The following is a 57,109-nucleotide window of genomic DNA, read 5'->3' as shown; positions in this document are numbered from 1 at the left end:
AAAACTCTTTCGTGGTACCACGCCTGGAAAAACCTTGTCAACGGGGCCAGAAGGCCTAGGGGGCAGAGGGACCAGTTGTAATTATTTGATTCTGCGAGGTTTTGCGGACTTTTTGAAGTGGCGGGTCAGAAGCTGCCGGTGGTGATTTGTCGGAATGCCATCATGCGGCCGGTCGGCGCTGCTGTGCGATGTTTAATAAATCGAATGGTGTGGGCAAGGGCCGGAAGGTCCAGCGAGCTTCCCACTTTTTGGTTCTGTCCGGCCCGTAAGACGCTGTCGGTCGCAGCCTTCAAGAGGGCGATGGTCCCGGCGTCCGGAAGGCCTCGGGGCTGAATCACTTCCAGTTCGTCCAGGCCGAACTTGCTCAATCCCAATGTATGGAACCATTCTGATGATTCATCGGCACTCTCGCTTTGTTGCACGGTGACATGGTCGCGGGGAAAGAAGACATTCAATGGTCGATCATGCCAATCCGAAGGATTCAGGTATTCGTGGCACAGGACATCGAAGGCCGTGCCTTGCGTGAGGAGTGTCAGGCCGCGGGCGAGGCGAGCGGCGACGAGCACCGTATCGGCAATGCTGCTTGGAGCGGCGGTGGCTGGTGAGACGGCCCCGAGTTGCTGGTGATCCCAGGAGAGGACAGGTTGCCATTGTGCGGCGTCGGATTGAGGAATGCTGGTCAGGAGATAGGACTGCCATGAGCCGTGGTTGACGCTGACGCGGCCTCCGGCTTCATGTCCGAGGTAGGTGAGGGGCCCCCCGTACTGAAGGTCGTACCAGATCTTCAGTTCGTCCAGAGACGGCGGGGCCCCGCGATAGCCGACCAGGTAGAGTGGAGGCTTCGCGGGTGCAGGTTTCGGGGATTTTTTCCGAATCTTCATGCCGGCCGCGCTCAGCAAGGCGCTGGGCGCCTGCAGACTTACTTGGAGCTTTTCTTCGCTTTCCGGCGGTCGTCCGGATTCAGGAGCCGCTTGCGGAGGCGGAGATACTTCGGCGTCACTTCAACCAACTCGTCCTGGCCGATGTATTCCATGGCGAATTCCAGCGACATCTCGCGTGGCGGTGTCAGCACCAAGGCCTCGTCCGTGCCGGCTGCGCGCATGTTGCTCAGTTGCTTCTGCTTGCACACATTCACGTCCAGGTCCTCGTCGCGGCTGTTCTGGCCGACGACCATGCCCTGGTAGACTTCGACCGATGCCCCGATAAATAACTCGCCGCGTTCTTGCGTCATGAACAGGGCGTAGGCCGTGCTGGTTCCGGCTTCGAAGGCCACCAATGACCCGTGAGGTGCTACGAGGAGCGCCTTTTCATCCGCTGGGGCATACCCGGAAAACACGTGGTGCAGAATGATGGTGCCGCGCGTCTTCGCCAGCAGGATGTTTTTCAGGCCGATAATGCCGCGTGTCGGGATATGGTATTCGATATGCATTTCGCTGGCCGTGCCTTCGGAATGCACAAGCTTCATGTGGCGAAGCTCGCCTCGTCGTTTCCCGATTTCTTCAATTACCGGACCTTGATATTCAGAGGGCACCTGAATGGTCAGCTCTTCAAACGGTTCCGTGACCGTATCGCCTTCCCGGTGCAGAATGACCTCAGGCTGCGAGATCTGTAGCTCATACCCTTCGCGACGCATTTGCTCAATGAGCACTCCGAGATGGAGTTCGCCGCGGCCGGCTACGAGGAACCGGTCAGCGCTATCAGTTTCCTGCACACGCAAGGAGACGTTGGTTTCCAGCTCCTTGAACAGCCGTTCGCGCAGGTGGCGCGAGGTAAGGTATTTCCCGTCTCGACCGGCGAACGGGCTGTTGTTGACCGAGAACGTCATCTGCACTGTCGGTTCGTCGATCGTCACGCGCGGGAGCGCGACGGGATTCGCCGGATCGGCAATGGTATCGCCGATGTTCACCTCTTCGAGTCCGGAGAGGGCCACAATTTCTCCCGCTTCAGCCGTTTCGACATCGGTACGTTCAAGGCCCGAGAATACGGCAAGGTCGGAAATCTTCCCCGGAACCTGACCGCCGTCCTTGGTAAGAGTCACCACGTTTTGGCGGCGAGCAATGGCGCCGGATTGAATTTTCCCGATGCCCATTTTCCCTTTGTAGGAGTCCTGAGCGAGGGCCAGCACGAGGAGCTGGAAGGGGGCCTCCGCGTTGATCGCCGGTCCCGGGATCTTGTCGAGAATCGTTTCCAGGAGCGGAGAGATCTCCGTTCCTGGCTGCTTGAGATCGAGGGTGGCCACGCCCTTGATGGCGGAGGTGTAGACGATAGGGAAGTCCAGCTGTTCGTCGGTGGCGCCCAGGTGCACGAAGAGATCGAAGGTGCGATTGACGACATCATCGATGACGGCATCGGGGCGATCGATCTTGTTGATGACGACGATGGCTTTATGTCCGAGGGCCAACGCTTTCCGCAGGACAAACGTGGTCTGCGGCATCGGGCCTTCTTTGGCGTCGACGAGGATCAACACGCCATCCACCATGCGAAGCGTCCGTTCCACTTCGCCGCCGAAGTCTGCGTGGCCCGGCGTGTCGACGATGTTGATCTTCACGCCTTTATAGGTCACGCTGGCATTCTTGGCTCGAATTGTGATGCCACGCTCGCGCTCCTGATCCATTGAGTCCATGATGCGCTCACCCATGTCATCGATTTTGCGATGGACGTGGGTCTGGCGCAGCACGGCGTCGACGAGCGTCGTTTTTCCATGGTCGACGTGCGCGATGATGGCAATGTTGCGGATGTTGGTCCGACGACCTTGCGGCGCGTGCAGACCTGATGTGGTGGATGAGGGCGCTGAGCTGTTCATAATCTCCAATGCCGTGAAAGTGCCAAAAAAAAGACGCCTTCCTATGAAGGCGTCTAAGCCTATGGACTATACCCGATTCACATGCCTTCCCGCAAGCTGATAGTCGAAGGTTCAGCGGAAACTTCTTCGGACGATGATTCGAACCTTGCTTGAGTTTGTCGGGTGTGCATTGTATGGTGGGGTTGTCGCGGGTTGACCCCTTTCCTCGCAACCATCCAACTTCATGTCCGAACTCGACCACTTGCTCGATAAGCCAGAGAAGCCTCGCCGTCGCTGGCGATGGTGGAAGATTGTCGTCGTCGGCCTGTTGCTCGCCATTGTGCTTGGTGGCGGGGGAGTGGCCGGCATTCTCTGGTATTTTTCCCAAGACCTCCCATCGCTGGATCCATTGCAGAACTATCAGCCGAGCCTGGTGACCCGTGTCTATTCTGACGACCGGCAGGTGATCGGCCAATTTTTCATCGAACGCCGGTTCCTCAAACCTATCCAGGAGATGCCGAAAAGCCTGACTCAAGCCGTCATCGCGACGGAGGACACGAGGTTTTTTGAGCATCCGGGCCTGGACATCGTCGGGATTCTCCGGGCGGCTTGGACCAATATCCGCCATGGCGGCCGGAAAGTCGAAGGCGCCAGCACGATTACGCAGCAGTTGGCGCGATCGCTGTTTCTTTCGGCAGAACGGACGTTCGATCGCAAAGTTCGGGAACTGATCCTGGCCTACAAGATGGAGTTGGTGCTGACGAAAGAGCAGATCCTGGAGATGTATTTGAACCAGATCTATTTCGGCCAGGGCGCCTATGGCGTGGCGGCAGCCAGCCAGACTTATTTCGGGAAAGAACTCTCAAAACTCACGCTGGCTGAATCAGCATTTCTCGCCGGCCTTCCCAAATCCCCCAGCCACTATTCGCCCTTCAAAGCCTATGACCGGGCGAAGAAGCGGCAGGAGCATGTGTTGAGCCGGATGGCTGAGGCGGGTTTCATCAGTGTCGCCGATCGCGAACAAGCCGCCGCCGTAAAGCTGAACTTCCGCCGTCCTGGCAGTGAACATCTCGGACCCTATTTCGTGGAGTATATCCGGCAATTGCTGGTGGCCAAGTTCGGTGAAGCGATGGTGTACAAGGGTGGACTGGAAGTGTTCACCACGTTGAATGCCGATATGCAGAAGGCCGCTGAAGCCGCGGTGTTTCATGGGTTGCGCGAAGTCGATAAGCGCCAGGGCTGGCGCGGTCCGCTCCGCACCGTCGATTTGGCTACTCTGGAGGTGCCGGCACCCGATCCCTCTGTGAAGCTTGCGGAGGGGGATATCATGGAAGGGGTGGTGACGAAGATTGCCAAGGACCATGTGCTGGTCCAAATCGGCGGGAGCACCGGTCGGCTGGCATTCGACGATATGGCCTGGGCCACGAAATATCTCAAGGGGAAGGATCCCACGAAGGATGCGGTCCCGGTCAAGAATCTCAAGCAACTGCTGGCTCTCGGTGATGTGATCGAGGTCGGAGTGAAGAAGCTGGAGAAAGAGTCGGTGCATCTGCGATTGGAGCAGACCCCGCTGGTCGAGGGTGCGCTTGTGGCGGTCGATCCTAAAACCGGTGCCATCCGCGCCATGGTCGGCGGCTATGATTTTGTGCGGAGTGAATATAATCGTGCGGTGCTGGCCCGCCGTCAGCCTGGGTCCTCGTTCAAGCCGATCATCTACGCCACGGCAATGAATCAAGGTATGAGTCCGGCGACGGTGGTGTTGGATGCCCCGGTGGTGTACGAACAGGAAGAAGAGGACAAGACCTGGAAGCCCGAGAACTATGGCAAGCGGTTCCACGGCATTGTGAGTTTGCGGGAGGCTCTGATTCATTCTCACAATCTTGCGACCGTGCGTCTCTTGGATAAGGTGGGCATTCGGAATGTGATCGATTTTTCACGGACGGTCGGTATCGTGAGTCCGCTGGCTGCCGATCTGTCGCTGGCGTTGGGCTCGTCCGGCGTGGGGTTAATGGAGTTGGTGTCCGTGTACGGCGTGTTTGCCAATCAGGGCATGCGGGTGGAGCCCTATGCGGTGGCCAGCGTGCAAGACAGTAGCGGCCGAACGTTGGAGCAGGCGGCCATTCAACCACGGCAGGTGGTGTCCAGAGAAACAGCGTATCTCATCACGAATATGATGGAAGATGTCATTCAACGCGGGACCGGCGTCGCGGCTAAGGCGGTCATCGATCGGCCGGTGGCGGGGAAAACTGGGACCACCAACGACTTCACCGATGCCTGGTTCATCGGTTCGACGCCTAATTTGGCGACAGGGTCTTGGGTGGGTTTCGACGATCGTCGCCCCTTGGGTGAAACCGAGTCAGGCGCACATGCGGCCTTGCCGATTTGGATCTCCTTCATGAAAGAGGCGCTCAAGCAGTTGCCGGTCGTGCCGTTCGAAATTCCTGATGGGGTGATGTTCGTCAAAGTCGATCCCACGACCGCGCTGCTCACCGACCAAGACGAACAACACGGCACGGTGGAGCTCTTTACCAAAGGCACCGAGCCGACCAAGAGTGCCGGATCCAAAATCGATCCTACCGAATTCTATAAACTGGACCAAATGCAAGACAGCGCGCCGCCAGTTCCTGTCGAACCGTAAGCCCAAACGCGTCGGCCTCCCTTCTCAGGCTTCAACAAGCATACGGATGCGACCACAGGGTGAGACCGCGACGCGGTTGCGCCGATGGGGAGATGTCGTGAGGGGCGAACGTGCGGTCGGCCGATCAGGACTGGGAGTCCTGATATTCTTCGTGCCAGGCCATCTGAATGGACTCAAGGGTTTTTTCGTTCGACGTCTTGGGGTCGTCTTTGAATTCTGGGAGGGCGACAATCCATGCATGCATGTCGGTGAAACGGACGGTCAGGGGGTCGGTGGTCGGGTGGGCCTCGACCAGACGAATGGCGAGTTCTTCAGTATCACTCCACTTCAAATCCATCACAGTTCCTCATTCACTCTTGGGTAACTTCAGAGACCTTCTTGCCTTGGAGGCCTTGCTTGAGGGAATCGTCCAGCATGGCTACGGTGAGGCCTTTGGCGGCCTGCTCCAGGTCAGCCATGCGCGCGCGGATGGCACGGGGATCGGTTCCGTCCTTGGCGGTGGTCAGCGTTGCGACTGCAGCTCGAATGGCGTCGACTTCCTCTGCGGAGACGAGATGCCCGCCATCCGTCAACGATTTTTCGGTCGTTATAATCAGGGCTCCTGCATCAAGTCTGGCTTCGATGAGCTTGCGCGCACTGACATCGTCCGCGGCGAACTTAAACGAATCTTCGATCATCCGCTCAACTTCTTGATCCGATAATCCGTAGGACGGTTTAACCTCGATCGATTGCGTGTCTCCCGTTCGCATGTCTTTGGCCATGACATTCAGGATGCCGTTCGCATCGATCAGAAACGTCACTTCGATACGGGGAACGCCAGCCGGCAATGGTGGAACCTTGAGGCGGAAACGGGCCAGGCTACGGTTATCTTTTGCCAGTTCCCGTTCTCCCTGCAGGATGTGAATGTCCACCCCGGTTTGGCCATCCACATAGGTGGTGAACATCTCTTTGGCGCTGGCGGGGATGGTGGTATTGCGGCGGATCAAGCTGCTCATGACCCCGCCCATCGTTTCGATGCCTAAGGAGAGGGGCGTCACGTCCAGCAGCAACATATCTGTCGTGCCACCGCTCAGAATATCGGCCTGTACCGCAGCACCCAGGGCGACCACTTCGTCCGGATTCAGCTCGCAGTGCGGTTGTTTCCCGAAGAGGGCGCGCACTCGCTGTCGAACCAACGGCATGCGTGTTGATCCGCCGACAAGCACGACTTCGTCGATGTCGCCCGGCGCCAGCCCGGCATCGTTCAACGCTAGGCGGCAGGGGCCCAGCGTGCGTTCAACCAACGCAGTGCAGAGCCCATCAAGTTGATCACGGGTGAGTTCTCGGGTGAACCGGCCTTTCCCATCCGGCAGATCGAGGCTGGCGGTCGTCTTGAGTTCGTTGGAAAGACGAATCTTTGTGCGCTCGGCTTCGAGACGGACAGCCTGCATATGGTCGGGATGCGTACTGAGGTCGAGCCCGTACTGGGTGCGGATCTCAGCGAGGAACAGATCGGCAATCAACTGGTCGAAATCGTCGCCGCCGAGATGGGTATCGCCGTTTGTGGCGAGCACTTCGAAGATCCCGTTTTTCAACTTGAGGATCGAGATGTCGAATGTGCCGCCGCCCAGATCGTAGACGGCGATGGTGCCCTGTGTCTTTTCTTGTAATCCATACGCCAAGGAAGCGGCGGTGGGCTCATTAATGATGCGCAAGACTTCAAGCCCGGCAATCATGCCCGCATCTTTTGTCGCCTGCCGCTGGCTATCGTTGAAATAGGCGGGCACGGTAATGACGGCTTTGGTGATGCTTTCACCCAGAAACGCTTCAGCCCGAAGCTTGAGTTCCTTGAGGATCATGGCAGAGATCTGCGGTGGGGAATATGACTTCTCCCCCAGCTGGATCCGGATGACGCCGCCTTTTTCTGTGAGCGTGTAGGGGAAGTAGGCCAGCTCGCCTTGGACGTCGGCCAGGCTCTTGCCCATGAACCGTTTGACTGAATAGACCGTACGCTCAGGATTTCTCGTGAGATGTTCTTTGGCCGGATCACCGACAATCAGTCCGTTATCCGTCAGCGAGACGACAGAGGGGACCATTGCGCGTTCATTCCGTGCCGAGATGACGCGGGGGACTCCATGGTCCATGTAGGCGACCAGAGAATTGGTAGTGCCGAGGTCGATGCCGACAATACGTGACATAGTGATTAAGCGATCGTTGCGACGAGATCGTTGACGATGTTTTTGACGTAGGTGCGATTGGAGAGGAGATCCCGCATGTCCTTCAAAATGCGGCCACGCTCGACGCGGGCCTGCTCGGTGACCTCGGCGCGATCCTGGAGCGCATCCCACCGGCTGAACAGCTGTTGCAGCTGGGTTTCCATGTCTCGTTGTCGTTGCTCAAGTACGGCGCGATCCGCGTGGAGTTTCGTGCGGAGAGTAGACGCATGTTCGGAAGCGCGTTCGCTGGCGCGGAACTCATCAAGCGTATCCTGCAGGTCGAGAATCTCTTCGAAGAGATCGGCCGGCGGTGTCGTCCGGATATCTTTCACGGAGCCGGCTTCGAGATCCAAGAGGTACTCGGCGCGTTGAATCGGGTCCCGCAAGGTGCGATAGGCGGTATTCAGCATGGCCGAGTTGCCGAGGCTAATGGTCTGCTCCGCATCGCTTTTGTTCTGGTAAAAGTCCGGATGGAATGCGCGGCTTAATTCGTAGAACTTGGTTTCCAGCGTCTGTGGGTCGAGGGCGAGGCGTCGGGGCAGCCCGAAGCAGGTGAAATAGTCCAAATCCTTCGAGACCGGTTGGACCTTCACGCAACGATCGCAAAAGTATTCTCCAGCCATTTCTGACTGGCAATGCCAACACATGCTGCGAGCCATCTGCAGCTCGCGTCGATCATCGGTGTTATGGGTATGTGCGTTCATGGACTGTCACTCGCTCAGGCTGAAAAGGATTCCCCGCAGCCGCATGTCTTGTTGGCGTTGGGGTTGACGAATTTGAAATTCCCGCCCATCAGGTCCTTCTGGAAATCGAGCTGGGTGCCCTGCAGGTAGATGGCACTCTTGGCATCCACAATGACCTTCACGCCGTCGAATTCGTACACCTGATCGTATTGGCCGATCTTGTCGTCGAAGTTGATAGTGTAGCTCAGGCCGGAGCACCCACCGCCTTTGACGCCAAGACGGAGGCCGCCTTCTTCGAGGCCTTGGACATTAATGAGCCGCTTCACTTCTTTGAGTGCTGCGTCGCTCAGGGTGATGACCGGGGCTTGAGTGTCCGCCTTCGCGGTGGGGTCCGTGGAGAGGTCCATAGTGCGCTCCTTCCTGTCGTTACTTCGGGTCGGCTTTCTTTTGATAGTCGGCGAGGGCCGCTTTGATGGCATCTTCAGCCAGCACGGAACAGTGAATCTTCACAGGAGGCAGATTCAATTCCTGCACGATATCGGTGTTCTTGATTTTGCCGGCCTCCTCCACCGTTTTGCCCTTGAGCCACTCGGTGGCTAGGCTGGAGCTGGCGATGGCAGAGCCGCATCCGAAGGTCTTGAACTTGGCATCTACGATCGTGTCGTTTTCGACTTTGATCTGCAGTTTCATGACATCGCCGCATTCCGGCGCCCCAACGATGCCGGTTCCGACCCCGTCTTCTTCCTTCTTGAAACTGCCCATATTGCGGGGATTGTTGAAGTGGTCAACGACTTTTTCGCTATAGGCCATGGTGTCCTCCGAAATTTATCGCATACGAGCGTAATGATTCAGGTTAATGAGCTGCCCATTGCACGGACTTCAGATCGATGCCTTCCTTTGCCATTTCATACAACGGCGACATTTCTCTCAGTTTCGTCACGGTTTCGATAATTCGCTTTGCGGCGTAGTCCACTTCTTCGTCGAGCGTGAAGCGTCCCAGACCGAATCGAATGGAAGAATGCGCGAGTTCTGCTCCCACACCTAAGGCGCGCAACACATAGGAGGGTTCCAAGGTTGCTGATGTGCAGGCCGAGCCGGAAGATAGAGCGATTTCCTTGCAGCCCATTAGTAACGACTCGCCTTCGACATAGGCAAACGAGATATTGAGATTGTGAGGGAGACGTTCTGTCGGGTGGCCGTTCAAGTAAACGTCTTCCAGCGCCTTGGTGATGGTGGCATGCAGGCGGTCGCGCATGACGGACAGCCGCGCGGCATCGGCGGCCATTTCTTGCTCGCACAGTTCGCAGGCTTTTCCGAAGCCCACAATCAACGGCACAGGCAGGGTTCCGGAACGCATGCCGCGCTCATGTCCGCCTCCATCCATTTGAGCCGCAATGCGGACGCGGGGATTCTTTTTTCTGACATAGAGGGCGCCGATGCCCTTAGGGCCATAGATTTTGTGCGCGCTGAACGACATCAGATCGATTCCCATGTCCTGGACATCGATCGGGACTTTCCCGACGCCCTGAGTCGCATCGCAATGAAACAAAATGCCCTTTTCCTTCGCGATCTTCCCGATTGCTTTGACCGGGTTGATGGTGCCGATTTCGTTATTGGCGAACATGACCGAGATCAAGATGGTCTTGTCGGTGATGGCGTTGCGCACATCTTCGGGGTTGACCATGCCAAACTTGTCGACCGGGAGATAGGTGACCTTGACCCCGCGTTTGGCTTCGAGCGATTTGGCCGTGTCCAACACCGCACGATGTTCGGTGGACGACGTAATGATGTGATCGCCCTTCTCGTGATACATCTCGACGACGCCTTTGAGCGCCAGATTGTTCGATTCCGTTGCGCCGCTGGTGAACACGATCTCCTTGGCATCCGCATGGATGAGCTTGGCGATCTGTTTCCGCGCCGTTTCCACGCCCTCTTCGGCGTCCCATCCGAACGCGTGGTTGCGGCTGGCGGCGTTCCCGAACTTTTCCGTGAAATAGGGCAACATAGATTCCAGCACCCGGGGATCCATCGGGGTGGTCGAATGGTTATCCAGGTAAATCGGGAACTTCATCGCTCGACTCCTTGTTGTTCCGTCGCGACGGATTGAATGGTGATGAGTGGGGTGCCCCCCATCATATCTTGCAAGGTCATATTGTTCAGGAGCTGGTAAATACTGCTCTGGACTTTCAACAGTGGGGTCCGGATGTTACAGTGCTCGCGCTGCATGCAGGCATCGCCGTCTTTTTCGTGTGAACAGTCCATGATGCCGAGGGGCCCTTCCAGGCTTTCGAGTACCTGGGCAATCGTGATCTCCCTCGGATTCTTGCCGAGGAGATAGCCGCCTTTGGGGCCGTTATGGCTCTCGATGATTCCACTCTTGGAGAGGGTCTGGAGGACTTTGGCAAGTAGCTCCACCGGAATGTGGTACTCCTCGGCGATTTCCTTTGTGTTTACCACGCGAGCTTGGGCAACATCGCCGTATTGGTTGGAGGCGATGTGCTGGAGTGCCATCAACCCGTAGTCAGCTTTTTTCGATAATTTCAGCATGGGCCTATTGCCGATCCTTCGAGTCGGAGACTATAATGATCTCCGATCAAATCAGTCGTACAAAAGGTATCATGTGGTCTTTGGGCCTGTCAAGCGAGCGGAGGGGCGGAGAAGCAAGAATGTCAGTCTCTGGAGGCTGGCGGGTGAGACGGAAGCCACGCGATACATGGCGCCACATGCATGACAAAAGGGGTTAAGCAACATGGGTGGGACAAATCCCTATATTGAAAAGGCAGACGTGGAGCTGCCGCAAAAATCTTATACCGTGACTTTCATTTTCCCCGACAAGACGGAGAAAAAAGTTGAGGTACAACCGGACAAGATTCCCTACGGTCCTACGGGCCTGCCGGGAAGTATTCTCGACATTGCGATGGGCAATGGGATTGACCTCGAACATGTGTGCGGTGGCGTCTGTGCTTGCTCCACCTGCCATGTCATGGTCAAGAAAGGCCTGGAGACGTGCAATGAGGGGACGGATGACGAGTTCGACCAGTTAGACGAAGCGCCTGCCACGACATTGCAATCTCGGCTTGGTTGCCAATGTGTGCCGAATGGAACGGTGGAAGTCGTGGTAGAAATTCCTGCCATCAACAAGAATCTGGCGAAAGAGGGGCACTGACGGCAAGCAGATCGAGTGCGGGGCGTGCAAGGGTCGTATCAGTCGTACGTTTCTAATTTCACTTCCCGCCGATCGAACCCCAGTTCCATCAGCAGCGCCCGTAATGGGCGTGCAAATGCCTTGACCCCGGCGATCATTGGGGTCACCTGCCGACCATTTCCCGCGATTTGTTTGATCACATCCACCGTCTCAGCATGGCTGTCGGGGGCTTCGCTGACAAACGGCAGATATTGGAAATGGGATTGGCTTGTCGCAAGGGCCATGAATTCTTCATGGTAGAGCTGTTCGGCAGCGGTCGGCGCTTGGGCGATCAGCGTGCTCGAAGGTAGCGAGCCCTGGTCTGCCAATGAGCGGAGCATGCAACGCAGGGGGACAATCCCTGAATAACGTCCGATCAATAACAGGTGCTGAGGTGCCGAGTCGGGCAGCACAAAATGGCCATAGGGGCCTGACAGGGGAATGCGATCGCCTGGCTTGAGCGATGCGAGATAGCCGGAGCCTTTCCCTCCCGGCACGTGGTCGAAGACCAGCGTGAGGTGGCCGGCGGTAGACGGCGGTTCCGCCAACGAGTAGGCACGATTCAAGGGCGGATGGTCTCCGACCGGCAATTGCAACGAGATCCACTGCCCGGGCTTGAATGAAAGCGGGTACTCGATCGGGCGGAGCACGAGTTCCGTCGTGTGTGGAGTCAAGGTTGTGAGGGAGACGATTTCGGCGATTTGTGTCGGTTCAGCCATGGTCTGTTCTTAGCAAAAACGGATTCAGAATGGAACAGGCTCGTTCTGTACATCAGTTGAATGCCATGTTATAGATAGCCCCCCGTTTACTATTTCCACACGAACTACGGTGATGCGATGAGTCAGGTCAGGGTTCGTTTTGCGCCCAGTCCGACGGGTTTCCTGCATATCGGCGGGGTGCGGACGGCCTTGTTCAACTGGCTGTTTGCACGGCAGCAGAACGGGGTCTTTGTTCTTCGCATTGAAGACACCGATCAGAGCCGTTCCACCGATGATTCCATTCAAGCTATTTTGGACGGGATGCGTTGGGTCAAGCTTGATTGGGACGAAGGGCCCTTTCGGCAGACTGAGCGAATGGATCTCTATCGTGAACATGCGATGCGATTATTCGAACAAGGCCATGCCTATTGGTGCGTGTGCACCTCGGAGGAGCTGGAGGCGCGTCGGAAGGAAGCCGAATCCACAGGCGGATCGCCCAAGTATGATGGCCGGTGCCGGAACCTCGGGCTGAGAAAGCCGACAGGCGAAGCGGCGCTCCGTTTTAGGGCTCCGCAGGACGGCCAGACGGTCGTGGATGATTTGATTAAGGGCCCCGTGGTATTCGACAACCAGATTCTGGACGATGTCATCATTCTCAGATCTAATGGGTATCCGACCTACAATTTTTCCGTGGTCGTGGACGATGCGTTGATGGGGATCACCCATGTGGTGCGGGGCGATGACCATCTGACGAATACGCCGCGACAAATCCCAATTTTTCAGGCGCTGGGATTTCCCCTCCCGCGCTTCGGGCATCTCCCGATGATTCTCGGACCGGACAAGGCACGGTTGTCGAAACGGCACGGCGCCACCTCGATCATGGCCTACAAAGACATGGGGTATCTGCCCGACGCCATGGTCAATTACCTGGTCCGCTTGGGTTGGTCCCATGGTGATCAGGAACTGTTTTCGCGTGCAGAACTGATCGAGAAGTTCTCCTGGAAGAATGTGCAGACGTCGGCGGCGGTGTTTAATCCGGACAAATTGTCGTGGATCAATGCCGAATATCTCAAGACCAGTCCGCCGGCTGAGATTGCTCAGGCGCTCGTGCCGCTCCTCGAGCAGGCCGGGCTCAAGGAAGAAGTCCGCTCCGTGTCGACCGAATGGCTTGCCCAGCTGGTGGTGTTGGTGAAGGAGCGAACCAAGACACTGGTCGAAATGGTCCACTGGGTCACGCCCTACTTCGGCCAAGCGGTCATGTTTGATGATGAGGCGGCCAAGAAATTCCTCACATCCACTCACGCGCCGGTGTTAACCAAGCTGTTAAGCCGATTCGAAGCCTTTCCCGTGTTTTCCAAGCAGGAATGGGAAGCGTCGTTTAAGCAGCTGGTTGAGGAAGAGGGGATAAAAATGGGGCAACTGGCCCAGCCGGTGCGAGTCGCCTTGACAGGACGGACGGCAAGTCCAGGTTTGTTCGAGGTGATGGAGGTGCTTGGACGGGATCGTACTTTGTTTCGACTCCGCAAGGGGATCGAGCGGGCCTCCGGATCCTGAGTTCGGCCCGTCAAGAATCCGCGTCGATCTTGACGCAGTAGAGAAGCTTATATTACTGTGTGGACCGGTTGGGGGATCGTCTAGCGGTAGGACGTCAGTCTCTGGATCTGACTACCTAGGTTCGATTCCTAGTCCCCCAGCCAAAACCTTTTCCACGCCTCGCTCTTCAGCTCGATGTCTCGGTTCCGTACCGCGCTGGGGGATCGTCTAGCGGTAGGACGCCAGCCTTTGGAGCTGGCTACCTAGGTTCGATTCCTAGTCCCCCAGCCAATTTATCCCTCCACACTTTCAATAACTTGCGAGCCTTCCAGGTCCCGGTTCGTTTTATGAGCCTGGAGGCTGGTCACGGTTTTGGTCACGGTTCGAGTGAGGCTCCCCCGGTTGACTGCCTCTTGGAGGTGACCAGGAGACAAATGAGAGTATCGGAGCGTGGTCTGTATATCCCTGTGTCCAAGGATCTCTTTGACTGAAACTAAATCTACTCCGGCCATAACCCGACGACTGGCCGCCGTGTGCCTCAATGTGTGCCAGCAAACCCCCTGTATCCCGACTTTTTGCAAATAGGGCGAGTAGAAGTGGTTCACGAAGCTTTGCGGGTTCCAGGCTTGGAGTGGAAACTTGGGGCTAGGGAAGACCCAGGGAGATCGTACGAACGAATCCAGGGACCGCAGGATGTCCTTTGCGCCCTCGCTGAGTGGCACATGACGGGTTTTCCCACCTTTGGGTAGCGGAATGGTCGCGACACCTGCTTCAAGGTCGATCTGATCCCACCTCAGTTGAAACTGTTCTTCTCGTCTCATGCCGGTTTCGATAGCAAATGCGACCAGCTTCCAGGCGGCGGGAGGCATGATCTGCTCCAGTTGAAACAATTCCTGATCAGTGAGAAACCTGGTGCGCCGGACTTCCGGCAAGAACTTTATAGACGACACCGGGTTGCGGGTCAGTTTGCCATCTTTGACAGCCAACATCAGGACATGACGGAGGAATGTGAAATGCCGGTTAATGGTCGCGTCACTCCACTGGCGTTCCGGTTCGGAATCCTTTGGCGTATCTGCTGCACGTGGTCTCAGCCTTGTCCTCATCTTCGCTTGGACGCGCCGCAAGTCCTCTGTCGAGATCTCGGTAATCAAACGCTTTCCTAAGAGGAGTGACCAGCGGCGACCGTAACGCCGCTCATTCTCAACGCCTCGATTCGTAGATCCCTCCAGGCATCGGTTCACCCACGCTCGTAAAGTCACGTCCTTCCCAGAAGAAAACTTCTCCGGAAAATATTTGCCCTCTCGAATGTCAGCCCTCAGCCGTCCATATAAGGCCTTGGCCTGTGATTTCGTATCACAGCGATGCCAGCGCTCCCGTCCGTTGGCATATAGTCGCACCCACCACCCTTCGCGGCCCTTCCGCTGGGTGATGCCTCTATCCTTTCCCGCTTTTCTTGCCATGGCGGTCCTCCTTTCCTCGCTCGGTCTTTTGGTCGGTCTTCCGGCTTTCTCGCCACTTTCTCGCCGCGACTCGGTTCTGGCAGCGCGGCTGGCAGTAGAGCTGGTCACGTCTGATCGCTAAATAGATCCTGGCGCATTCCGGGCAGCGCCGAATGTAGTCCCCGGATTGGGCCAAGAGGTGCACAAAGCGGTATTCAAACTCCTTGGCCTTGCGTTTCGCGCTCACGAAGATTGTCCCGGCCTCGTCGGAGAAGCTACCCGGCGAGACCACGACCAGTGTCATCTGGGGAAAGGTGAAGGTGGTGTATCCTTCGTGCCAGTAGAGTTCTAACTGATGCAGGACGGTGGCCTGAATGTCCTGGGCTTCTTTCCGGCTGGGAATGGTCTGATAGTTCTTTGCATTCGGCACCCCTTCCACGCTCCAGCCACTTTCTGGTGCCACCATCCCGCCGAATCGGTCCCCCGTCTCATCGACGAACGCCGCGACCTCAAACGCCACCAGCGTCCACTCTGTCGGTGTCAGGGCTTCTAGGTCCGTTTGCAGGAACCTGAGTGCCCACCCGACGGCGCCATCCGGCATCGTGCGGATGCGCTCAGTCGCTTTCTCGTACTCCTGTTGAAATGCCTGCTCGGCTTTCCCCTGTGCGCTCATGCCTTCCGCTCCTTTCTCACGCCGAACCCTCTTCGTATTCCTGATCCCAACACCATCGAAAATAGTCTCGGCCACGACGGCCATTTAGGGATGAATTTGTTTGGCAAGTGTACCTCTGTCTTGCTAATGGCTGTCAAGAGTAGTCACGTCTAACAATGTTTTAGGCGTGATCTCTTCTCAATCATTTTCACAGGGAGGTGTCCCATGGTCCCCAGTACACAATTGATCACCATTCGAGAAGCGGCGAACCGGTTAGGGCTGAAGGAAAGCACGATCAGGAAATACATCCTGAAACGGCAGATCGCCTATGTGAAGCCCTCGGTCCGTGCCGTGCGGATTCCTATCGAAGAGTTGGAACGGATTCTCTCTGCCGGGCTCAGGCCTGCCATCCCTCAGGCGGAAGGTGTCCGATGAGCCGCTGGAAGGAGTTCCGGCGGGAGCCGGTCGCCGGCGAATGGACCAGGAAGCAGAAACGAGGCTATCAACGGGTCCGGTCGCTGTTGTGGTTCTGGGAATGTCATCAGTTCCAAGTCCTCTGGGTCACGCTCTCGACGGCGGAAGGCGGGGATGCCGAGAAACTCACCTACCATCACAAGCAATTGCGCCAACGGATCGAGCGCCAGCTCGGGTTTCAGGGGTTGGAGTATTACCAAGTTCGGACGGAGGAAGGGCATGGCGTGCTCCATATCTTCTGGGCCTGGCGGGTGCCGGACGGAGAACGCGCCCGACGCTTCTGGATCTCGCAGGGATGGCTCTCATCGCAATGGCAAGCCCTCCACGGGGCTCCAGTCGTCTGGATCAAGGCCTATCAGCCGAGCCATCGTTCCCGGAACCGCCTGAGCCGCTATGTCATCAGCCAATATGTCCAGGATCAATGCGGCTACGTGAATATGTGCTGGTCCTGGAAACGCTCCCTTGGGTTTCCCATCAGTCGGCTGTGGGAAGAGATGCGGAGCCAATGGTCCAGCAGGAACGCCTATCGCCGGATCAGGGGCGAGATCGAAATCCCAAAGATCGTGTTCCTGAAGACCTGGGAGGATCTGCTCTCGGGGCATCCCATTTGGTTCAGTGGCACCATTCTGCAACTGGTGCTGGGGAAGGGGCTCGTCTATCAGGAGGTGTGACCATGATTGGGCATCGATGTAGTCTCAAGCTGCCAAGCCTGTTTGGACCGGCCTGTTGCGGACGGGAAGCGACCACTTATGATCGAGCACGCAAAGCCTGGCTCTGTCCTGAGCATACGAAGGAACGACTCTGTGAATTCTGTCAGTCAGAACGAGCCTGGGCGAGACTCTGTTATGTCGTGGACGATGTCCTCAGTGAGGTCTGGCTCTGTGCGGATTGTGCGGGGCTCACGCGGCGACGATGAGGATCAGCCAATCTAATCAGTTTGTCCCTGTCACCCGTCCACTATCCCACACGGGTGAGAGGGAATAATGGTCCTGCCTTGTACAAGGCGGCGATGCGTCAGCTTGGCCGCCGTTCTGTCTGATGATTGCTTACAAACACAGAGTAGCGAAGAGGGATACTGAAACCATGGGGAGATTAGGAACGCACAGATCCGCCCAACGAGGCCGCCCGTGACCTTCCCCCGTTTGTTACACCACGGCCAACGAAGTTAACTCCTGTGCTGCCTGGGGCCGGTTGTGATGATTGAGAATGAATTCCATGGGTGTCAGATTCCCGATGGCACTGTGCGTCCGCTCTTCATTGTACTCTCGTCGCCAGGCTTCAATCACGAGTTGTGCTTCCTGCAACGTCAGAAACCAATGCTCGTTGAGACATTCGTCTCGAAACTTGCCATTGAAGCTTTCAATAAACGCATTCTGGGTCGGCTTCCCCGGTTGAATGAAGTGGAGATGGACGCCGTGCTGAGCCGCCCAGGCATCCAGTGCGGTCCCTGCGAATTCGGGGCCATTGTCCAGAATCAGCGTCTCGGGCAGCGGGCGAGTCAGAAACACCCGATCGAGAATTCGGCACACCCGCGCCCCACCAATCGACACATCTACTTCAATCACCGGGACTTCTTTCGAGTAGAGATCCGTCATCGTCAAACACTTAAACTGCCGGCCCCTGACGAGCCGATCATGGACAAAGTCCATCGCATAACAGCGCCCTGGTTGCGTGGGTGTTGGCAAAACGACCCGTGGCACCGCCACGGTCTTCTTCCGTCGTCGCCGCCGTAGTGACAGCCCTTCGTCGCGATAATAGATCCGTTCCACTCTCTTATGGTTCACGCGCCAACCTTCCCGCCGTAACCGGACATAGATTCGGGGGCACCCATAGCGCCGCTTGCTCTCGGCGATTTCTCGGATGCGCGTCCGCAGGGCCGCATCCTCCTGGCGTCGGCTGCGATACCGCAGCGTGTTCCGGTCGAGCGTGAGTAACCAGCACACTCGTCGCTGACTGAGCCCAAAGCGCTCGGCCATCCACTGCGCCGCCATTCGCTTCGCCTTGGGCGCTACCAGTTTTTTGCGGTGACGGCCTTCAGCGCCTGAATGTCCAGCGCTTGCTCTGCGACCATCTGTTTCAGCCGACGGTTTTCATCTTCCAGCTGGCGCAGCTTCTTTACATCACTGACTTCGAGCCCGGCATATTTCGTCCGCCACTTATAAAAGGTGGCATCCGAGATGCCGTGCTTGCGGCAGAGCTCGTGGACCCCAATGCCCGCCTGGGCATCCTTGAGCACTGCGATGATCTGTTCCTCCGTGTGCCGTTTTCGAGTCATGGGCCCCTCCTGTGGGCCCCATCTCAGCACAGGTGCACTTCCAAGCCAATGGTCTAGTTTTCGGGGGGAAGGTCACCCGGCCGTTCCGGACCACTGGACCGGACGGCCGGGGGGATCGGGGGCGCAGCCCCCGCTTCACTTGATTCATATGGTCAAAGTAGGACCATTGCCTGATACACCTTCGAGTTAAACACTAGACACGCCGTAGGGAGTAAGACTACGTTATCGTCCTTCACACCCTCATTTTCTATTTCGGCTTTTGGACATTAATAAGAACCCTGGCTAACACTCTTAGTGTTAATTGAGTTTGTCGAGGAGTTTAGGAGGTGGGATCGATGGAAGGCGATTTGACAGTTCTTAGCTCAACATTTCCAGAAGTCACTAGCCCGGAAATACTTCGTGACAACCTAATTAGTTATATAAAAGACCAGTTTTCGTCAGATCAAAAAGTAATAGTTGTTCAAGGGGTGGTGGGTTCAGGGAAAACGACTCTTCTTGGTCAATTCGCCAGAACCTTCTCTGACCGAAGCTTCTCGTTTTTTGCAGGCACGACATTCCCGACCTCTCATCCGAGAGCGTTCCATATGGATATGTGTGAGCAGATGGGGAAGGCTCTCGGCCGACAAATAGACAATATCGGAGAATATAGCACTGAGAAGCTTGAAACCCTTTACCTCGACCTGCTTCGCCAAGTTAGTCAGTTGAGTAAGCAGAGAAAAACAGAATACTATTTTATCGTCGATGGAATAGAGTGGCTGTCAGTGTCAAATGGTGGGCACAGCATAGTCGATTACCTCCCTGGCGAGCCAAAAGCTAACATTCGATTGCTCCTTTCTTCAGAAGTCGGTCGCACCTTCCCATTCAAAACCCACGCTACTCCGATGGTCTTCTTTTCAGCAAAAGAGACTGAGTCATACCTAGAGGGGCTTGGGTTAGCTCCCAAAGATATCCAGGCGATACACAAACGTTGCCAAGGAATGCCTGGTTACTTGGCAGGCTTAAAACGATTGCTGGCTTCCGGAGTTGTATTTAAAGAAATAACCGAGAGCTTACCGTATGAACTTAAGGAAATTTTTGATTTGGAGTGGAATCGAATCGGGGATGTGAATAGCTCTTTAGAAAAAATGCTTGCACTATTCGCTTACTCATCAGAACCACTAACCCTAGCGCAGACTGTCACTATATTAAATCTTGGGGAATCAGAAACGGATAGGCTGAGGGAAAAACTTCAAAGGATATCTTTCTTACGCATTGAACGTAAGGATTTTAAGATTGGATTCGTTTCAGATGCCCACAGGCAATTTGTTAGTGAACGTCTCCGCCATCTTAGAGGAGAAATTGAGCAACTTTTAATCACCCACTATTACGCGAATCCTTTCTCTAAACCATCGTTGGCTTTACTACCGCAATATTTGGCTGCGCAAGGCAGTTACGAACAACTTCGCGACTTAATAACAATTGATTATATTTCGAGGGCTCTACAATCGTCTCGTGATGCTGCTGCATTAAGAAAAACGCTAGCCCTTGCCGCAGATCAAGCGCAGCAAAACAACGATCTACGCTCATTATTAACCTATACAATAGTCAGCTCAGTTCTCACCAGCTTATCAAGGAAGCCTATTGCAACATCGGAGGTTCAGGCTCTCATTGATCTTGGAGATTATGGTCAAGCCTTCTCCGTCGCATATGACTCCCTCCTGATTGAGGATAAGCTACAGCTTGCATCCTTAATTGGCAGTAGGATGCAACAAGCCGGACTTTCCGTTCCGGAAAAAATTCTCACAGACCTCGAACAAATGGCCGGAGCCGTCGATCCTCTCACCTTGAAAAGACGATCCCTTGAGATCGCGGCAAGTTTATTTGACTTGCTTCCAGAGGCTGCAGTCGGTCTTGTCGAGCGAGCAGGAATCGCAGGGGATTCAGAACGTTCTCTCGACCTCGCAAGAGCGATGTTAGGAATGTTTCTGGACAAGGACTCAGGGGATATTGTTCGTTCTCGCATTACCGACCAAAGCCTTCGTGATTTCACAACAGCGCACTCTCCCCGCATTTCTCAATTAGCGGCAGATGAGATTATCGCTGAAGTCGCACAGATCAACGATGTTTCAGCCAAAATAGCATGTCTAAAAAGTTGGTGTACCGAGCATAAAGAAGATGAATCTGCACACAGAGTGGTTGAGATTGCACTGGAAGTAATTACAGGAGATCAAACTTACGCTCCGTCCATTCGAACTCTCAGACAATTAGCCCAATCAATCAAGCCCAGTGAATCAAGGGAGGCGGAGAAGCTTGTTAAAAGGATCGATCTTCTAAAGGCGACTGCAATAAAGACTCCTGCCGAAGAGGTTGTCTATATTGAGATGGTCCTTGCTCGGCTTGAGGGGAAATGGGATCGAGAGGAAGGCAACAATCGTATGCTGAAAGCATACTTTGATGTTGAATCACTCGCTGATCTCGATGCGCAGTGTTATGCACTTCTCAGAATCGTTCTTATGGCTCCGCTTGTTGATCCCTCGGATAGTCTGCATTTGAGAGATGAAGCGCAACAGTCGCTAAAAGATAAATTCAAATCACTTTTAGAGTCGTCAGCAGATCATGAGGCAATTGCAGAGCGCCTCTTAAGTACTCTTGCCCAAAACAATCATGTTTTGGCTGTAGAGTTCTCACAAAACCTCAACAAGGAACGTTGTAGGAACCAAGCGCTTCAAAAGATATTGGAAAGCTATGCTAAGGCTGCTGGAGAAAAAACTGATCTTGAATTCGTAGAAAGAACTCTGGCCCGAATTTCAAATTCGTCGTTACGCCAATATTCGCGTGTCAAAGTAATTCATATACTATCCGAAACGGATATGTTTCATAAGATATCTAAAGCGCGTTCCTTCCTCCGAGATTCTGATAGCGTAGATCATCCTTGGAACAAGTGTTATGGAATGGCCTTCTCAATCAATGCTATGAAGCGAGCTGGGGATAGCGGTTTTGTTGCTGGCCAGTACAAAAACATTTTGGCTGAGATGGAGAGAGTAGACGCTACATGGGATCAGGTAAGCCTCGGGTTTGCTCTTGCTTCGGTGCTCGGAAAGGAGGCGCCCCAACTCGGGCAGGAGCTCTTGCAATATTCGTACAAAAAGAGAACTGAATCCCCCCTATCTGAGGATTTTTTTGCGGAAATCTACCAAGAATGTCTCGGGCTCGCCATAAAATTACTAACTCGGTCCAGTACACAGAAAACCTTCGTTTGGGCTGATTGCAAACAAGTTCTTTCTCTGATCAAAAACATCCCATCTTTTAGTGCCCAATGTGGGCTACTAGCCAAGCTCGCCCTGGAGATCTTTAGGAGTGGCTACAGCACTGAGTTCAACAAAATAGTCGAAACTGAATTACTGCCTTCATACGAGAATTGTTTAAACAATGACTCTAAGTACATCTCCTTTGCACGTATGGCACCTGTTCTCTACGAATATGATGGGCTACATTTTTTGGATCGCATCAGGAGCTTGCCCAAAGCCGACCGAGATAGAATCTTGTTGCGAGTCACTAAATATCTGCTAGCAAATTGCGACCCAGATGATCCTATTAATTTCGAAAAGCTCAAAGCAGACATTGACATAAAGATTGCGCGCAGAATTATTGAGCTTATTCGCGAGATGTCCTTGGATTCCTGCATCGTTGCTACCATAGAGTTATTCGTTGACTCCATTATCGTTCGAGACTCTTACGACAAGCATCGTGAACGCTGTAGGGGATTTATCGAGCGAGACGCGTTAGAAATGGCTGCGCAACTCCAAGATATTGCAAATCAGAAGCTTCCGGATCCTAACAATATCCAGCATAAGGGTTGGCTCATCAGTGCATCTGCAATCATTGCCAGGTTACGTGCTGCCGCACAAAGCAGAACCCCTGAGCGACATGAGTGGCAAGCGATAGTCGAGGATGCGGACGCGATCGCAAATGTCCCCGACAGAGTCTTAGTCTATGCCCGCATCTCAGAACAAATGTCGGTATGCCAGCCCACCTTTGCAGAATTAATTCTCAAGAAGGCAGAAAGCTGTATTGCAGACATTCGAAATCCAATGGATAGAGCTGAACGCCTATATAGTATTGCCGAAAGGTGGAAAGAGTTAGGACGAAGTGATGCGGTCAAAGATCTACTAAAAAACAGTTTGAGCGCCCTAGAGGCGGTACCTCTTACCAAAAATCGGGACGAGGTTGTGGGTGAAGTGATGGAATTGGCGCATTCTGTCGACCCTGATTTCGCTAGCAGCCTAGCCTCGGTAATGGAGAACCCTATTGCTGAGCATCGCGCTCGGTTGTCTTGGGGAGCCAAAACCCTCCAAAAGTCTCCTCAGAACATGCAAGTGGATCAAAAGCAAATGTCCGAAGATTTCCAGCATATGCTGGCTCAAGCAGCAGAAGATATGAATGCGGAATATCACGCAGGGACGGGCACTCTTCCGCACTCAGCGGTTGTGCCTAAATGGCTTGGTCAAATGGTCAATGCGAGATTTGAAGATACGAAGAAAGTAGTGGCATGGACGCTTGAGAACAGCATTAGACAAGGAAAGTCTCCGGAGGAAATCGGCACCCTATTTAAAGTCTTGGTGGACACGCTTAATCTTTGTTTGGAAATAGGCAAAGCGTTGGGTGGAATTCAGAGCATTTCCGCAACGGTAAGCACAGTTGCTCTACCTGCAAAGGTCAGTCTTTTTAAAGCAGGGTCAAAGAAGGAAGCTAGAGGTGCTGTACAAGATTGGATCAAAACAAATGCCCATACGTACTTGAAAATCTATGACCCATATTTTTCTTGTGCCGACCTGGACATTCTGAAGTCCGTAACAACAGACATTAAGGTCTACATAATAACAACATGGAAAGCTCAAAAAGGTGTGGGTCTAGGTGAAAGAATGGTTGAGCAACTATTCAGAGATGCGTGGAAGGACATTTCCGATAGCGATCCACCATGGACCTTGATCGTCATAGTTGGGACGAAGTCTGGTGGAAGTCCAATACACAGCCGCTTCCTTCTAACTGAAGGGATTGGGCTTAACCTAAGCACTTCGGTGAATGGGCTGGGCGCTAAGGACACGGATTTGAAGGAATTGAGCTCTGAGGAAATCGCTGAAATTGCTATGGAATTTGTTGATCCTGTCCTGAACCATCAGCTTACTACATTTAACAGAGAGAAACTGCATGTCCATCCATTCTTACTATAATAAAAGCATAGCGTAGGACGGCTAGTATCTCCGGATGTGAGAGAGGGCAAATTGAATCGTGCGACTGGAATAAGGATCGCGGAGCCATCCCGTACTTCAAACTAGAAATTGTCCTCATGTTCTAAGTAATGTTTTGGTCCCGGTTTTGGTCACGGTTCGGTCCCGGTTTTGGCCCCGATTACAGGTATGCCTCCGTCGTCACTGATCCTCATCATGACATATGAAAGCCATTGATCTATAAAGAGAAAATATTCATATGTGCTTCTTGATCGCTGTCAGTCTCTAGGGTGCCTTGTGCGACTTTGGAGCTGGCTACCTAGGTTCGATTCCTAGTCCCCCAGCCAATTTATCCCTCACGAGCTCTGCACGGCCTGCGCGCGTTTCTCCTCCAGTTCGGTCCAACGGGCATAGAGCCGTTCTACCTCCGCCTGTGCCGCGACCAGTGCCTGGCTTCGTGCTTGGAGTGCTGCCGCATCCGACATCACGGCCGGATCCTGTATTGCGGCTTGGCAGGCCGTAACCTGTTCCTCAGCTTTGAGAATGTCTTCCTCGATTGTGCCCCATTCCTTCTGCTCGCGATAACTCATCTTTTTGACTTTGCGAGCGGGAGTTGCCGAGGCACCCTCGTCCTGAGTGGCAGCCGTGCGCCCGTCACTCTTCGACTCCGGGGCGGACCCGCCGGCCCGTTCCTGCGCACTTTCCCACTGGGCATAGTCGGCGAACCAGTCCACGCGCCCTGTGCCATCCAGCGCCAGCAGGATGGTGGAGACGCGATCCAGCAACCATCGGTCATGGGTGACGAGCACGAGCGCACCGGGAAATTCCAGCAGACTGTCTTCCAAAATTTCGAGGGTGGGAATATCCAAGTCATTGGTCGGCTCGTCGAGAATGAGGAGATCCGCAGGCTGGAGCATGAGTCGAGCGATGAGGAGCCGGGCTTGTTCGCCGCCGGACAGTTTTGATACCGGGAGATCCAGCTGTTCGGGACGAAAGAGAAAGCGCTTTGCCCAGGAGGCCAGGTGAATCGAGCGATCTTGATAGACGACGGCATCGCCCGATGGGGCCAGTGCTCGCCGTAAGCTCGTGGATTGGTCCAGGGACTCGCGATGTTGCTCGAAGGAGACGATGCGCAGCGCGTCGGCTCGCGTGATGGTGCCGGAGTCGGGGTCTAGTGTCCCGGCCAGTAACCGCAAGACGGTGGTCTTGCCGCTGCCGTTGGGACCCAACAGGCCAAGCCGTTGGCCGGGTCCGAGTAGCAGGTCGAGGTTGGTGACAACGGGTGTGCCATTGAAGCTCTTGGTGACCTGCTCTGCGACCACGAGTTGTTTGGATTTTCGGCCTGAGGCGGAGAAGTCGATGCCGATGGTCGATTGTGCCGAGCGGGATTCGGCCTGGTTCAATTCATCGATGAGCTTGCCCGCTGATTGAATCCGGCCCTTGGCTTTGGTCGTGCGGGCTTTGGGGCCGCGTCGCAGCCATTCCACCTCCCGTCGGACACGGTTGGCTAATGAGGCCTGGTAGTCGGCTTGCGCTTGAAGCGCGGCATCGCGCTGTTCGAGGAAGTCACTATAGCAGCCGCGAGCCTCGAACCGGCCTTCGGGATAACAGCGGTTGAGTTCCACCATGCGGGTGGTGACTGATTCGAGGAATCGGCGATCGTGGCTGATGACGAGAAAGGCTTTGGCGCGATTCTTCAGCAATTGCTCCAGCCAGATAATGCCTTCCAAGTCCAAATGGTTCGTCGGCTCGTCCATGAGCAGCACGTCCGGCTCAAGCAGTAAGGCCTGGGTGATGGCTAATCGCTTACGCCAGCCTCCGGAGAGTGTCGAAACGGCTTGTTCCGGGTCGGGAAAGGTTCCGATGCTGAGGGCTCTGGCGATCCGGCCGCCCTGTTCGTGAGGGTCAAGGCCATCTTCTGTCAACGTGTCTTGCAGGACCTGTTCAATGGTGTGGTGCGCCGGGAAAACAGGTTCCTGCGGCACATACCCGACACGGGTGTGGCGCCGCAGCGTGCGCGTCCCTTCGTCCGGGGATTCGAGTCCCACGAGGATCTTGAGTAAGGTTGACTTGCCGGACCCGTTCGGGCCGATTAATCCCACATGGTCACCGTCGGAGAGTGCCAGGGAGAGATCTGTAAAGAGGGCTCTGACTCCATAGCTTTTGCTGATCGATTCGCAACTCAACAGAATGTTCGGGGCCATACCCTCGGTACCTCACGTCAAAAAGGGAAAAGTGCAGTATACGGTGTGGGGAGGGTGTGGAGCTAGCGGCTTTACGAAGTTGAGGAAGCAGGATGCCGCAGGGAGACTTGCGGGTGTTCAGGTTCGTGTCATCGGGCAACAGGCGACGTTCAGTGAGCAGTCTTCGCGCGTCCCGTTCGGAGACGTTGCTGAAAGCAGGTCGGACAGAGGTCATATCCGCCCTGTTTGGAGGTATGGAATGAGTCCATGTTGGAACGCCCGCAATCGAAACAGCGCACCTGACTCACGACGGATCGCGGCAAGGGAGGTGTGGGATCAATGCGTTGTAGTTGATCGTGCAGGCGACGAGTCGAACGGTGGATATCTCTTAACAGCGGTTGCGCGTCGGTTGCTGCGCCGGGGATGGCGGCTTCGAGTAGGGAGAGGCGCTCGCGAAAGGAACTGTATTCCGAGGGATGCTCCTCGCTGCCTGATCCCGTCACCATCGTCGTGGCTCCTTTGTGCTCTGGTGAATACCGATCGCGCGAGGGGTGATTGTCGTTCACCGACGCGGAAGGGATCAAGCGGGCTGAAGGTTGGTGCTCCCCGTACTTTGTGTGGGACGGTGAATAGGCTTGATTGAATGTGGACGGGTTCGATCAGCGCGGGGTCTGAGCTTTCTCGATCTTGGCCCAGGTGTCTTTGAGTGTGACGGTTCGATTAAACACCAGCTTGTCGGGTGATAAATCGGGATCGGCGCAAAAGTATCCCACGCGCTCGAACTGGACTCTCGTGCCGGGGGCGATCGAGGCCAGGCTCGGCTCTACTTTGCAGGTGAGCAGTCGCTCCAGCGAATGGGGATTCAGGTGCTGGGTCCAATCCTGGTCAGCCGGGATTTTCCCCGGATCCGTGAGCATGAGGCTCTCATAAAGCCGGATTTCCGCATCGACGGCCTGTGAGGCTGATACCCAATGGATCGTTGCTTTCACCTTCCGTTGCGCCTGTGTTCCCCCGCTCTTGGTTTCAGGGTCATAGGTGCAGCGCACCTCCGTGACCTCGCCCGTGGCCGGGTCCTTCACCACGCCGACGCAGGTGATGATGTAGGCATACCGCAGGCGCACCTCGCGTCCTGGGGAAAGGCGAAAGAACTGCTTGGGCGGATCTTCTCGAAAGTCTTCTTGGTCGATATAGAGGGTGCGCGAAAAGGGCACCTGCCGGGTCCCGGCCGACGGGTCTTCCGGGTTGTTGACGGCTTCAAGCTGCTCGACCTGTCCTTCGGGGTAATTCTCGATCACCAGCCGCAAGGGGCGCAGTACTGCCATCACGCGGGGGGCGCGTTTGTTCAAGTCTTCCCGGACAAAGTGTTCCAGCAGCTGCATTTCGACCACGGCATCCCGTTTCGCGACGCCGATGGCCTCGCAAAAGGCCCGCAGGGCCTCGGGTGTGAAGCCGCGGCGGCGAAGGCCCTTCAGCGTCGGGAGCCGAGGATCATCCCAGCCGCTCACCAGTTTGCGTTCCACCAGATCGAGCAATTTTCGTTTGCTCATCACGGTGAAGGTGACGTTGAGGCGGGCGAACTCGATCTGCTGCGGCCGCCGGGGCGTCTCGCAGTTCTCGACCACCCAGTCGTACAGCGGCCGGTGGTCTTCAAATTCCAGCGTGCAGATCGAATGGGTGATGCCTTCCATCGCGTCGGAAAGCGGATGCGCAAAGTCGTAGGCCGGATAGATACACCAGGTCGTGCCGGTGCGGTAATGGGCGATGTGTCGGATTCGATACAGCACGGGATCGCGAAGATTGATATTCGGCGAGGCCATGTCGATCTTGGCCCGCAGGACATGGGCTCCGTCTGGGAATTCGCCGGCACGCATCCGCCGAAACAGGTCCAGGTTTTCTTCGATGCTCCGGGTGCGGAAGGGGCTGGCTTGGCCGGGCTCGGTCAGGGTTCCTCGGTATTTGCGCATGTCGTCGGCTGTGAGGCTGTCGACATAGGCGAGGTCTTTCTGAATCAGGCCCAGGGCATAACCATAGAGACGCTCAAAGTAATCCGATGCGAAGAACATCCTGTCCTGCCAGTCGAAGCCGAGCCAGCGGACATCGTCCTGAATGGCCTGCACGTATTCAGGATCTTCAGTTGTTGGGTTGGTATCATCCATGCGGAGATGGCATATGCCGCCTAGATTTTCATTGGCGATGCCGAAGTTCAGGCAAATCGATTTGGCATGGCCGATGTGGAGATACCCGTTCGGTTCGGGTGGAAAGCGGGTCACGACCCGGCCGGCATGTTTGCCGGTCGCGCGATCGGCTGCGACGATCTCGCGGATGAAGTCTGAACGGGTCGGCAGTTCCGGCGTGGTAGACATAGTTGTAGCGATTCCGTCGAGTTGCAGATGATGAAACGCGCCTCGTTCTATCACAGAACGGCGGGGTGGGAGAAGAGGGCCTGGCGTATCGGATCGTGGCGAGTCGATTTTTCCTGGATCGATTGTCAGGACTATTTTAGAATCGAGGTTCTGTGACAGACGGATTATCTACTGGGCGAGTGGTAACGGAGAGAAGACTATGAGTGGTCGATGGAGCGCATGGGGACTGGTCGTGCTGCTCGGCATCATCTGGGTCGGCGGAATTCAGGCGGCGGAGTCGGACTCCCTGGAGGGGTGTCGGGCCCAACCGTTCGACGCCAAGATGCAATGTTATCAGCGGCATCTGGAAACGGTGCTCCAGGCAGAAGGTACGGAGCAAGCGCTGACTGTATTGGAGCAGATCACCGCCCAGGATCCCGAGGCGTTGCGGGAAGCCCATCCGCTTGTTCATCACGTCGGCCAACGTTCGTTTGCCCGCTACGGCACGGCGCCGCTTGCATTGTCGCACTGCCGCGATGTGTTTTGGTCGGGCTGTTACCACGGGGTCCTGCAGGCGTTCCTCAGCAGTCTTCCGAACGTTGAGCCACAGCACATTGTGCTGCTGTGTCCGATCAGCGAGACCGTCTCAGCCTATTCATTTCAACGGTATAACTGTCTCCATGGGCTGGGCCATGGTCTGACCATTCAGTTTCGCTTTGATCTGCTCAAGAGTCTGGCCTTTTGTGATGCCTTGCCGGGGAGTTGGGACCGGGAATCCTGCTATGGGGGCGTCTTCATGGAAAACATCGTGACGTTTCAGCAGGCCCAACGGGCGCAACCGGTCGGGGTGCAGCCGGTCGGCGGCCATCACCATCATGAGGCGACGAGTTTCCTCAATCCCCAAGACCTCTTGTACCCCTGTTCCGTGCTGAATGAGAAATATCTGCGGGCCTGTTATCTCATGCAGACCTCCGCGGTGCTGACCTTCCTGAATTATGATTTTGCGCAGGCCTTCACGCAGTGCGCCCGCGTGGAAGGTGAACATCAGACGACCTGCTATCGAAGCCTCGGTCGTGACATCAGCGGCTATACACTGCGCGATGCGGTGCGAGTGAATGAATTGTGTCGGCTGGGGCAGGCCGACCAGATTCGGCAATGTTTTATCGGGGCCGTGAAGGACTTTATTCTCACTGATGCCAACCCCGACCCGGGGCTCGCGCTCTGCCGCAGCCTGGATGGGCCGTTCAAGAAAGACTGTTATGCCACTGTGGGTGAAATGGTGATTCCTCTTTTCGACGATAAAGAGAAACGCGCTCAAGCCTGCCGCAAGGGCGAAGACGAGTATGTCGCCGCCTGCCTCGAAGTCGCCACGGCTTTTTAGTTAGGGCCGTTCGGAACTCCACTTCCGGCCCGCCGATGGGGTCCTGCCCCTGATCAGCACCATATCTCATGAAACGCGAAGCATCCCTCGGCGCGGCCAAGCGCACATGGCGCTTGGTTGGTAGCAGCGCGCGGCCCCTTCGTTTCTGCCCTGCGCCATTCGCGACAGGCCATAGGTTCGCCTGCGACGAGATACGAACGACGCTTCACGGTCGCCGAGGGTTTCGCACGGCATGCGTGCGATGTCAGACGGTGGGCGGAGCCGAGACCTGGATCACATTGAAGTCTTTTTGTGCCACGACGCGGCCCTGTATGCGGAGGCGAAACTCATAACGACCGGGAACGGGGAACAGGAGTGCGGGGATATTAATGCCGAAGTCGGAAATCTGCAGACGGTCGCCGACGACGACCTCAGGGAGCGATGCGCGGCAGACGAGTTGGTCTGTATTCACATACACCAGGTCGATTTCGAAGTGATACGCCCCCTCGGCGTCGGTCATGCAGAAGTAGAGGCCGAGCTGCTGGTGCTGAAACGGGAATGTCACCGCCTGAAGGTGGGTGAAGAGGCCGATCAGAGATTTTTTCTTGGTCAGACTATCTTCGATGATGCAGTCGCAGACCAAGAAGGCCTGCACGCTGGGAGTCGAGACATCAGTCATGTGACCCGACCGACTTCAGCCGAGCACCGCTGTGCCGCCGCGGGCTTCGAACACATCCCCGAACAGCGTATGGGTGGATCCGATGCGGCAGAAGTGTGAGGTGATTTCGATCAGTTGTCCGCGGTGCGAATAGAATTTTCCCGTTGCCACATGGACTTTTTCACCGGGGGTCACTGCGGCTTCTAAGACCGTCTCGCCTGATTCCTGGTCCGTGACTTTGAGCCACGGCAAGTTGGGGAAGAGCGTCGGTGGGGACTCACTTGTGTCGAGGGAGAAGCGGTTGCCGTCGTTAAATGCCCAGCGATTGCGCCGTAGATGGGCCACATGATTGCCGCTGCCGTCATAGAGATCGATGGTCAGCAGGATGCGCTCCTGATCCGGCGCGAGCTCCAACACAAGTTGTTCTTTGCCTTGAACCTGAATGACCCCGTTGGTGTTTCGAAAAATGTTGGAGCCGAGCCGGATTTCCAAGCGATGCTTCTGCCGTTCCGATTCGGCCTCGTGGGAGGGATGTGCTGAGTCCGGTTTGCGTAGTTCCATGCGTAGAGAGCTAGGGAGACGCGAGAATCTGTTGCGCGACGCATTCCACCAGACGTTCTTGTCTGCACAAGTGGGAAGCAAGGTAGGCTCTTAGCAGGACGCTGTCAAGTCCGTTCTGGCCGTGACTATGGAGAGGCGGGACCTTCACGCTCGTCCACATCGGTAGCTGAGACGCAGACGGTGATTTCCTGTTCGGACTGGTCACGGAGTGGAATGGTCAGAACCTGGGACACCGCTCCTCCACCGGTCTTTTGTGACGCAGGGACAACCTTCGCGATGACGGGCCCATCCCCGGCGTTATAATAAATGGTCGTGTGGGCCAGGTTGGTCAACGGTTTGCCGTCGGTTCCCGTCGTGGGTTCGGTGTAGGCGACGGTCACGGTGGACTGCGGGGGTTTCACGCGGACTTTGGTGGTGGTTCCGCACTTGGTCCAGGCGCTGGAATTCGGGGGCGCAATGGTTCCTTCCAGGAAGCTTGCGCCGCAGCCGGCGAGTGAGAGGAATGCCGGGAGCAGCCCCGCGATCACCAGCGTGCGGGTCTTGAGAGACACGAAACACATAGACTTACTTTAGGCTAATTCGAGACGCTCCGCAAGGAGGGTGAGCCGAGCTCACGTCCCGCCCTTTTCCCAGCCGGCACCCGTCCGACTCCGGGTGACTTGCTGTTTGAAAAGCCAAAACCCGCTATGGTACAGTCCTGCTCTTTCAGTTGCCTCGCAGATTGCCTCTCTGGTCCCATCGTCTAGCTTGGCCTAGGACGGAGCCCTCTCAAGGCTCAGACACGGGTTCAAATCCCGTTGGGACCACCAACCTTTTCAGGCAGTTAGCACAAGCCGGGTCGGACCCACCCCCGGCATTGTGCTAAATTTGTGATAGTCGTCCTTAAACACCTGCACCGCGTCCCGCAAATTCTCCGGCGCCAGATGCGCATACCGTTGCGTCATCCGTCCATCGCGATGCCCGAGCAATCGCTGCACCCGATAGAGATCCACGCCTCGCTGCACGAGTGCTGAGGCGAAGGTATGCCGCAGGTCGTGAAAGCGAAAGTTCGTCACGCCTACGGACTCGCAGGCCCGCCGAAAGGCCGTCGTGACCATATCAGGCGTCACCGGTTCCCTATCCTCGGTATGTTGCAGGAACACGGGGCCGCTTGCGAGCGGTCGAGAGGGTTTCACGGCTTCCAACGTCTTCATCGCAGGATCGCACAGGGGAATGCCTAAGCGATCACCGTTCTTGGTGTGATCCAGAATAATGAGACCCCGAGCCAAATCGACTTGCTCCCACTGCAAGCACACCACGTTTTCCCGGCGTAGGCCGGTATAGCGTGCCAGCATCACGATCGGTTGCAGCCAGGTCGGACAGGCTTGGTAGATTCTCGCCAACGTTTCGTCATCGCAGTAGCGGACGCGAGCATTGTTCACCTTGCCCATCGACACGCGACAGACGGGATTGTCTCGGCACCATTCCCATTCTCGGATGGCCACATTGAACGCGGTCTTCATCAAGGCCAATTCCTTCACAATGGTGGCCGGTGCTGCTCCCGCTTGTTGCCGTTTCCACTTGTACGCGGCAATCTCCTTCGGTGTGACCTGAACCAAGGTCTTTTTGCCAAACACCGGTAGAAGGTGAGCCAAGACGCCTCGTGCCCGTCGTTCACCGTGACGGCTGGCTCCCACGACTCGCTCAGCCACGTAACGCTCGACCATTTCTTCAAAGGTCCGTTCTTGTTCTTCGAGTCGGTCGAAATAGCGACCTTCGACGAGCTTGACCTTGATCTTTCCGAGCACCGCTTCTGCGAGTCGGCGGTCTGTACATTCGGTACTCCGTCGGACCTGCCGTCCCTGATAGATAAACGTCATCCACCACACTTTGTTGCGCTTAAACAGCCCCATCTGCATCCTCCTTCTGGATGAGGCCTGATTTCGGTCTAGTTTCCCCGTGCCGGGCAGTATAGACCTCGGATTTTGCGGCTTCAATGAGGTCGTTGAGGTCGCGGCTATCGTGGTGAATGGGCAGCGGGAAAGGCTTGATGGGCTTGATGGGACTTGTTCCAAAGCCATTCAGCCACGCCTGGATGGCTTCAGGTTCAAAGCGGACGAGGCCGTGAATGCGGCGGCAAGGAATCTTGTTCTCTGAGGCCCAGAGGTAGAGTGTGGATTCTTTGATGTTGAGCCAAGCGGACAGCTCTTTGACGGTAAGCATGTGCAGATCTACCGGGGGCGTCTCGCGACACCCCCAGTCCCCCTAACATGGGCTGCCCGCGTTGCCGCCGGCAGACCGGTGAAACCGAGTGGGTCGTGTGAGCAAGTTCCGGTGTCGGTCTTTCCACCTGGAGATGCCCCTGACAATTTCCTGTAGTAGCCATTCTTCCCCTCCAGGGGTGGCACAAATGACCGCCAACATCGGCGTCAGGGTGTTGCTCACCCATCGTTTCACGTGCTGCAGGGTCTGCACCTGCTTCTCCTGGGCCAATCGCCCCTTCTGAAATCCCTCCGTCAGGAGGGCGTACCACTCCAGCATGGGAGCCCGGTATCGGTCTTCGTCTTCTGTCTCTTTGGTGATCTGTCGGAAATCTACATACGATCGAAGCAAGCCGACCACCAACTCCTTCCAATCGGCTTCGTCTAACGAGGCTAAGGCTCTCGCACATTGTTCGGCGCGATCCTTCTTGAGTTCTAACTCCCACCGAGTCCCATAGTCCTGATAGTTCTCCTGGCACTTGCTCTGGAGTTCGAGCCGTTTATCGTAAATGCGCAACAAGGTCTGACTCTGAGGACTGCCGAAATACATCGTTTCGCCCGTGATGGCCCCAGTGCCGTGGGTGAGGTTCGAGACGATATGTCGGACCTGTGCCGCACGCGTCACACATTGGCCTGCTGATACTGCTTCTCGAATCGTGCTGACCGGGACCGACCCGGCTCGATCATCTAGAGCGCAATCGATGCGGGTGACGTGCCCTTGTTGGGCCTGTACCCATTTGAGCAGGGTTCGGATTTGATCCAGTGTCAGGGCGGACGCCAGGCCGCCCGACAGATCCACATGGATTTCATTCGGGCGTCGAGGCGCATTGGTGCCCAATTTGCCGACCCCGCGCAGGCCGTCAGCCCTCATCCAGGACAGGGGATAGCCTCGGAACCCGCCTTTGGCCTTGCTCCACTCACCACCCAGGACCCGGATGGTCTCTTGGGGATTGCTGGCCAGGACGGTAAACGCTAGCCAGTCGATGGTGAGGGTGAAGCCAGACTCCATGGACTCTATCGACCTCCTGTACGGAGCGCTGTGGGTAGCGCCCCCGTGTTACCAAGACGGGGGCCATTCCGGTCCGCCCCGCAGCCTGCCGGCATGCGGCGCGGACCGGCTTTGTCTCCCGACCACGGACGACGATGTTGCTGTGTGACGCGTTCCGACTCGGACATCGTTCCCTCCCGTTGAGCTCTGCTCCCGTTCGTCTCACCCTAGGCGAATCACCGGAGCGAAGCCAAGGCTCCGGAAGAGGTCACTAGGGGACACGAGGGGACAGCAGAGGACAGATTCTCGGACAGTTACACCACGAAGGGAAGTAGGCATAAGGATGCGTATGTGCGCGTTGCTGCGCTGCTGGCGGCGATTGTGAGCATCGTTCAGAGCCGGAACATCGCGCAAACCAAAATCAGCTCGTTTTTGACCCTTGCGCGAAAAAAAGGTTTGGAAGGCATTCCCCCCTTTCTGGGATAGGATCAGAGGGAAATGAAACCCTGCTGCCGACGACGATTGAGTCGCTGATGCACACATACGGCAAGAACGGAAGTCGGATCATGCAGCTACGCCAGAATGCAGCGGCTTCGAATCTACCAATGGCCATGACTGCAACCAACGTAGCCTATGAAGCGGTGGGGAACCGGACGACAGGCGGGACGGTGGTCAACCAAGGCAATCAACTCACGGCGGATGCGAACTTCGCGTATCAATATGACGACAATGGCAATCTGACGAGAAAGACGCTGCTCGCGACGGGCAATTACAGCCAGTACACCTATGATGCCGAGAACCGGCTCGTGAAAGTCGAGGAATTTGCCGCCGGCAATTCCACGGCGATCACGACCAGCAGCTATCGCTATGATGGGTTAGGGAGACGGATTGAAAAGGTCGCGAATGGCCAGACCAAGCGCTACATCACCCAGCCGACCCTAATAGTGTGATCGATATGCGACATTTCCTCGTAGTCGGAAAGCAGGGTGAATTGTTCGGTTTGGGTGTCGAGATTGGTCAAGCGCTATCGAGTAATCCTAAAGCGCGAGCCAGCGCTTTTGATTCTCAAGACTTCTATTCGAATGCGCTCGGCGCAAGCTTTTTTGCTACCGCTGATCCTAGCCAGAACTTCCGAGAACAGCTTCGAGGGTTCTTCGCCAAACGGAAACACATCGCATGTCCTCTCGATCCAGTGAATTCGTGCAAATGAAAAAGTAGGCGGGAGTAGTTGCTATGAAGCAATGTCGGACATGGACCGGAGGTGTGTGTCTGTTCGCATTGGGATTGCTCGTGAACACCAGCTGTAATGACCAATCCTTGGAATACGAAAGAACACTCGAGGCTTGCAAGAAGGTGCAACTAGGAGACACTGAACTGACGGTGCGTGAGCTGATGGGTGAGCCAGAGAAGGCTGAACAGAGGGTTGCTAACTCTGGGAAAGGCCGGGTATTGGTCTACCCGGCTCCGGCAATCATGGCTACCGTTCCTCAGATTTATCTGGATGAGAGTGGCCATGTCGACGAAATAACCTGCTATGAGTCGTATCGCCTCAAAAGGGAGAAGAAAAACCACAGTTAAATATCCGCACCGTTTACTAGGTCACCAGCACCGAACAGGCCATCAGTGCCACCACCACGTTTACCTATGAACCGACTTTCAACCAAGTGACCAGCATCTGCGACGGCTGAGCCAGACGATGACATGATTATTCCAGTTTGCGACAAGTGTGCAGTGCAGGAGTAGCAGCACATACTGACAGTATGGAGTAACCATGATGAAGATTTATAAGGCCATTGTTGAGGGTAGAAATTGTTGGGCCAATCTTGATGGCACTTGCAAGAGATTAGGATTTGTTACGACAAGAGTAGCTCAGGGCACTGATCCGGCTCAGGCCGCTTCAACTATTGAACGAAATCTTATTGAGGAGCTACGTTCAATCCTCCTCAACAAGCCGGAAGATGTTCCGGAGATCACTACGGGCGAACTTTGTGAAATAGATGAAGATACCGCTCGTGGGATTCCTAGGACTGGATGCACATGGTATCCAGATGATTGTCTTTCCCCAAATTAAGATGTTGGTTGCACAATCGTGCGCTCGATTCGCATGGTTATGATCCATGCCCAATGGCATCCGAGCGTATACCTACGATCGCGCCAGTCAGGTCACGAGCATCCTGCATCAACTCACGGCCACCAGCATGCCCATCAACAAAGCCGACTACGTCTATAACCCGGTCGGCAATCGGACGAGCCTGACGGATCGGCGTGGGCCGCAGGCCTTCGGCTACGATCAGCTGGATCGACTCACCAGCGCGAGCAGTCGGGCAAATTCGGCGGCTGAAATGACCGGCACTCCGCTGTAGTGTGAGGCCTCGAAATCCTTATCGCCGGTGACGAAGTATTGGGGGGCAGGTGTGGTCGCCATGAGATCGAGGAACGGTCGATCATGCGCATCACGCAGGGGAGTGTTGGTGGGATGGGGATCAACGAACTGCACTTCGGCTTGGATTGTTTCCAGAAAGCTCGTGATATTCACCCCAGCTCGGGTAAATGCGCGTTGGAGTTTGGGGCGTCGCAGAACGGCTTCTAGTTCCGCGAAGGTATCAGGACTCATGATGGGGATGAGGCGGCGCTGTAAGACCGCCTGGATGATCCGTGCAGGAGGCCCTGCGGCGGACAACAGGCCGGACACGAAAATATTGGTATCAAGAACGACGCGCACGCTCGCGTCGAACCGCTGCAACCTCAGCGGCAATCTGTTCGGGTGTGACGCCCAGTTCGCGGGTGGCGCGGCGCAGCTTGCTGACCATACGGGCCAGCTTCTTGCGACTCGCCGCTCTGGCCGGGGACTCCAAGATCAGGACGTCGGAGTCGCGATGTGCCACGACGGCTTTTCCCCACCCCTTCATCCAGGAGGAGGGAATCACCACGCCTTCTTTGGTGTACTTCACGGCTTTCATCAGCAGCGCATCCAGTGTATCCGGAGGTAGTATACCATGGTGCTGCGGCTATTTCGTCATCAGTCGGCGATCTTGCGAACCGCTGACCGTTGTTCGTCGCTGCATATTCGAACAACTCAATTGTGCCCGTCCCTGCCCAGTCACTTCCTTTCAGCCTCGCCCGCTGGATACGTCGCTCCTTTCGTCCGAGACCATAGAATGCGTGTGCTAAATTTGTGCTAAAAATCTCCACAACCGCTTAAATTGGTTCGAATTAGTAGAATCAATAGAATGCCGTTAACCGCTCAATTCAGAAGTAAAAACGGGGAAACCGTCGCAAAATCAAGCCAGTATGAAAACTACTTAGTATCGACTCTCAAGGCTCAGACACGGGTTCAAATCCCGTTGGGACCACCAACCTTTCCCCTGATCTTCCGCAGAGTTGGTAACCTTCCTGAGTTCTGGCGTGATGAGGGCTGATCCCTCATAGGACAATCCATAGGACAAAACAGGCGTGGTGTAAGTAGTTTCTAGCTGCGTGACTGCGTCGCGGGGCTTGAGATTCCAGCCTTGGCCGCCGTGTGAATACTGGCTTGTCATGACCGCCTTCGTGCTATGCCCGAGCAGCGCGGAGCGAACCTCCAGGCTCACCCCCAGGGTCTGTAGTCGCGTCGTGAAGGTGTGGCGGAGGTCGTGGAAGTGCAGGTCCTGCACCTTGGCTGCCTTACAGGTTCGGTGCCACTGATGACCGAACGCATCGGCAGACCAATTGGCGAATATGGGCCCCTCGATGGCTGCCACCTCTGGGCGCAACGCTCGATAGGCCAAATGGTTCAGCGGGAGTTCTCGGGCAGACTGTTGACAAACCCTCGCTGTAGATCAGGACAGCTATGTGAATGAGCTGCTGGAAAAGGCGGCGCGGGACTTGCGAGGGAGTATTCAGAAAAGCGAAAGTGAGCGTCATTGAAGAGTGGCACGATGTCGGGAGGCTGCTCTAAGCCCTTGACAGACTGGGTCTCAGGTCAAATCGGGGAGGCATGAAATGTTTAGAGCTTTGATAGCGGCTGGTTGCTGTGCTGTCTCGCTGCTCCTTGGCGGGTGTGTCAATATCTCATCTCGGATTACCCCTGAGAATCAGGCCGTCAAGCCGATGACTGAGGGGAGTGATTGCTCGTATGCTGTCATGGGTTTCGGTTATGGCACCAACACGGTCGAACAAGCCATGGCAAACGCGAGTCCCACGATTCAAAAGGTGCGCAGCGTCAGCACGGATCTGTTCTTCTTTATCTTTTTTAGCTCGCACTGTGTGACAGTGGTGGGCGAGGGCGCGCCAGGCGTCACGAGGCCACTACCCTATGATCCCGCTGAGCAGCGGCCATAGAGTGAGGCTCGCTGCCCTCGCGTCTTATATCTGCGGAATGTTGCCTTCCGTCTTGCCTTTTGATGACCTATAACAGAAGTGTTATAGGTCAGACATGCCATGCACGGTGGTGTACTACGAAACTCGGACCGGCGAGACACCGATCGAGGACTTTCTCGCTGCCCTCTCTCCAAAAGCTCGAGCGAAGTGCTTAGCCTAATATCAGTCGATTGGAAATAGATGGCACCCGGCTGCTCGCGGCAATTGCCAAACATGTTCGCGGAAAGATTTGGGAACTCCGCTCGGAATGGTCGGGGAACGAATACCGGTTCTTTTATGAGGCGATCATGGGGCAGCGCTTTGTCATTCTCCATGCGGTGCAGAAGAAATCGCAGAAGCTGAAGGAGGGAGACATTGTGCTGGCGGAACAACGGTATGCCGATACACTGAAGAGGTGAAGCGATGAAAACCCATCGAGAATATGTCGACGAGCAGATTCGTAAGAAACCTTCGTTTGCCGGTGATTTGGCCGAGGCAGAGAAAGATGTGGTCCTTGCGGTTGCTCTAGCTAAGCTGAGAGAACGTCGCGGGTTGAGTCAGACAGAATTGGCGAAACGCGTCGGTATGAAGCAGCCGCAGCTTGCAAGACTGGAAAGTGGTGCCCAACGGCCCGGGATTGGTACCCTGATCCGGTTGCTCGGTGCGCTGGATGGAACCTTGGATCTCAGTGCGACGACATGCCGGCTCACGCCGACGAAAGGTGCCTCATCCCGGCGAGGCCGCTTGGTGCCTGTCGGCTGACTCTCTCTGCGAGCGAGGCAGCCTTGACTGATTGCCTAGAGCCGAACCGCATGTACCCGTCGCGGTGACCGAGCAACCGTTGCACCCGATACAGATCCGTTAACTAAGCAACTTCCCTGCCCCTTCCTACCCCTGGCGAGATATCGGCTAATGGGACAGGAATACAGAACTCCCCCTCGCGAGGGAGTTGTTGCGTCCATGAGTGCTCTCCCCCCTCGGTCGATTGTGCGATGGTTCTCCAGAAATGTTGCCGAGCGATTTGCCAACTGATCATTTTTAACTTCGCCTTGCTGCACTCGCGCAGATCAATCTCACCGCATAACAGGTCAATCGCCCCTCTTCTGTCAAACGATTCTAACGCTGTATATGTGGCGCCGTGGGCTGTCATCTTTAACAGGCGGCAGTGTGCAATCGCATATTTCTGAAACAATTGTTCGAGGGTGATGGTGTTCACTAAACCACTGCGAAGCACGCGGTGAGGCGGGATCATGAGAGCCTCCGTGGTGGCCCAGGCACTGTCCCGCGCACTGGTGTACAGCGTGCGCGGGAGACCGTCTGCTGATACGGCCACTTGGAGCGCAATCACATTGTTTACGTTATTCCTGACGATGTTTTGCTGTAAGGAGGCATAATTCAGGGGGTCCGGTTCGAGTGCATAGATCGTGAGGAATGGGAATTTTTTGGCCAGGGCGATCGACAGAACGCCGACATGTGCGCCAACGTCGATCACCGTATCGCCCTTCCGGAAGGACGCCACCCTCGTCAGATAATAGTCATGCTCCATCCTCCACACGGCGTCTGCCATACCAACCCGATACGAAGGATAGGATAGAAAAACTGGTTCTTGGCCAAATCTACACACCTCGGTCAAGGGATCCTTCTCAGGAGAGGTGGCTTCTCGGATGCTGATCAGGTGGTCAACTTTTCCTTCCAATGCCTGTAGCTTTGATTCGAGATGTCCTAGGTTCAATGCTCGGCTGATGAGAGAACGACCGTACACAATCGTGTGATGCTGAAGACTTTTCGCAGCGCGTTTGAGGCAACGCTTGAGCACGCCAGGCCCGGGATGGTTGACGTATACGTCTAACAGTGGATGCACCGGCCAGTGATGCTGCGAGACGCTGTGATACCCCTTGAGGCTGTTTCGGCGCATACAAAAGATGATGAGCCGTTCATGAGGGTTGGTATGATGGACCGCTTCCTTAAAGCCTCCTTCCGGAATTTTATTGAAGGCCTCCGCAACTTTTGCCAGAAACTCTCGCCGGTCTGCCGGTTGAACTCTATCTTTGAGCATCCAATCAAATTGCCGTAGCTGCACCCTAATCAGCATCGCCCATACGTCATCGGACACCTGCCAGGTAGTGAGATTGCCATGGATCTTGCGAAAGACCTCGAACACCTCGAAGACTTTTCGATTGGTTCTTCCGGAGATTTGTCCCGGGCGATTTTGTCGATAAAATAAAAAGGCTTGGTCTATGAGGGAGATCCGCTTGGCCTTTAACATGACCCAGAAATGAAAGCAGACGTCCTCATAAGAATTCATTCCCTCTTCGAAGCGCATGCCGTGCTCTTGAAGGAAGGAGCGCTTATAGAGCTTGGTCCAGGCAACGGGTTCTAACAGAAGGCCGCGTGGTTCATTGGTGATCTCAAAGGGCCGCTTTCTCAGCCTGGGGTCTAATGATTGCCGGATGTGTTTATCAAAATGGTCTCCAAACGTTTTGGTCGTTTCGTAGAGAACCGTAGCATCGGCGACCAACACATCGAGGTCATCGGCCAGTGCTCTATTGTAGAGCACTTCGCACATTCGGATGTCGGCCCAATCGTCACCGTCGGTGAACGCAATGTACTGACCTCTGGCATGGCTGAGGCCAATGTTACGAACGCTGGCCAGACCCTTGTTGGTCTCGCAATCAAAGACTCGCACGCAGGGGTACTTCATCGCATATTGGTGGGCGATTTTTCCGCTATTGTCCGTTGAGGCGTCATTGATGACTAGGACTTCTATGTTGGTCAGCGTCTGGTGCACGAGAGAGTCTAAGCAATGACTGAGATAGGTCTCCACATTGTATGCTGCGACAATGACGGACACGAATGGCATAGAGTGGATGGCGTCTGCCTGGCCTGGTGAGTTCATGGCGGAGGTGGACGAGGCGGACGGTATTTCTGTGATGCAGTCGCGAGCCACGAGGTTTCGACTCACTTGAAGGTCAGTCTTGCCACTGTGTCTTTCGGTGGCGCCAATGGCAGACGTCAAGATGTGTGCTAAACGATCTCCGAAGGTCTCTCTGCTGTACCATTCCTGCGCGAGGCGTGCACTGCCGGCGCGTAATAAGTTTTGAAAATCTCGTGAACCACTGATGAGTTCGATCGCCTCCGCAAGCGCGTCGGGGTCTTTGGGACGAGCGAGGTACACGTTCCGTCCATGCTCCAGAGCCTCATCTCGTTCGCCCGGGATTTCGGTCGCGATGATAGGCGTGCTGTGAGTGGTGGCTGCGGCAAGGGAGCTGTTATTGAGGGTGACGCCGTAGTCAAACGGCAGTACGCAGGCATCACTGCCGCGCAAATAGAGGGAGCCTTCGTCGCTATCCCAAGTGAAGTTTCCAGTCCACGTGACCTTCTCCGTAATCCCAAACGTCTCCGGGAGTTTTTGCACCATGTCATGGTACCGCTTGCACTCAGCGGCGCGAGTGGGTATCTCGAGGTAGCCCCCCACGAGAACGAGCCGCATGTTCGGCATCCGCGTACACACCATCCGAAACGCCTCGAAGAGAGTCTCTATCCCTTTGCCGGGGTAAATGTAGCCCCAATACGTTAAGACGAAGTCGTCTGCCTTGGCACCGATAGCCTGACGCGCCCTCTGCCGAGCTTTCTCCGGGGGATCAGAGCAGAATCGAATGAGTGGAGGCGGGGGGAGAAGGGTGATCTTTTCGCAAACGCCTGGCAGCTGACGGTTGAGGCGGTCTCGGTGAGGGCCACTCAGCGCAATGATGCGGGCACTGTCTCGGAGGAGTGTTCCAAAGCGCCAATGACTATCCCTGGCACCTGCCCACAGACCCATGATCTTTCGTGGAATGCGCGACGAGACGGATCGCGTGAGCGGGTCGTCATCGATCGCCTCAAACTGGGTCACCACCGGGACACCCGGGAGCGCGGATTTGCAGATAGAGGGCAGAAACGTGATCATCGGATGGTGGTTATAAATCCATCCGATGTAAATCAACAGCACGACATCAGGTTGACACTGTTTCAATTCGTGGACAAGGTTTGGCAGGTTAGACCACGCCCATTCATCAATGGTGGGATGGACGACAATATTAGGCAGCGTCCCGGCGATGCTTCCTTTTTTGCAGACCACATGCACGATATGGCCGCTTTGCGCTAAGCATTCACTCATGTGAAGCGCGTGATTCGCTTCGGGCGCTGGATCAGGCGGATACGTTGAGATGATGAGTACCTTCATATCCTATTCCTCTCTCATGACTTAGGCGCCCATCGCATCACGAGGCACCGAGTCTGAACTGACATCGAGAAGGGCTGGGCCTTTAACACCAACGCGAACATCCAGGAAGAGCATGCCTTGCGCATAAACGCCAGGCCCGGAGGTTCTGGCGCCGGTTATGTGTAAGGGATACATCTGCCAGTGGCGATCGTACAGGTAGCTCCAATCAAGTGGATAAATGCCGAGATTCAGGAAGTACCGTCCCGGGACGAGTGGGAGTGAGGTGAGATCCAAGCGCAGGGTGTGCTTGCTCTGGAGCGCGCCATCAAGGGTTATCAGGGAAGGAATTGCAACCTCCCAGCACTTGGCGTGGGACTCGTTGAATATGCCGACGGTACAAGCCATGTCCAAGATATGGTCACCTCGGTGAAGGTCCACCTCTACGGCGAGCGGGCTTCCGGTCTCCACCGACTCGGTTAATTGTCCTTTGTCATCGTAGACGCGTACGGCAGAGATACTGCACTCCTGCGTTCCTTCTCGGTTCCCCTGCGTCACGCGGAGTAGCGACGACCGGGAGGCGACGGACATCTGCCCGGCGCGCCGTTCGGTTCGCTGTCGCATGAGGTCGTGATACGTGGCCAAGGCAGAATGTGGATCGCTTTGGATCATGACTCGTCCTTCGTCCAGTACCAGCACCTCATCACACAACGCCTTGATCTGCTCGGCGTCGTGAGACGTCACAATTAACGTCTTGCCCTCATTCCGGAATCGCGCGATGCGATCCATGCATTTCTTTTGAAATCGCTCGTCTCCAACCGCAAGCACTTCGTCCATCACTAACACCGACGGGTTAAACTCAACGGCGGCCGCGAAAGCCAGTCGCAGGTACATACCGTTTGAATAGGTCCGTACGGGTTGGTCGATGTAGTCTTCCATCTCGGCGAATTGCACGATGTTTCGTTCGCATTCAGGGAGGCCCTCAACGACGCCGTTCAGGATCGCCGCCGTTTCAATGTTTTGCCGCCCCGTCAGGTCAGGATGAAAACCACCGCCTAATTCCAAAATGCCGCCAACTTGTCCGTCGCTCACGATGCTTCCAGACGTTGGCACCCCGAGCCCGCACAGGAGCCGCAACAGGGTGCTTTTCCCCGCCCCATTGTGGCCGATGATTCCAAGGACCTGACCATGCCGGACGGTAAAATTAATCTTCCGCAACGCCCAGAGCGTTTCCCGTCTGTGCCATTGCCCGGTCACCACCTGGTGCACCGTATCTCTGATACTGGAGGGACGGTTTCTCTGGACGATAAAACGTTTCGAGACCTGTCTCACTGTGATCGCGTAAGGCCGCACCGTCACTCCTAAACAGCGTCAACGACGTCAGGTTCGAAACGCCGATACATCCAATAACCGAGTCCGCAGATCACCGCGCTGATCGCTCCTGTCTGGGCAACCGATGCCCATAACGGACTCACGCCTTCAAACAGGACGGCGCGATAGGCAGTAATGAGAGGTACTAAGGGGTTGAGAGCCAGGAGGGCAAGATATTCGTTGGACACAATGGGTCTATAAAAAATCGGGGTCAGGAAAAACAGGAGGGAGAGTGCGATGCCCACCAGCTGCGCCACGTCACGGTAAAAGACATTCCAGGTGGCCACCATAAAGCTCAATCCTGCGATGAGGACGGCTTGAATAACCAATAGCGTGAGCAGCGCGATGGGGTTCCACGGCACCAATCGGCCATACCACCAGAGAATTCCGTACAGCAGAGGGAGACTCAGCAGGAAAGTGATGAGGTGTGACACTGTGTTAACGAGTATGAGAGCCGCAGGCGGAAAGGCAGGCTTTCTGACGAGATCCCGGTGAGTAAAGAACAGCGGACCGGCGGACGCGAGGGCACTGCTGAACCAAGTCCAAGGCAACAGCGCACTAAAGACGAAGGCTGGAAAGTGATCGATATCGACCCGAATGATGCTTCCAAATGTAAACGAGAGGACGCTGAGTTGAGCCAGCGGAAGAATCAGCGACCAGAGAACTCCCAACGCAGAACCGGTATGTCTGAGGTAAAAATCACGTTTGACAAAGTGCCATACCAATGTGCGGTAGTGCCTCATCCGGGACTGCAACCCTAGTTGCTTGTGTGTAGAGGAGGCACGATTATTCATGTCGCGGCCGCGTGCATCGGGATCGTTTGAGACATTCTGCATTCAAGGGAATTACTCAAGGACGTGCGTATGTGCCCAGTGCCGCACGATCTCTTCCATAGAAACTGCACGGGCTGTGCGTAAAGCTCCCTCCTTCTGGCAGCGCTCTGGTGCTTTGGTTGTGCGGTGCCCGAAAGGTACTCAGTGGAACGGATAATTAGCGCCCGGCGCATACGCCAGAGACGCGGTCGCATCACAACTCTATCAGACAAGGCGGGGTCGTCAATTCCGTAGCGCACCGCCATACCATGAAGTGTGGCCCATGAGGCCGTGGCAGGCCTCCGTCCCGCCACGTCTCGGCCTAGTTTCACCGCCTCCCGCGTACACGCTCGCGTAACCTTGCGTCGCTCCATGGCGCACCTCCGAGTTCATTGATACACCTGACTCGGTGTCTGTGAAACCGGCAGCAGGCCCAGTACGGCTAGGAGGATAGGTTCGTTGCTGGTCAAGTCCATGCGCTCATTCTGAGTATTCTTGTTGCCCGCCGGTCGCCATGATAAAGTTTGGTGGCATTGTGTCGACGGTGACCCAGTAAGGGAGTTTGAGAAGCCGTGCTCTTGAGATCGTTCGCTGCCCACCCGTTCCGTTTCAGGATGGTTCTTTTGCTCTTTGCGTGGGTGGTCGTGTTCAGTCTCTCCTCGGCAGATCTCTTTGATCTGCAGGACGAGGTGGGGCGGTCGCTCACCGACTTACAATTGGTGCTCGAATCTGAGCTCGAAGAGGTTCGTGACGAAGCCGCGCCCCTTCGAATCGAGCTGGAGCATTCAGGCGAGAGCCTTTCGGTCCAGCCTGCGTTGATTCATGCTGCCGGTCTTGCCTCGCACCGGGGCACTCATCCCAGGCACTGTCTGCTCTCCAGGTTGTCTGTCTACCGCGTATAGACCCCCTCAACTGTCAGTCAGGTTCCGTGTAGCTCTCGATCGCAGTGGTTGATGGGAGTTATCGATGCCGTCTTGTGCGTTCGCGCGAGATGTCTGAGTTAAGTGCGGAGGACACACCATATGATTGAACGACTGGTAGGGTTGGCGTTGGCACAGCGGTTGATGGTGTGCCTCGCCGGACTCGCGCTCTTATTCGGCGGCTTGTATGCGTTTCATCTGCTTGATGTGGTGGCCTATCCCGATCCATCACCGCCGATGATCGAGGTGATTACCCAGTATCCCGGTTGGTCGGGTGAGCAAATGGAGCGGGCCATTACGCTGCCGATCGAAATTGCACTTCAGGGCATGCCGGGGCTGACCGAAATCCGCTCCCTCTCGATCTTTGGTCTCAGCGACATCAAGGTGTATTTCGATTTCGGCACCGAGTACTTCCGCGACCGGCAAGAAATCCTCAATCGCCTGCAACTCACTACCTTGCCTCAAAACGTGCAGCCGTCGATTTCGCCCTGGTCGGCCATCGCCGAAATCTTTCGGTACGAACTCACCGGCGACCATGTGTCGCTCACCGACCTCAAGACGACCCAGGATTGGCAGATCCGCCGCGAGTTCAAACGCGTACCCGGTGTCATTGATGTCAGTACTTACGGCGGGACGACCAAGGAATACCACGTTGAGTTAGACCCCGGGCAGCTCATGAGCTACAACGTGACGCTGGATCAGGTCATGGACGGTCTCGCAAAGAGCAATACCGATGTGGGCGGTAACTACCTGTCGATGGGTGAGCAGAGCTTTAACATTCGCGGCATGGGACTGATCAAGAAACTCGACGACATTGCCAACACGGTGGTGACTCAAAAAGAAGGGACGCCGGTATTTGTCAGGAATCTGGGCAAGACCAGCATCGGATCCCGCATACGATTGGGCAAGGTCGGTATCGATGACCGGGATGATGTCGTGGAAGGTGTCGTGCTGCTGCAGCGGGGTGCCAAAGCCCTGCCGGTGTTGGAGAAGGTGCATGAAAAGATCCAAGACCTCAATACTCGCAAGCTGCCACCGGGGGTGGGGATCAAGACCTTCTATGACCGCACGGTCCTCATCCATACGACCATTGAAACGGTGATCGATATTTTGATTGCCGGCGTCGTCCTGGTGTCGATCATTCTCTACGTGTTCCTCGGTCATTTCCGGACGGCGATGATTGTGGCGCTCACGGTTCCCGTGGCGCTCTTGTTTACCTTCGGCATGATGGTGCTCGCCGGGCAATCGGCCAATCTGATTTCGCTGGGGGCCGTCGACTTCGGGATCATCGTCGATTCCACCCTGATTATGGTCGAGAGTATCTTTTTCCACCTCGCGCATCGCCCTTCGGCTGAGAGCGCGATGCCGGCGGCTGTCCTGCGTGCGGCGCGCGAAGTGGGGCGGCCGATTTTCTTTGCGACCACCATCATCGTGGTGGCGTTTTTACCGTTGTTCACGATGACGGGGGTGCCGGGCAAGGTGTTTGCGCCCATGTCCTTGACCTATGGCTTTGCGTTGAGCGGCGCGCTCCTGATGGCGTTTACCCTAGGACCCGCCCTCTGTTCCTTGCTGCTCGCCGGACCGATTCGGGAGCGTGACACCGCAGTGGTGGAGTGGTTGAAACATGGTTACCTGGCACTGCTGAATTGGGGGTTGCGGCACGAATGGTTGGTGATCGGAATCGCCATCCTCTCCTTGGTTCTGACCATCGCGGCGGTGCCCTTCATCGGCGGTGAGTTCATGCCGGCATTGGAAGAGGGGAATATTTGGATGCGCACCACCTTCCCGGTGGATATTTCGTTTGAGCAGGCGGCGCATCTGGTGACGGACATCCGGGCAGTGTTCCGGCAATTCCCCGAGGTCATCAGTGCAGCCTCGCAATTGGGGCGTCCCGACGACGGAACCGATCCGACGAGTTTCTTCAATGCGGAATTCCTCGTGACCCTGAAGCCGTTGAAACAATGGCGCGCTGAGGTGCCGACGAAAAAAGCCTTGATCGATCAGATCGAACAGCGCCTCACAGCGGTGCCGGGTGTGACCTTCAACTTTTCTCAGGCGATCCAGGACAATGTGCAGGAAGCCATGTCGGGGGTGAAGGGGGAAAATGCAGTCAAGCTCTTTGGCAGCGACCTCCAGACCCTGGAGCAATTGGCGAAGCAGATTGAGCTGGTGATGAAGGATGTGCAGGGTGTCAAAGATCTCGGTGTGCTGCATTTGCTGGGGCAGCCGAATCTTGTGATTGAGGTCAACCGCGAGGAGTGTGCGAGGTATGGCCTCAAGGTGGGCGATGTCAACGATGTCGTCCAGGCGGCGATCGGTGGCCAGGCCGTCACGCAAGTGTATGAGGGGGAGCGATGGTTCGATCTCGTGGTCCGGTTTCTCCCGGAGTTCAGGCGCGATATCGAGTCGATCGGCAACATCGTCGTCAGTACGCCTGACGGCGCGCGCATTCCACTGAAACAGCTGGCGTCAATTACCGAGCAGACCGGCGCGTTCATCGTCTATCGTGAAAACAATGAACGGTACATTCCCATCAAGTTCAGCGTTCGCGGACGAGACTTGGAGGGGACCGTCCGGGAGGCGCAAGAACGGATTGCGAAGCAGGTCCAGTTCCCATCCGGCTATCGGATCGAATGGCACGGAGAGTTTGATCAACTGCAAGAAGAGAAGGCACGGTTGGCCAAAATTGTCCCCATCACGCTGCTCATCATTCTCTTTCTGGTGTACCTGGTCCTGCACAGTCTACGCGATGCATTGTTGGTGCTGGCGGCCGTGCCATTTTCATTGGTCGGTGGCGTCTTGGCACTGTTGGTGACGGGGACCCATTTCAGCATTTCGGCCGCGGTGGGATTCATTTCGCTGTTCGGCGTGGCCGTGCAGGGCGCATTGATCCTGATCAGTCGTATGCGAGATCTATTGCGTGACGGGTATGAGATCAAAGAGGCGATCTTGAAAAGCGCCGAGGTCCGGATGCGGCCGGTGCTGATGACCTCGCTGGCTGCGGCCATTGGGCTGCTGCCGGCGGCTATTGCGAGCGGCATCGGTGCCCAATCCCAACAGCCGCTGGCGCGAGTCGTGGTAGGCGGCATGCTGACCTCGGCGGTCCTGATTCTGTTGGTGGTCCCCGTACTGTATCAGGTTCTCCATCGGCTCCAGGGAACAGTCCCTACGTCTGAGTCTGCCCGGGTGCCGACGGAGTAGCGGTGGAAGTTATTCCGTCGGTGATCCACGCCTGCTTGGACTCAAGCGAAGTCGCGATCACCCACCGTCCTTCGTATGGGCGAGGAAGGTGTGCTCACACGCCTGCCCCTCCATGCTCCCGCCGCCTTGATTCCCGAGTGGTCCAGCCATGAGCGTGGACATCTGCGAGAAAACAGGCCCTTCGATTGACAGGGCGAAAAAGACGGCTAAGGTAAGGGGGGCCGCACAGCGATGTCGGCATGATGTGTCTGATGAGGATGCGGTAACGCGCAAGCACAGAAGGGAGAGCACATGAAAAAAGGATTGTTCGTCGCGCTGACAGGGATCTTGATCGGCGGGCAGGTCAGCGTGGCGTTCGCAGTGACTCCGGACAATGGACCTGGGTGTGGGCTGGGAAAGCTGGCGTGGGCGGACTATAAGACTCCGAAGAATATTGCGCCTCAAGTGATGATGGCGACAACGAACGGCACGTTCGGGAGTCAGACATTCGGGATCAGCTTCGGCACATCCGGCTGTACCAATGACGGCAAGGTGATGGCCGAACAGCAGACCCACCTGTTTGTTGCCAGCACGTTTGAAACGATTTCCGGGGACATGGCCAGGGGCGGTGGGGAACATTTGGCCGCGCTGGCGACGTTGATGGGGGTGCCGGTCGACCAGCACCCGGCGTTTTTCGCGCTGACCCAGCAACAGTATCAGGTGCTCGTTCAGGCCGGTGAGACATCCTCGGCTGCCGTCGTTAAGGCGTTGCAAGACGTCATGGGTGGACATCCGGTCCTGGCCCAACTGTCCGGCGGACGGTAACCACGCCTTGTACTGCCCCTCTCCTGCCGCGTCTGTCGGCAGCCTCAAGGCCGGTGGGTGGTGAGACGCCCTGTGCCACACCCGCCGGCGCTGTCGGCTCCATCATGAGTCTGTGATGGGGCCTATCTCCTGGCTTGATTGTCAGGGGCTGTCATGTCTGTGAACGTCGTGCCAGCCTTCACCCCGATCTTTCTTCCTTCCCCCTGCTTCTGGTAGAAGGTTGCCATGGTGAATGCTATTGGACTGGGCGCGATCGCCGGTCTCATTCCAGTCTACGTCGGCATCCTTGCAGCCCTGTTCCTGGGCAAGGTGTTGCCGCGGACTTGGGAGAGTGGATTGATCGGGGTGGCGAACGGTGTCTTAGTGTACCTTTTTTTCGATCTCATGCATGAAGCGACTGAGCAAACGGGCGCACGAGACCCCATCTCGTGGTTGGTGTTTCTTGGCAGCCTCGGGATCAGTTTCGTCGGTTTAGTGGCGCTGGAATCCCGCCAGGTGTTCGGCGGTCGTGCAGGGAATCGGGTGCTGTCATTGCCCTACATGATTGCCGTTGGGATGGGGTTGCACAATCTTGGAGAAGGGCTGGCGATCGGTACCAGTTATGCCAGCGGCGAGTACACGCTCAGTCTCTTGTTGGTGGCCGGATTCGGTTTGCACAATGGCACCGAGGGATTCGGTATTGTGGGTGCCTCGGGAAAAACGCCGATCTCCGGGCGGGATGTCATCCTGCTGGGATTGATCGCCGGGCTGCCGACATGTGTCGGGACCTTTCTCAGCGGGCAAGGTGTCTCTTCCTACTTCTCGATCTGCTTCTACGCCCTGGCGGCCGGTTCGTTGCTCTATGTGATCCTCGCGTTGACCGTGATGTCGTATACGGCGACGCGCCGGGTGCAGGTGGCGACAGGCCTGTTCGCTGGGATCAGTCTCATGTACCTCACGGCGATGGTGCTCACACTCGTCAGCGGCGTTCGAAGCTGACCGCCTGTTCTCGCGACTCCCTCCTGTCTTTTCCTCGCGCGGTTGCGCGCCGTTGATTGCTTCGGTGGGTGAGGCACCTGAGCGGGCGGGATGAATCACGTTTGACGGATGACAGCCTGCCCTCGAAGGGTCTGACCACCGCTTCAATTGACCCCGCGCCGCTCGGTTGTGTATAAAATGATCTGCTTGATCGGAAGGGTGATTTTTTTCGGGAGGCTCTCATCATGGCGGGACGGGAATTTCATGACGGTGCCACGGATGGCTTGGAGGCGCTTGAGCCTCTCGACCCTGAAAAGATTCATACCTTTTCGGAGCTGTTGGAAGCGATGCGGAAAACGGCATTCGGCGGCCGGCGGCTGGGCGAGGCCTTTGAAACCCTCGCGGCGATGATCGAGGATACCGAGTGCAAGGTGGTGCTGACGCTCTCGGGCGCTATGACCATCGCGAAGATGGGGAAAATCATCAGTACCATGATCGACCGCGACATGGTGCATGCCATCATCTCGACGGGCGCGCTGGTCGCACATGGCCTCAGCGAATCGGTGGGCAAGCTCCACTATCGGCATGAGGCCGCTCATAGCGACGAGGAGTTATTTCAGAAGGGCTACAACCGCGTCTATGACACCCTTGAGATGGAGTCGAACCTCAATTACGTCGAGCATGTCGTCTCGTTGACGCTTAAACGGATCAACCCCGATGTGCCTCTCTCGTCGCATCTCCTGACCCGGGAACTCGGGAAGACGTTGACCGAAGAATTTGAAGGACCCGGGATTCTCAAGAGCGCCTACTTGAAAAACGTGCCGGTTTATATCCCTGCATTCACCGATTCCGAGATGGGGCTGGATGTTGGCACCTGGGCGATGGGGAAGCAAATGGATCGGGTTCGCAGCCAGGTCAAAGGCGGCGGAGACGAGGCGGTCTTACGCGCGCTTCACCAAGCGAGTCCCGTCTTCAATCCCTACCTCGATCTCAACCACTATGCGGGAGAAATACTGGGATCCAAACGCCTGGGCATTTTCACCATCGGTGGTGGCGTGCCTCGGAATTGGGCGCAGCAAGTGGCGCCGTATATCGAGATCAGTAACACGCGTTTGGGCCTTGATGTGAAACCGCCACGGTTTCATTATGGCGTCCGAATCTGTCCCGAGCCGGATTACTGGGGCGGATTGAGCGGATGCACCTATCAAGAGGGCATCTCGTGGGGCAAGTTCGTGCCGCCGGCCGAAGGCGGGCGGTTTGCCGAAGTGCTGAGCGATGCTACCCTGGTGTGGCCGTTGCTCATGGTCGGGTTATTGGAACGCATCCCAGCGAAGAGTGTCCCGGCATGACTCTCATGACTGCATGGCTGATTCGGGTTGGAATGGGGTGTCTCCTGCTCGTGCTGGTGGCAGGCGCCGCCGTTGCCGCCAGTGCGCCGGCCGTCGATCATCGGATGCGAGGCAAGGCGGATGCGCCGGTGACGCTGATCGAGTATTCCGACTTCACGTGCGGCTATTGCCTCAAGTTTTTTAAGGAAACCTGGCCCAAGATTCAGGCGCGTTATGTCGATACCGGCAAGGTCCGGTTTCTATACAAGGACTATCCCCGCGCCGATCAAGGTCCCGGGGTCACTGCCGCGCTCGCCGCGCGTTGTGCCGGCGACCAGGGCACCTACTGGCCGATGCACGATCGATTGTTTGCCGCGGACGGACGGTTGGACGTGGACAGTTACTCGCAACATGCCAAGGCCATCGGCCTCGACCAGACGAAATTCCGGCAATGTTTGCGTGATGCCCCGCATGTGCAGGCCATCTTTCAAGACCGGGATGAAGCGAATGGCTGGGGATTCCATGGCACGCCCGGCTTTGTCCTGATGCGTACGACGCAGCAGCCGACCACCAAGAATCCGGCCATTGCCATTCCCGGCGCCTTCCCGTTCGAAGCATTCGAGGAAGAAATTGAGAAGTTACTCGCGTCTCCGGGGGCGACACAGAAATAACGTCCCTCATGCCAACGGGCGTCAGTGTTGTGACGAGACTCATCGTTTAGCCAGGAAAGAGGAAACTGCACTATGGCATCGAAACAAGCCTTTTGGAACGTGCCTGCGAAGGATGGAGAGCCCGATCTCTGGGTGTGCATGTCCTGCTTGAACGAAGCGTTTTGCCGGAAGGTTCCCATGCCGGCCTGTCCATCCTGCCAAGGGGTCTCGACGTATGAAGCGTTCACCTTGGCGGCGGTTCAGGATTGGGGAACCGAAGAGTTGATCGCCAAGGCGGTGGCGGCTCAGCGTGATGAAGCGACGCATAGCGCCGCGGCTGCAGCCACACCTCCGATGGAATCCGTGCAGTAGCGATCCTCCCTCTCCTGGAGTGAGTCTGTTGGAAGATGGCCGTCCATTTCTGATCGGTGGCCGGTGGGTACACACCACCACGGCTGCTCCCGTACGAAATCCCTACACAGGCGAGACGATTGCCCATGTCTGTCAGGCCGGTCCGGCTGAAGCGGACGCCGCCGTCGTGTCTTCAGTCGAGGGCGCGGCCGCGATGCGCCGGTTGTCCGGGTACGCGCGATCGACCCTGCTTGGGAAGGCGGCTCAGGCGCTCGAAGCGAGGCACGAAGAGTTTGCGCGTAGCATGGTGGCAGAGGCCGGCAAGCCGCTGACCGATGCGCGCCGGGAGGTTGGCCGCGCCATTCAGACGTTCTCGATCGCGGCGGAGGAGGCCAAGCGTATCGGTGGTGAGGTCGTGCCGCTGGATTGGTCGCCCGGAATGGAGTCGTATTGGGGGGTGACGCGGCGATTTCCCATCGGGCCTATCCTTGGCATTACCCCGTTCAATTTTCCGCTCAATCTTGTCGTCCATAAGGTGGCTCCGGCCTTGGCGGCTGGTAACTCGATTCTGATCAAGCCGGCGCCCCAAGCCCCCCTGACATCGCTTCTGTTGGCCGAGTTGTTGCTAGAGGCCGGTGTTCCAGCGGGTGGTCTCAACGTGCTGCCGTGCGAAAACAAGGTCGCGGAGCAATTGGTGGTCGACCCTCGGTTCAAGTTACTGAGTTTTACCGGAAGTGCGCCGGTGGGCTGGATGCTGAAAGCCAAATGCGGCAAGAAGAAGGTGGTGCTCGAATTGGGCGGGAATGCCGCGGTGATCGTCGAGCCGGATGCGGATCTGGATCATGTTGCACAGCGTTGTGTGACCGGCGGATTCAGCTATGCCGGACAAACCTGCATTTCGGTGCAACGGATTTTTGTGCATGAGTCGATCGCGGCGGCGTTCACGGAGAAGCTTGTGGCACGTGTTGAGCAGTTGGAAACCGGAGACCCGAGCCATGAGCACACGGTCGTCGGACCGCTGATTGATTCGGGAGCCGCGCAGCGTGTCGAAGGCTGGATCGGGGATGCTGTGGCCCAAGGTGCCCGCCTGTTGTCGGGCGGAACGCGGATGGGGTCGGTTGTGCGGCCGACGGTCTTGTCTCAGGTGACCCCCGCCATGAAGGTGTCCTGCCAGGAAGTGTTCGGGCCACTGGTCACGATCACGCCCTATCGCGACTTTGAGGGTGTATTGACGGCAGTGAATGAGTCGGACTATGGGTTGCAGGCGGGCCTGTTCACCAACAACATTGGACGCATCTTCCAGGCGTTCGAGCAGCTGGAGGTCGGCGCCGTCCTCGCGAACGAGATTCCAACGTTCCGCGCGGACCACATGCCCTATGGTGGCGTGAAGGACTCCGGGATCGGTCGTGAAGGTCTTCGGTACGCGATCGAGGACATGACCGAACCCAGATTGTTGGTTCTGAATCTACGCCGGCCGTGACAGCCCTCTGGCGTACGGCAAAAAAACCCGGCCGCCATATTGCGGATGACCGGCAAACTTGATACAACTTTCGCGCGTGTCACCGCATGATCAAGTGCGTGGCACAAGGCTTCTGACAATTTTTCGAACACTCTAGGCGGAGTGATTTCGACGCGGGATGAAGAGGGAGACCTACATGGTACCAACACACATGTTTTTGACGAGGGGCGTCGGGGTGCACAAGGAAAAGCTGGCTGCGTTTGAGCAGGCTTTGCGTAGCGCCGGCGTGGCCTATTGTAACCTCGTCAGCGTCTCCTCGATCCTCCCTCCCAATTGCAAGATCCTCCCTCGCAAGCGCGGCGAGAAATTGCTGAACCCCGGTGAAATCACGTTTTGCGTCATGGCCAGATCGGAGACCAACGAGCGCAACCGGCTGATCTCCGCGTCGATCGGATTAGCGATTCCGACGGACCGCGATACGTACGGCTACCTTTCTGAACACCATGCGTACGGCGAGACCGACGAAGAGTCCGGTGAATACACGGAAGATTTGGCGGCACAAATGCTCGCGACCACACAAGGCATCGAGTTCGATCCCGATGTGGCTTGGAAAGAGCGCGAACAGGTCTTCAAGATGGGCGGCAAGATCGTGCGAACCTTGAATATCACGCAATCGGCAGTCGGCCGTCCAAATCGATGGACCTGCGTGATTGCATTGGCGGTGTTTATCCCCACGGAAAACATCCCTAAGAGTCTTCGGGACAAAGCCTAGCGGCGGGCGACTATGGCGCTTCCGTCCGGGTGGCTTGGGCAAGCCGATAATTTTCTCGGGATCGACGAGCCCTGGTGTCATCCCGATCAGGCCGGAGTCTACGTCCTCCCGGCTCCCTACGAGCATACCTCGAGTTATATCCTCGGGTCCGATCGAGGCCCCTCCGCGATCATCGAAGCTTCCCAACAGGTCGAGTTGTACGATGAGACGCTGCGCTATGAACCCTACCGCGAGTGGGGCGGCGTCGCAACGGCTGCGACCTTAAACCTAGACGGGCGAGTCGATGGGCCGGCTGTGCAGGCGATTCAGGAGTTTGTTCAACCACATGTCGGTCGGGGAAAGTTCTTGGTGACCCTGACCGGTGAACATACCGGCGCGTTAGGGGCGATTCGCGCGCATGCCCGAACATATCCGGGGATGTGCGTCGTACAGATCGATGCGCATGGCGATCTCCGCCAAGCCTACCAGGGCAATCCCTACAGCCATGCAAGCGTGATGGCTCGTGTCGTGCAGGACGGCCTGCCGTTGGTACAGGTCGGTGTTCGCTCGATCAGTCCGGAAGAAATCGACCTGATCGAACACACTCCGCGGATCCACACGTTTTTTGCCGCGTCGATTCTCGATCCCTCCGGTCCTTATGAGGGGCGGGCCGCTCGTTGGATTCCCGACATTCTGGCGGCCTGTACCGGGCCGGTGTATCTCACCTTTGATTGTGACGGGCTTGATGCGTCCCTGGTGCCGGCGTTGGGGACACCCGAGCCGGGTGGGTTGGGGTGGTACGACACCCTCGCGCTGGTGACCGCGCTAGCCAACGGGCCGGGCATTGTCGGTATGGATATTAGTGAGATTGCACCGATCGAAGGGTTCGTCGCTCCGCAGTTTAGTATCGCCCGCTTGATCTATCGGATGCTGGGGCGAATTCGTGCCGGCCGCCGTGTCCACTGACTCTCACATTGTGAACCGTCGCTCGTGAAGTGTCTCTCGTTGTGGAGTGGAACGTAACGTAACGCTCTTGACGGAAGGCCCAGGTACAGAGTGACGTCAGCCCGTGTTTTGGGGTGACGCCGTTGACCCTGCACTCTTGACGAGGAACGACTCACGCGAGTTCATCTCCCTGCCATGCGCATTAATAAATTTTTTACCGAGCAGGGCCTGTGTTCGCGTCGGGAGGCCGATCGCCTGATCGCTGCCGGGCGGATAACCATCAATGGCCTGGTGGCCAAGCTCGGCGATCAGGTCTCCCCGCAGGATCTCGTAGCGCGCGACGGGGTTATGCTCCAGCGCGGCCATCGTCCGGTGTATCTCAAGTATCACAAGCCGGTTGGGGTGACGACCACCACTGAGTTGCATGTTCGACGAAACATCATTGCTGAAATCGGCCATCCCGATAGAATTTTCCCGATCGGGCGTCTCGACAAGGATTCGTCGGGCCTCATCCTGCTCACGAACGACGGCGATATCGTCAATGAGATCTTGCGGGTCGAGCACGGGCATGAACGGGAATATCGTGTGGAAGTGGAACGGGAGTTCGATGAGACGTTTCTGTCTCGGATGGCTCAGGGGGTGACTATTCTGGGGGAGCGCACCAGGCCTTGTACCGTGGCGCGGCTTGGGCCCCGCCGCTTCCGCATCATCCTGACGGAAGGGCGTAACCGGCAGATCCGGCGCATGTGCCAGGCGCTCGGCTATCGGGTCGTGTCATTGCATCGGGTGCGCATCATGCACATTACCATTGAGGGTTTGCATGCCGGGCAGTGGATGGATTTGAGCCACGATGAACGTCGCCGACTCTTTCGGGCTCTCGGCCGGCCGGCTGATCCGTCGATGTGAGCAAAGATGGGGCGTTGGGCTGAATC

54 protein-coding genes and 3 tRNA genes are annotated in these 57,109 nt (G+C 56.3%); 29 read left to right on the top strand and 28 right to left on the bottom strand.

Translation table 11 applies throughout. The features are described from left to right. Window positions 1–125: 125 nt before the first annotated feature. Together V9G17_08240 and typA are read right to left on the bottom strand one after the other, a co-directional pair. Window positions 126–881 (bottom strand): hypothetical protein, encoded by a 756-nt coding sequence (locus V9G17_08240; GenBank protein MEI2752579.1) that lies wholly within the window; start codon window positions 879–881, stop codon window positions 126–128. Between the two features lie 38 nt (window positions 882–919). Beyond that, window positions 920–2,803, bottom strand: coding sequence for a translational GTPase TypA (typA, locus tag V9G17_08235; protein MEI2752578.1), 1,884 nt, complete (start codon window positions 2,801–2,803; stop codon window positions 920–922). A 223-nt stretch (window positions 2,804–3,026) separates the two neighbouring features. Between typA and V9G17_08230 the strand changes: the two genes are divergently transcribed. Continuing rightward, window positions 3,027–5,420, top strand: a complete 2,394-nt coding sequence (locus V9G17_08230) for a PBP1A family penicillin-binding protein (GenBank protein MEI2752577.1) — start codon at window positions 3,027–3,029, stop codon at window positions 5,418–5,420. A gap of 124 nt (window positions 5,421–5,544) precedes the next feature. On the opposite strand, the gene iscX is transcribed toward V9G17_08230, so the two are convergent. From iscX to V9G17_08195, 7 genes are read right to left on the bottom strand one after another with little or no spacing between them, the layout of a single operon-like run. Then, a complete protein-coding gene (gene iscX / locus V9G17_08225) occupies window positions 5,545–5,757 on the bottom strand; it encodes a Fe-S cluster assembly protein IscX (protein MEI2752576.1) in 213 nt (70 codons plus the stop codon). A 13-nt stretch (window positions 5,758–5,770) separates the two neighbouring features. Further along, the gene (gene dnaK / locus V9G17_08220; protein MEI2752575.1) at window positions 5,771–7,597 is read right to left on the bottom strand and encodes a molecular chaperone DnaK; all 1,827 of its coding nucleotides are present in this window, start codon (window positions 7,595–7,597) and stop codon (window positions 5,771–5,773) included. A gap of 5 nt (window positions 7,598–7,602) precedes the next feature. Further along, window positions 7,603–8,319 (bottom strand): Fe-S protein assembly co-chaperone HscB, encoded by a 717-nt coding sequence (gene hscB / locus V9G17_08215; GenBank protein ID MEI2752574.1) that lies wholly within the window; start codon window positions 8,317–8,319, stop codon window positions 7,603–7,605. A gap of 14 nt (window positions 8,320–8,333) precedes the next feature. After that, entirely contained in the window at window positions 8,334–8,705 is a 372-nt protein-coding gene (locus V9G17_08210) for an iron-sulfur cluster assembly accessory protein (protein ID MEI2752573.1), read from the bottom strand. Window positions 8,706–8,724: 19 nt separating this feature from the next. Then, window positions 8,725–9,108 (bottom strand): Fe-S cluster assembly scaffold IscU, encoded by a 384-nt coding sequence (gene iscU, locus V9G17_08205; GenBank protein ID MEI2752572.1) that lies wholly within the window; start codon window positions 9,106–9,108, stop codon window positions 8,725–8,727. Between the two features lie 43 nt (window positions 9,109–9,151). Continuing rightward, a complete protein-coding gene (locus V9G17_08200; GenBank protein MEI2752571.1) occupies window positions 9,152–10,369 on the bottom strand; it encodes an IscS subfamily cysteine desulfurase in 1,218 nt (405 codons plus the stop codon). After that, window positions 10,366–10,845, bottom strand: coding sequence for an Rrf2 family transcriptional regulator (locus V9G17_08195; protein ID MEI2752570.1), 480 nt, complete (start codon window positions 10,843–10,845; stop codon window positions 10,366–10,368). Before V9G17_08195 ends, V9G17_08200 begins: the two co-directional genes overlap by 4 nt. A gap of 202 nt (window positions 10,846–11,047) precedes the next feature. Between V9G17_08195 and V9G17_08190 the strand changes: the two genes are divergently transcribed. Then, window positions 11,048–11,464: a 2Fe-2S iron-sulfur cluster-binding protein gene (locus V9G17_08190; protein ID MEI2752569.1), complete on the top strand. Its 417-nt coding sequence runs from the start codon at window positions 11,048–11,050 to the stop codon at window positions 11,462–11,464. A 38-nt stretch (window positions 11,465–11,502) separates the two neighbouring features. Here V9G17_08190 and V9G17_08185 read toward each other — a convergent pair whose 3' ends face one another. Further along, window positions 11,503–12,201: an FAD-dependent oxidoreductase gene (locus V9G17_08185; GenBank protein ID MEI2752568.1), complete on the bottom strand. Its 699-nt coding sequence runs from the start codon at window positions 12,199–12,201 to the stop codon at window positions 11,503–11,505. A 117-nt stretch (window positions 12,202–12,318) separates the two neighbouring features. Between V9G17_08185 and gltX the strand changes: the two genes are divergently transcribed. The 3 genes from gltX (at window position 12,319) to V9G17_08170 (ending at window position 14,004) form a co-directional block, all read left to right on the top strand. Beyond that, complete coding sequence (gene gltX / locus V9G17_08180) at window positions 12,319–13,734, top strand: glutamate--tRNA ligase (protein ID MEI2752567.1); 1,416 nt, start codon at window positions 12,319–12,321, stop codon at window positions 13,732–13,734. Window positions 13,735–13,803: 69 nt separating this feature from the next. Beyond that, window positions 13,804–13,877, top strand: a tRNA-Gln gene (locus tag V9G17_08175). 53 nt (window positions 13,878–13,930) lie between these two features. Continuing rightward, window positions 13,931–14,004 (top strand) — tRNA-Gln (locus V9G17_08170). Window positions 14,005–14,006: 2 nt separating this feature from the next. Here V9G17_08170 and V9G17_08165 read toward each other — a convergent pair. Both V9G17_08165 and V9G17_08160 read right to left on the bottom strand, forming a co-directional pair. After that, on the bottom strand, window positions 14,007–15,173 hold the full coding sequence (locus V9G17_08165; GenBank protein ID MEI2752566.1) for a tyrosine-type recombinase/integrase: 1,167 nt from the start codon (window positions 15,171–15,173) through the stop codon (window positions 14,007–14,009). Beyond that, window positions 15,148–15,825: a hypothetical protein gene (locus tag V9G17_08160; protein MEI2752565.1), complete on the bottom strand. Its 678-nt coding sequence runs from the start codon at window positions 15,823–15,825 to the stop codon at window positions 15,148–15,150. Before V9G17_08160 ends, V9G17_08165 begins: the two co-directional genes overlap by 26 nt. Window positions 15,826–16,029: 204 nt before the next feature. On the opposite strand from V9G17_08160, the gene V9G17_08155 reads away from it, so the two are divergent. From V9G17_08155 to V9G17_08145, 3 genes are read left to right on the top strand one after another with little or no spacing between them, the layout of a single operon-like run. Further along, a complete protein-coding gene (locus V9G17_08155; protein MEI2752564.1) occupies window positions 16,030–16,239 on the top strand; it encodes a helix-turn-helix domain-containing protein in 210 nt (69 codons plus the stop codon). After that, window positions 16,236–16,949 (top strand): hypothetical protein, encoded by a 714-nt coding sequence (locus V9G17_08150; GenBank protein ID MEI2752563.1) that lies wholly within the window; start codon window positions 16,236–16,238, stop codon window positions 16,947–16,949. Before V9G17_08155 ends, V9G17_08150 begins: the two co-directional genes overlap by 4 nt. A gap of 2 nt (window positions 16,950–16,951) precedes the next feature. After that, window positions 16,952–17,194: a hypothetical protein gene (locus V9G17_08145; GenBank protein ID MEI2752562.1), complete on the top strand. Its 243-nt coding sequence runs from the start codon at window positions 16,952–16,954 to the stop codon at window positions 17,192–17,194. A gap of 229 nt (window positions 17,195–17,423) precedes the next feature. Here V9G17_08145 and V9G17_08140 read toward each other — a convergent pair. Further along, window positions 17,424–18,553 (bottom strand): IS3 family transposase gene (locus V9G17_08140; GenBank protein ID MEI2752561.1). Its coding sequence is split into 2 segments (ribosomal slippage): window positions 17,424–18,301 and window positions 18,301–18,553, totalling 1,131 coding nucleotides; the frame shifts between segments, so codons are not numbered across the junction. 335 nt (window positions 18,554–18,888) lie between these two features. On the opposite strand from V9G17_08140, the gene V9G17_08135 reads away from it, so the two are divergent. Continuing rightward, entirely contained in the window at window positions 18,889–23,763 is a 4,875-nt protein-coding gene (locus tag V9G17_08135; GenBank protein MEI2752560.1) for an ATP-binding protein, read from the top strand. A gap of 353 nt (window positions 23,764–24,116) precedes the next feature. Here the strand turns inward: V9G17_08135 and V9G17_08130 are convergent, their stop codons facing one another. From V9G17_08130 to V9G17_08120, 3 genes are all read right to left on the bottom strand, one after another. Further along, window positions 24,117–25,964, bottom strand: a complete 1,848-nt coding sequence (locus tag V9G17_08130; protein ID MEI2752559.1) for an ABC-F family ATP-binding cassette domain-containing protein — start codon at window positions 25,962–25,964, stop codon at window positions 24,117–24,119. Window positions 25,965–26,113: 149 nt separating this feature from the next. Further along, window positions 26,114–26,449, bottom strand: a complete 336-nt coding sequence (locus V9G17_08125; GenBank protein MEI2752558.1) for a hypothetical protein — start codon at window positions 26,447–26,449, stop codon at window positions 26,114–26,116. A gap of 153 nt (window positions 26,450–26,602) precedes the next feature. Further along, a complete protein-coding gene (locus V9G17_08120) occupies window positions 26,603–28,306 on the bottom strand; it encodes a glutamine--tRNA ligase/YqeY domain fusion protein (protein ID MEI2752557.1) in 1,704 nt (567 codons plus the stop codon). Between the two features lie 199 nt (window positions 28,307–28,505). On the opposite strand from V9G17_08120, the gene V9G17_08115 reads away from it, so the two are divergent. Continuing rightward, a complete protein-coding gene (locus V9G17_08115; protein MEI2752556.1) occupies window positions 28,506–29,666 on the top strand; it encodes a hypothetical protein in 1,161 nt (386 codons plus the stop codon). A gap of 244 nt (window positions 29,667–29,910) precedes the next feature. On the opposite strand, the gene V9G17_08110 is transcribed toward V9G17_08115, so the two are convergent. From V9G17_08110 to V9G17_08100, 3 genes are all read right to left on the bottom strand, one after another. Continuing rightward, window positions 29,911–30,324, bottom strand: coding sequence for a hypothetical protein (locus V9G17_08110; GenBank protein ID MEI2752555.1), 414 nt, complete (start codon window positions 30,322–30,324; stop codon window positions 29,911–29,913). A 15-nt stretch (window positions 30,325–30,339) separates the two neighbouring features. After that, window positions 30,340–30,864 carry a hypothetical protein gene (locus V9G17_08105; protein MEI2752554.1) on the bottom strand — a complete coding sequence of 175 codons (525 nt, stop codon included), beginning with the start codon at window positions 30,862–30,864 and terminating at the stop codon, window positions 30,340–30,342. Window positions 30,865–30,989: 125 nt separating this feature from the next. Beyond that, a complete protein-coding gene (locus V9G17_08100) occupies window positions 30,990–31,415 on the bottom strand; it encodes a hypothetical protein (protein ID MEI2752553.1) in 426 nt (141 codons plus the stop codon). A gap of 180 nt (window positions 31,416–31,595) precedes the next feature. Here V9G17_08100 and V9G17_08095 point away from each other — a divergent pair. Then, window positions 31,596–31,673 (top strand) — tRNA-Glu (locus V9G17_08095). A 6-nt stretch (window positions 31,674–31,679) separates the two neighbouring features. Here the strand turns inward: V9G17_08095 and V9G17_08090 are convergent. From V9G17_08090 to V9G17_08080, 3 genes are read right to left on the bottom strand one after another with little or no spacing between them, the layout of a single operon-like run. Further along, entirely contained in the window at window positions 31,680–32,756 is a 1,077-nt protein-coding gene (locus V9G17_08090; protein ID MEI2752552.1) for a tyrosine-type recombinase/integrase, read from the bottom strand. Next, window positions 32,743–33,066 (bottom strand): helix-turn-helix domain-containing protein, encoded by a 324-nt coding sequence (locus V9G17_08085; protein ID MEI2752551.1) that lies wholly within the window; start codon window positions 33,064–33,066, stop codon window positions 32,743–32,745. The genes V9G17_08090 and V9G17_08085 overlap by 14 nt, the downstream gene beginning before the upstream one ends. Window positions 33,067–33,108: 42 nt before the next feature. Beyond that, complete coding sequence (locus V9G17_08080; GenBank protein MEI2752550.1) at window positions 33,109–34,113, bottom strand: replication initiation factor domain-containing protein; 1,005 nt, start codon at window positions 34,111–34,113, stop codon at window positions 33,109–33,111. A gap of 330 nt (window positions 34,114–34,443) precedes the next feature. Between V9G17_08080 and V9G17_08075 the strand changes: the two genes are divergently transcribed. The 4 genes from V9G17_08075 to V9G17_08060 all read left to right on the top strand — a co-directional run bounded on the left by V9G17_08075 (window position 34,444) and on the right by V9G17_08060 (window position 36,455). Beyond that, window positions 34,444–34,578 carry a hypothetical protein gene (locus tag V9G17_08075; protein MEI2752549.1) on the top strand — a complete coding sequence of 45 codons (135 nt, stop codon included), beginning with the start codon at window positions 34,444–34,446 and terminating at the stop codon, window positions 34,576–34,578. Between the two features lie 119 nt (window positions 34,579–34,697). Next, window positions 34,698–35,042, top strand: a complete 345-nt coding sequence (locus tag V9G17_08070) for an RHS repeat domain-containing protein (protein ID MEI2752548.1) — start codon at window positions 34,698–34,700, stop codon at window positions 35,040–35,042. 821 nt (window positions 35,043–35,863) lie between these two features. Continuing rightward, complete coding sequence (locus V9G17_08065; GenBank protein MEI2752547.1) at window positions 35,864–36,163, top strand: hypothetical protein; 300 nt, start codon at window positions 35,864–35,866, stop codon at window positions 36,161–36,163. 46 nt (window positions 36,164–36,209) lie between these two features. Beyond that, complete coding sequence (locus V9G17_08060; GenBank protein MEI2752546.1) at window positions 36,210–36,455, top strand: hypothetical protein; 246 nt, start codon at window positions 36,210–36,212, stop codon at window positions 36,453–36,455. On the opposite strand, the gene V9G17_08055 is transcribed toward V9G17_08060, so the two are convergent. The 3 genes from V9G17_08055 to V9G17_08045 form a co-directional block, all read right to left on the bottom strand. Further along, on the bottom strand, window positions 36,383–36,814 hold the full coding sequence (locus V9G17_08055; protein ID MEI2752545.1) for a putative toxin-antitoxin system toxin component, PIN family: 432 nt from the start codon (window positions 36,812–36,814) through the stop codon (window positions 36,383–36,385). The genes V9G17_08060 and V9G17_08055 overlap by 73 nt on opposite strands. Next, window positions 36,798–37,052 carry a hypothetical protein gene (locus tag V9G17_08050; GenBank protein MEI2752544.1) on the bottom strand — a complete coding sequence of 85 codons (255 nt, stop codon included), beginning with the start codon at window positions 37,050–37,052 and terminating at the stop codon, window positions 36,798–36,800. Before V9G17_08050 ends, V9G17_08055 begins: the two co-directional genes overlap by 17 nt. Before the next feature lie 342 nt (window positions 37,053–37,394). After that, window positions 37,395–37,832 (bottom strand): tyrosine-type recombinase/integrase, encoded by a 438-nt coding sequence (locus V9G17_08045; protein ID MEI2752543.1) that lies wholly within the window; start codon window positions 37,830–37,832, stop codon window positions 37,395–37,397. A gap of 241 nt (window positions 37,833–38,073) precedes the next feature. Here V9G17_08045 and V9G17_08040 point away from each other — a divergent pair, with 241 nt between their 5' ends. The 3 genes from V9G17_08040 (at window position 38,074) to V9G17_08030 (ending at window position 39,192) form a co-directional block, all read left to right on the top strand. Then, complete coding sequence (locus tag V9G17_08040) at window positions 38,074–38,412, top strand: hypothetical protein (GenBank protein MEI2752542.1); 339 nt, start codon at window positions 38,074–38,076, stop codon at window positions 38,410–38,412. Window positions 38,413–38,621: 209 nt separating this feature from the next. Next, a complete protein-coding gene (locus V9G17_08035; protein ID MEI2752541.1) occupies window positions 38,622–38,849 on the top strand; it encodes a type II toxin-antitoxin system RelE/ParE family toxin in 228 nt (75 codons plus the stop codon). A 4-nt stretch (window positions 38,850–38,853) separates the two neighbouring features. Next, window positions 38,854–39,192: a helix-turn-helix transcriptional regulator gene (locus tag V9G17_08030; GenBank protein MEI2752540.1), complete on the top strand. Its 339-nt coding sequence runs from the start codon at window positions 38,854–38,856 to the stop codon at window positions 39,190–39,192. A gap of 103 nt (window positions 39,193–39,295) precedes the next feature. Here V9G17_08030 and V9G17_08025 read toward each other — a convergent pair whose 3' ends face one another. The 3 genes from V9G17_08025 to V9G17_08015 form a co-directional block, all read right to left on the bottom strand. Beyond that, the gene (locus tag V9G17_08025; GenBank protein MEI2752539.1) at window positions 39,296–41,290 is read right to left on the bottom strand and encodes an FkbM family methyltransferase; all 1,995 of its coding nucleotides are present in this window, start codon (window positions 41,288–41,290) and stop codon (window positions 39,296–39,298) included. Window positions 41,291–42,673: 1,383 nt separating this feature from the next. Further along, window positions 42,674–43,888, bottom strand: a complete 1,215-nt coding sequence (locus V9G17_08020; protein MEI2752538.1) for an ATP-binding cassette domain-containing protein — start codon at window positions 43,886–43,888, stop codon at window positions 42,674–42,676. A gap of 101 nt (window positions 43,889–43,989) precedes the next feature. Next, entirely contained in the window at window positions 43,990–44,742 is a 753-nt protein-coding gene (locus V9G17_08015; GenBank protein ID MEI2752537.1) for an ABC transporter permease, read from the bottom strand. A 692-nt stretch (window positions 44,743–45,434) separates the two neighbouring features. Here V9G17_08015 and V9G17_08010 point away from each other — a divergent pair. The 11 genes from V9G17_08010 to V9G17_07960 all read left to right on the top strand — a co-directional run bounded on the left by V9G17_08010 (window position 45,435) and on the right by V9G17_07960 (window position 57,083). Beyond that, the gene (locus V9G17_08010; protein ID MEI2752536.1) at window positions 45,435–45,713 is read left to right on the top strand and encodes a hypothetical protein; all 279 of its coding nucleotides are present in this window, start codon (window positions 45,435–45,437) and stop codon (window positions 45,711–45,713) included. Window positions 45,714–45,833: 120 nt separating this feature from the next. Continuing rightward, complete coding sequence (locus tag V9G17_08005; GenBank protein MEI2752535.1) at window positions 45,834–48,932, top strand: CusA/CzcA family heavy metal efflux RND transporter; 3,099 nt, start codon at window positions 45,834–45,836, stop codon at window positions 48,930–48,932. A gap of 291 nt (window positions 48,933–49,223) precedes the next feature. Continuing rightward, window positions 49,224–49,736 (top strand): DUF3015 domain-containing protein, encoded by a 513-nt coding sequence (locus V9G17_08000; GenBank protein ID MEI2752534.1) that lies wholly within the window; start codon window positions 49,224–49,226, stop codon window positions 49,734–49,736. Window positions 49,737–49,961: 225 nt separating this feature from the next. After that, on the top strand, window positions 49,962–50,714 hold the full coding sequence (locus V9G17_07995; protein ID MEI2752533.1) for a zinc transporter ZupT: 753 nt from the start codon (window positions 49,962–49,964) through the stop codon (window positions 50,712–50,714). Window positions 50,715–50,938: 224 nt separating this feature from the next. Further along, complete coding sequence (locus V9G17_07990; GenBank protein ID MEI2752532.1) at window positions 50,939–52,042, top strand: deoxyhypusine synthase family protein; 1,104 nt, start codon at window positions 50,939–50,941, stop codon at window positions 52,040–52,042. After that, the gene (locus tag V9G17_07985; GenBank protein ID MEI2752531.1) at window positions 52,039–52,692 is read left to right on the top strand and encodes a DsbA family protein; all 654 of its coding nucleotides are present in this window, start codon (window positions 52,039–52,041) and stop codon (window positions 52,690–52,692) included. The genes V9G17_07990 and V9G17_07985 overlap by 4 nt, the downstream gene beginning before the upstream one ends. Window positions 52,693–52,764: 72 nt before the next feature. Continuing rightward, window positions 52,765–53,043 (top strand): hypothetical protein, encoded by a 279-nt coding sequence (locus tag V9G17_07980; protein ID MEI2752530.1) that lies wholly within the window; start codon window positions 52,765–52,767, stop codon window positions 53,041–53,043. Window positions 53,044–53,071: 28 nt separating this feature from the next. Continuing rightward, window positions 53,072–54,502 (top strand): aldehyde dehydrogenase family protein, encoded by a 1,431-nt coding sequence (locus tag V9G17_07975; protein ID MEI2752529.1) that lies wholly within the window; start codon window positions 53,072–53,074, stop codon window positions 54,500–54,502. Window positions 54,503–54,677: 175 nt separating this feature from the next. Then, window positions 54,678–55,253: an arginine decarboxylase, pyruvoyl-dependent gene (locus V9G17_07970; GenBank protein MEI2752528.1), complete on the top strand. Its 576-nt coding sequence runs from the start codon at window positions 54,678–54,680 to the stop codon at window positions 55,251–55,253. A 12-nt stretch (window positions 55,254–55,265) separates the two neighbouring features. Further along, window positions 55,266–56,198, top strand: coding sequence for an agmatinase (gene speB / locus V9G17_07965; GenBank protein MEI2752527.1), 933 nt, complete (start codon window positions 55,266–55,268; stop codon window positions 56,196–56,198). Between the two features lie 174 nt (window positions 56,199–56,372). Then, window positions 56,373–57,083, top strand: coding sequence for a pseudouridine synthase (locus tag V9G17_07960; protein ID MEI2752526.1), 711 nt, complete (start codon window positions 56,373–56,375; stop codon window positions 57,081–57,083). Window positions 57,084–57,109: the final 26 nt, after the last annotated feature.

This window comes from Nitrospira sp. (assembly GCA_037045225.1).
Lineage (GTDB): Bacteria > Nitrospirota > Nitrospiria > Nitrospirales > Nitrospiraceae > Nitrospira_A.
This window is presented reverse-complemented; position numbering and strand designations above follow the sequence as displayed.

Excerpts from the sequence above, each read along its gene's own strand:
- V9G17_07970 (MEI2752528.1), top strand. The coding sequence starts at position 54,678 with ATGGTACCAACACACATGTTTTTGACGAGGGGCGTCGGGGTGCACAAG.
- speB (MEI2752527.1), top strand. The coding sequence starts at position 55,266 with ATGGCGCTTCCGTCCGGGTGGCTTGGGCAAGCCGATAATTTTCTCGGG.
- V9G17_08040 (MEI2752542.1), top strand. The coding sequence starts at position 38,074 with ATGTTTAGAGCTTTGATAGCGGCTGGTTGCTGTGCTGTCTCGCTGCTC.
- V9G17_08060 (MEI2752546.1), top strand. The coding sequence starts at position 36,210 with ATGCCCAATGGCATCCGAGCGTATACCTACGATCGCGCCAGTCAGGTC.
- V9G17_08110 (MEI2752555.1), bottom strand. The coding sequence starts at position 30,324 with ATGACTGATGTCTCGACTCCCAGCGTGCAGGCCTTCTTGGTCTGCGAC.
- V9G17_08185 (MEI2752568.1), bottom strand. The coding sequence starts at position 12,201 with ATGGCTGAACCGACACAAATCGCCGAAATCGTCTCCCTCACAACCTTG.
- V9G17_08025 (MEI2752539.1), bottom strand. The coding sequence starts at position 41,290 with ATGCCATTCGTGTCCGTCATTGTCGCAGCATACAATGTGGAGACCTAT.
- iscU (MEI2752572.1), bottom strand. The coding sequence starts at position 9,108 with ATGGCCTATAGCGAAAAAGTCGTTGACCACTTCAACAATCCCCGCAAT.
- hscB (MEI2752574.1), bottom strand. The coding sequence starts at position 8,319 with ATGAACGCACATACCCATAACACCGATGATCGACGCGAGCTGCAGATG.
- V9G17_08050 (MEI2752544.1), bottom strand. The coding sequence starts at position 37,052 with ATGAAAGCCGTGAAGTACACCAAAGAAGGCGTGGTGATTCCCTCCTCC.
- V9G17_07990 (MEI2752532.1), top strand. The coding sequence starts at position 50,939 with ATGGCGGGACGGGAATTTCATGACGGTGCCACGGATGGCTTGGAGGCG.
- V9G17_08130 (MEI2752559.1), bottom strand. The coding sequence starts at position 25,964 with ATGGCCCCGAACATTCTGTTGAGTTGCGAATCGATCAGCAAAAGCTAT.
- V9G17_08005 (MEI2752535.1), top strand. The coding sequence starts at position 45,834 with ATGATTGAACGACTGGTAGGGTTGGCGTTGGCACAGCGGTTGATGGTG.
- V9G17_08210 (MEI2752573.1), bottom strand. The coding sequence starts at position 8,705 with ATGGACCTCTCCACGGACCCCACCGCGAAGGCGGACACTCAAGCCCCG.
- V9G17_08000 (MEI2752534.1), top strand. The coding sequence starts at position 49,224 with ATGAAAAAAGGATTGTTCGTCGCGCTGACAGGGATCTTGATCGGCGGG.
- V9G17_07995 (MEI2752533.1), top strand. The coding sequence starts at position 49,962 with ATGGTGAATGCTATTGGACTGGGCGCGATCGCCGGTCTCATTCCAGTC.
- iscX (MEI2752576.1), bottom strand. The coding sequence starts at position 5,757 with ATGGATTTGAAGTGGAGTGATACTGAAGAACTCGCCATTCGTCTGGTC.
- V9G17_08015 (MEI2752537.1), bottom strand. The coding sequence starts at position 44,742 with ATGAGGCACTACCGCACATTGGTATGGCACTTTGTCAAACGTGATTTT.
- V9G17_08105 (MEI2752554.1), bottom strand. The coding sequence starts at position 30,864 with ATGGAACTACGCAAACCGGACTCAGCACATCCCTCCCACGAGGCCGAA.
- gltX (MEI2752567.1), top strand. The coding sequence starts at position 12,319 with ATGAGTCAGGTCAGGGTTCGTTTTGCGCCCAGTCCGACGGGTTTCCTG.
- V9G17_08200 (MEI2752571.1), bottom strand. The coding sequence starts at position 10,369 with ATGAAGTTCCCGATTTACCTGGATAACCATTCGACCACCCCGATGGAT.
- V9G17_08090 (MEI2752552.1), bottom strand. The coding sequence starts at position 32,756 with ATGGGGCTGTTTAAGCGCAACAAAGTGTGGTGGATGACGTTTATCTAT.
- typA (MEI2752578.1), bottom strand. The coding sequence starts at position 2,803 with ATGAACAGCTCAGCGCCCTCATCCACCACATCAGGTCTGCACGCGCCG.
- dnaK (MEI2752575.1), bottom strand. The coding sequence starts at position 7,597 with ATGTCACGTATTGTCGGCATCGACCTCGGCACTACCAATTCTCTGGTC.
- V9G17_08195 (MEI2752570.1), bottom strand. The coding sequence starts at position 10,845 with ATGCTGAAATTATCGAAAAAAGCTGACTACGGGTTGATGGCACTCCAG.
- V9G17_08150 (MEI2752563.1), top strand. The coding sequence starts at position 16,236 with ATGAGCCGCTGGAAGGAGTTCCGGCGGGAGCCGGTCGCCGGCGAATGG.
- V9G17_08155 (MEI2752564.1), top strand. The coding sequence starts at position 16,030 with ATGGTCCCCAGTACACAATTGATCACCATTCGAGAAGCGGCGAACCGG.
- V9G17_07980 (MEI2752530.1), top strand. The coding sequence starts at position 52,765 with ATGGCATCGAAACAAGCCTTTTGGAACGTGCCTGCGAAGGATGGAGAG.
- V9G17_08240 (MEI2752579.1), bottom strand. The coding sequence starts at position 881 with ATGAAGATTCGGAAAAAATCCCCGAAACCTGCACCCGCGAAGCCTCCA.
- V9G17_07985 (MEI2752531.1), top strand. The coding sequence starts at position 52,039 with ATGACTCTCATGACTGCATGGCTGATTCGGGTTGGAATGGGGTGTCTC.
- V9G17_08070 (MEI2752548.1), top strand. The coding sequence starts at position 34,698 with ATGGCCATGACTGCAACCAACGTAGCCTATGAAGCGGTGGGGAACCGG.
- V9G17_08135 (MEI2752560.1), top strand. The coding sequence starts at position 18,889 with ATGGAAGGCGATTTGACAGTTCTTAGCTCAACATTTCCAGAAGTCACT.
- V9G17_08030 (MEI2752540.1), top strand. The coding sequence starts at position 38,854 with ATGAAAACCCATCGAGAATATGTCGACGAGCAGATTCGTAAGAAACCT.
- V9G17_08190 (MEI2752569.1), top strand. The coding sequence starts at position 11,048 with ATGGGTGGGACAAATCCCTATATTGAAAAGGCAGACGTGGAGCTGCCG.
- V9G17_08115 (MEI2752556.1), top strand. The coding sequence starts at position 28,506 with ATGAGTGGTCGATGGAGCGCATGGGGACTGGTCGTGCTGCTCGGCATC.
- V9G17_07960 (MEI2752526.1), top strand. The coding sequence starts at position 56,373 with ATGCGCATTAATAAATTTTTTACCGAGCAGGGCCTGTGTTCGCGTCGG.
- V9G17_08065 (MEI2752547.1), top strand. The coding sequence starts at position 35,864 with ATGATGAAGATTTATAAGGCCATTGTTGAGGGTAGAAATTGTTGGGCC.
- V9G17_08085 (MEI2752551.1), bottom strand. The coding sequence starts at position 33,066 with ATGCTTACCGTCAAAGAGCTGTCCGCTTGGCTCAACATCAAAGAATCC.
- V9G17_08125 (MEI2752558.1), bottom strand. The coding sequence starts at position 26,449 with ATGGTGACGGGATCAGGCAGCGAGGAGCATCCCTCGGAATACAGTTCC.
- V9G17_08160 (MEI2752565.1), bottom strand. The coding sequence starts at position 15,825 with ATGAGCGCACAGGGGAAAGCCGAGCAGGCATTTCAACAGGAGTACGAG.
- V9G17_08165 (MEI2752566.1), bottom strand. The coding sequence starts at position 15,173 with ATGGCAAGAAAAGCGGGAAAGGATAGAGGCATCACCCAGCGGAAGGGC.
- V9G17_08080 (MEI2752550.1), bottom strand. The coding sequence starts at position 34,113 with ATGGAGTCTGGCTTCACCCTCACCATCGACTGGCTAGCGTTTACCGTC.
- V9G17_08145 (MEI2752562.1), top strand. The coding sequence starts at position 16,952 with ATGATTGGGCATCGATGTAGTCTCAAGCTGCCAAGCCTGTTTGGACCG.
- V9G17_08230 (MEI2752577.1), top strand. The coding sequence starts at position 3,027 with ATGTCCGAACTCGACCACTTGCTCGATAAGCCAGAGAAGCCTCGCCGT.
- V9G17_08120 (MEI2752557.1), bottom strand. The coding sequence starts at position 28,306 with ATGTCTACCACGCCGGAACTGCCGACCCGTTCAGACTTCATCCGCGAG.